43 protein-coding genes are annotated in these 53,373 nt (G+C 74.2%); 34 read left to right on the plus strand and 9 right to left on the minus strand.

Annotated elements, in window-relative coordinates:
* Positions 1–343: 343 nt before the first annotated feature.
* The 9 genes from AB0P35_RS30985 to AB0P35_RS31025 all read left to right on the plus strand — a co-directional run bounded on the left by AB0P35_RS30985 (position 344) and on the right by AB0P35_RS31025 (position 11,850).
* A complete protein-coding gene (locus AB0P35_RS30985; protein WP_363517408.1) occupies positions 344–1,678 on the plus strand; it encodes a sensor histidine kinase in 1,335 nt (444 codons plus the stop codon).
* Positions 1,630–2,313 carry a response regulator transcription factor gene (locus AB0P35_RS30990; RefSeq protein WP_095874788.1) on the plus strand — a complete coding sequence of 228 codons (684 nt, stop codon included), beginning with the start codon at positions 1,630–1,632 and terminating at the stop codon, positions 2,311–2,313. Before AB0P35_RS30985 ends, AB0P35_RS30990 begins: the two co-directional genes overlap by 49 nt.
* Positions 2,314–2,444: 131 nt before the next feature.
* Positions 2,445–3,998 (plus strand): DUF2637 domain-containing protein, encoded by a 1,554-nt coding sequence (locus AB0P35_RS30995; protein ID WP_363517412.1) that lies wholly within the window; start codon positions 2,445–2,447, stop codon positions 3,996–3,998.
* 244 nt (positions 3,999–4,242) lie between these two features.
* Complete coding sequence (locus AB0P35_RS31000) at positions 4,243–5,505, plus strand: aldolase/citrate lyase family protein (protein ID WP_363517476.1); 1,263 nt, start codon at positions 4,243–4,245, stop codon at positions 5,503–5,505.
* A gap of 205 nt (positions 5,506–5,710) precedes the next feature.
* A complete protein-coding gene (locus AB0P35_RS31005; protein ID WP_363517415.1) occupies positions 5,711–6,361 on the plus strand; it encodes a YigZ family protein in 651 nt (216 codons plus the stop codon).
* A 162-nt stretch (positions 6,362–6,523) separates the two neighbouring features.
* Positions 6,524–8,347, plus strand: coding sequence for a hypothetical protein (locus AB0P35_RS31010; RefSeq protein ID WP_363517418.1), 1,824 nt, complete (start codon positions 6,524–6,526; stop codon positions 8,345–8,347).
* A gap of 374 nt (positions 8,348–8,721) precedes the next feature.
* The gene (locus AB0P35_RS31015) at positions 8,722–10,362 is read left to right on the plus strand and encodes a restriction endonuclease (protein ID WP_363517421.1); all 1,641 of its coding nucleotides are present in this window, start codon (positions 8,722–8,724) and stop codon (positions 10,360–10,362) included.
* 113 nt (positions 10,363–10,475) lie between these two features.
* Positions 10,476–10,907, plus strand: coding sequence for a DUF6278 family protein (locus AB0P35_RS31020; RefSeq protein WP_363517424.1), 432 nt, complete (start codon positions 10,476–10,478; stop codon positions 10,905–10,907).
* Positions 10,908–11,124: 217 nt separating this feature from the next.
* Positions 11,125–11,850: a ZIP family metal transporter gene (locus AB0P35_RS31025; RefSeq protein WP_095875651.1), complete on the plus strand. Its 726-nt coding sequence runs from the start codon at positions 11,125–11,127 to the stop codon at positions 11,848–11,850.
* Positions 11,851–11,917: 67 nt separating this feature from the next.
* Here the strand turns inward: AB0P35_RS31025 and AB0P35_RS31030 are convergent, their stop codons facing one another.
* Complete coding sequence (locus AB0P35_RS31030) at positions 11,918–12,868, minus strand: LysR family transcriptional regulator (RefSeq protein WP_363517427.1); 951 nt, start codon at positions 12,866–12,868, stop codon at positions 11,918–11,920.
* 208 nt (positions 12,869–13,076) lie between these two features.
* Here AB0P35_RS31030 and AB0P35_RS31035 point away from each other — a divergent pair, with 208 nt between their 5' ends.
* Positions 13,077–14,006 carry an EamA family transporter gene (locus AB0P35_RS31035; RefSeq protein WP_363517481.1) on the plus strand — a complete coding sequence of 310 codons (930 nt, stop codon included), beginning with the start codon at positions 13,077–13,079 and terminating at the stop codon, positions 14,004–14,006.
* Here AB0P35_RS31035 and AB0P35_RS31040 read toward each other — a convergent pair.
* Entirely contained in the window at positions 13,909–14,406 is a 498-nt protein-coding gene (locus AB0P35_RS31040) for a MarR family transcriptional regulator (protein WP_363517430.1), read from the minus strand. The two genes, AB0P35_RS31035 and AB0P35_RS31040, sit on opposite strands and share 98 nt — an antisense overlap.
* Positions 14,407–14,597: 191 nt before the next feature.
* On the opposite strand from AB0P35_RS31040, the gene AB0P35_RS31045 reads away from it, so the two are divergent.
* Positions 14,598–14,939, plus strand: coding sequence for a DUF2218 domain-containing protein (locus tag AB0P35_RS31045; RefSeq protein WP_363517433.1), 342 nt, complete (start codon positions 14,598–14,600; stop codon positions 14,937–14,939).
* Positions 14,940–14,957: 18 nt separating this feature from the next.
* On the opposite strand, the gene AB0P35_RS31050 is transcribed toward AB0P35_RS31045, so the two are convergent.
* Together AB0P35_RS31050 and gabT are read right to left on the minus strand one after the other, a co-directional pair.
* Complete coding sequence (locus AB0P35_RS31050) at positions 14,958–15,641, minus strand: phosphatase PAP2 family protein (RefSeq protein WP_363517484.1); 684 nt, start codon at positions 15,639–15,641, stop codon at positions 14,958–14,960.
* A 394-nt stretch (positions 15,642–16,035) separates the two neighbouring features.
* The gene (gene gabT / locus AB0P35_RS31055) at positions 16,036–17,376 is read right to left on the minus strand and encodes a 4-aminobutyrate--2-oxoglutarate transaminase (RefSeq protein WP_363517436.1); all 1,341 of its coding nucleotides are present in this window, start codon (positions 17,374–17,376) and stop codon (positions 16,036–16,038) included.
* 228 nt (positions 17,377–17,604) lie between these two features.
* Between gabT and AB0P35_RS31060 the strand changes: the two genes are divergently transcribed.
* The 9 genes from AB0P35_RS31060 (at position 17,605) to AB0P35_RS31100 (ending at position 29,276) form a co-directional block, all read left to right on the plus strand.
* Positions 17,605–19,698: an ATP-binding protein gene (locus AB0P35_RS31060; protein ID WP_363517438.1), complete on the plus strand. Its 2,094-nt coding sequence runs from the start codon at positions 17,605–17,607 to the stop codon at positions 19,696–19,698.
* 142 nt (positions 19,699–19,840) lie between these two features.
* Positions 19,841–21,406 (plus strand): PucR family transcriptional regulator, encoded by a 1,566-nt coding sequence (locus AB0P35_RS31065; RefSeq protein ID WP_095874797.1) that lies wholly within the window; start codon positions 19,841–19,843, stop codon positions 21,404–21,406.
* 213 nt (positions 21,407–21,619) lie between these two features.
* Entirely contained in the window at positions 21,620–23,062 is a 1,443-nt protein-coding gene (locus AB0P35_RS31070) for an aldehyde dehydrogenase family protein (RefSeq protein ID WP_363517440.1), read from the plus strand.
* Between the two features lie 111 nt (positions 23,063–23,173).
* Entirely contained in the window at positions 23,174–23,581 is a 408-nt protein-coding gene (locus AB0P35_RS31075; protein WP_095874799.1) for a hypothetical protein, read from the plus strand.
* 101 nt (positions 23,582–23,682) lie between these two features.
* Positions 23,683–24,912 carry a 1-deoxy-D-xylulose-5-phosphate reductoisomerase gene (gene dxr / locus AB0P35_RS31080; RefSeq protein ID WP_363517442.1) on the plus strand — a complete coding sequence of 410 codons (1,230 nt, stop codon included), beginning with the start codon at positions 23,683–23,685 and terminating at the stop codon, positions 24,910–24,912.
* A 55-nt stretch (positions 24,913–24,967) separates the two neighbouring features.
* Positions 24,968–26,272 (plus strand): site-2 protease family protein, encoded by a 1,305-nt coding sequence (locus AB0P35_RS31085; RefSeq protein WP_095874801.1) that lies wholly within the window; start codon positions 24,968–24,970, stop codon positions 26,270–26,272.
* A 162-nt stretch (positions 26,273–26,434) separates the two neighbouring features.
* Complete coding sequence (gene ispG, locus AB0P35_RS31090) at positions 26,435–27,595, plus strand: flavodoxin-dependent (E)-4-hydroxy-3-methylbut-2-enyl-diphosphate synthase (RefSeq protein ID WP_363517446.1); 1,161 nt, start codon at positions 26,435–26,437, stop codon at positions 27,593–27,595.
* A gap of 177 nt (positions 27,596–27,772) precedes the next feature.
* Entirely contained in the window at positions 27,773–28,648 is an 876-nt protein-coding gene (locus tag AB0P35_RS31095; protein ID WP_363517486.1) for a GNAT family N-acetyltransferase, read from the plus strand.
* A 61-nt stretch (positions 28,649–28,709) separates the two neighbouring features.
* The gene (locus tag AB0P35_RS31100) at positions 28,710–29,276 is read left to right on the plus strand and encodes a GNAT family N-acetyltransferase (RefSeq protein ID WP_095874804.1); all 567 of its coding nucleotides are present in this window, start codon (positions 28,710–28,712) and stop codon (positions 29,274–29,276) included.
* On the opposite strand, the gene AB0P35_RS31105 is transcribed toward AB0P35_RS31100, so the two are convergent.
* Positions 29,249–30,178, minus strand: coding sequence for an aminoglycoside phosphotransferase family protein (locus AB0P35_RS31105; RefSeq protein WP_363517448.1), 930 nt, complete (start codon positions 30,176–30,178; stop codon positions 29,249–29,251). The two genes, AB0P35_RS31100 and AB0P35_RS31105, sit on opposite strands and share 28 nt — an antisense overlap.
* 73 nt (positions 30,179–30,251) lie before the next feature.
* Positions 30,252–30,737, minus strand: coding sequence for a DUF4439 domain-containing protein (locus tag AB0P35_RS31110; RefSeq protein ID WP_363517489.1), 486 nt, complete (start codon positions 30,735–30,737; stop codon positions 30,252–30,254).
* Positions 30,738–31,653: 916 nt separating this feature from the next.
* Here AB0P35_RS31110 and rimP point away from each other — a divergent pair.
* From rimP to AB0P35_RS31160, 10 genes are all read left to right on the plus strand, one after another.
* Complete coding sequence (rimP, locus tag AB0P35_RS31115; RefSeq protein WP_363517451.1) at positions 31,654–32,211, plus strand: ribosome maturation factor RimP; 558 nt, start codon at positions 31,654–31,656, stop codon at positions 32,209–32,211.
* A 51-nt stretch (positions 32,212–32,262) separates the two neighbouring features.
* Positions 32,263–33,264, plus strand: a complete 1,002-nt coding sequence (nusA, locus tag AB0P35_RS31120; RefSeq protein ID WP_363517453.1) for a transcription termination factor NusA — start codon at positions 32,263–32,265, stop codon at positions 33,262–33,264.
* Between the two features lie 69 nt (positions 33,265–33,333).
* Positions 33,334–33,627, plus strand: a complete 294-nt coding sequence (locus AB0P35_RS31125) for a YlxR family protein (RefSeq protein WP_095875655.1) — start codon at positions 33,334–33,336, stop codon at positions 33,625–33,627.
* A 196-nt stretch (positions 33,628–33,823) separates the two neighbouring features.
* Positions 33,824–36,910 (plus strand): translation initiation factor IF-2, encoded by a 3,087-nt coding sequence (gene infB / locus AB0P35_RS31130; RefSeq protein WP_363517455.1) that lies wholly within the window; start codon positions 33,824–33,826, stop codon positions 36,908–36,910.
* A 132-nt stretch (positions 36,911–37,042) separates the two neighbouring features.
* A complete protein-coding gene (locus tag AB0P35_RS31135; protein WP_095874809.1) occupies positions 37,043–37,339 on the plus strand; it encodes a DUF503 domain-containing protein in 297 nt (98 codons plus the stop codon).
* Between the two features lie 165 nt (positions 37,340–37,504).
* Positions 37,505–37,948: a 30S ribosome-binding factor RbfA gene (gene rbfA / locus AB0P35_RS31140; RefSeq protein ID WP_095874810.1), complete on the plus strand. Its 444-nt coding sequence runs from the start codon at positions 37,505–37,507 to the stop codon at positions 37,946–37,948.
* A gap of 2 nt (positions 37,949–37,950) precedes the next feature.
* A complete protein-coding gene (locus AB0P35_RS31145) occupies positions 37,951–39,033 on the plus strand; it encodes a bifunctional oligoribonuclease/PAP phosphatase NrnA (RefSeq protein WP_095874811.1) in 1,083 nt (360 codons plus the stop codon).
* A 31-nt stretch (positions 39,034–39,064) separates the two neighbouring features.
* Positions 39,065–39,970: a tRNA pseudouridine(55) synthase TruB gene (gene truB / locus AB0P35_RS31150; protein WP_363517458.1), complete on the plus strand. Its 906-nt coding sequence runs from the start codon at positions 39,065–39,067 to the stop codon at positions 39,968–39,970.
* A 193-nt stretch (positions 39,971–40,163) separates the two neighbouring features.
* Positions 40,164–43,568, plus strand: coding sequence for a serine protease (locus tag AB0P35_RS31155; protein WP_363517460.1), 3,405 nt, complete (start codon positions 40,164–40,166; stop codon positions 43,566–43,568).
* A 61-nt stretch (positions 43,569–43,629) separates the two neighbouring features.
* Positions 43,630–44,577: a bifunctional riboflavin kinase/FAD synthetase gene (locus AB0P35_RS31160; RefSeq protein ID WP_095874813.1), complete on the plus strand. Its 948-nt coding sequence runs from the start codon at positions 43,630–43,632 to the stop codon at positions 44,575–44,577.
* Positions 44,578–44,637: 60 nt separating this feature from the next.
* Here the strand turns inward: AB0P35_RS31160 and AB0P35_RS31165 are convergent, their stop codons facing one another.
* From AB0P35_RS31165 to eccE, 3 genes are all read right to left on the minus strand, one after another.
* Positions 44,638–46,797, minus strand: a complete 2,160-nt coding sequence (locus AB0P35_RS31165; RefSeq protein ID WP_363517463.1) for a MinD/ParA family protein — start codon at positions 46,795–46,797, stop codon at positions 44,638–44,640.
* Positions 46,798–47,067: 270 nt separating this feature from the next.
* Positions 47,068–47,832, minus strand: coding sequence for a hypothetical protein (locus tag AB0P35_RS31170; protein WP_363517465.1), 765 nt, complete (start codon positions 47,830–47,832; stop codon positions 47,068–47,070).
* The gene (gene eccE / locus AB0P35_RS31175; protein ID WP_363517468.1) at positions 47,832–49,217 is read right to left on the minus strand and encodes a type VII secretion protein EccE; all 1,386 of its coding nucleotides are present in this window, start codon (positions 49,215–49,217) and stop codon (positions 47,832–47,834) included. Before eccE ends, AB0P35_RS31170 begins: the two co-directional genes overlap by 1 nt.
* Positions 49,218–49,415: 198 nt before the next feature.
* Here eccE and eccB point away from each other — a divergent pair, with 198 nt between their 5' ends.
* The 4 genes from eccB (at position 49,416) to mycP (ending at position 53,271) form a co-directional block, all read left to right on the plus strand.
* A complete protein-coding gene (eccB, locus tag AB0P35_RS31180; protein WP_095874817.1) occupies positions 49,416–51,002 on the plus strand; it encodes a type VII secretion protein EccB in 1,587 nt (528 codons plus the stop codon).
* Positions 51,003–51,182: 180 nt separating this feature from the next.
* Positions 51,183–51,485: a WXG100 family type VII secretion target gene (locus tag AB0P35_RS31185; protein WP_095874818.1), complete on the plus strand. Its 303-nt coding sequence runs from the start codon at positions 51,183–51,185 to the stop codon at positions 51,483–51,485.
* A 79-nt stretch (positions 51,486–51,564) separates the two neighbouring features.
* Positions 51,565–51,855: a WXG100 family type VII secretion target gene (locus AB0P35_RS31190; protein WP_095874819.1), complete on the plus strand. Its 291-nt coding sequence runs from the start codon at positions 51,565–51,567 to the stop codon at positions 51,853–51,855.
* A 108-nt stretch (positions 51,856–51,963) separates the two neighbouring features.
* The gene (gene mycP / locus AB0P35_RS31195; protein WP_363517473.1) at positions 51,964–53,271 is read left to right on the plus strand and encodes a type VII secretion-associated serine protease mycosin; all 1,308 of its coding nucleotides are present in this window, start codon (positions 51,964–51,966) and stop codon (positions 53,269–53,271) included.
* Positions 53,272–53,373 lie beyond the last annotated feature (102 nt).

The raw sequence follows: 53,373 nt of genomic DNA on the forward strand, positions 1-53,373 counted from the left end.
GTAGCGCCGATGGTACTGCAGGGGGGACCCTGTGGGAGAGTAGGACGCCGCCGAACAATTCTTCTGAAGAAGCCCCGCCCGGGTTCCGGGCGGGGTTTCTTTGCGTTCACGGGCTCAGTCGCCGGGTCCCCGAGATTGTGTCGGGCCGGGGGTGGTGCTAGGTCCACCTCAAAGACGGGTGGAACAGCCAATGTGCTGCGAAGGCTCCAGCCGTGAAACTGATGCCATCGCCCGCAGTACGCCGACGTCAGGAGCAAGCCCAGTGGCAGCCGTAGCGCCCCTCGAAGACATGAAGGCGGCCGGCCGTGGTGTGCCGGCCCGCCTCAGGGAAGCCGTTCTGGCAGTGGGCCGGTCTCTCGTCGCCATGGCCGGCGCCGGCGTCAGCGTCGCCGTGCCGATCATGGTCGTCCTCCTCACCGGCGCCACCGTGGTGCAGTTCCTCTACGCCCCGGAGTCGGGGCCTGTCGGCGTTCTGATCGCCGCTCTGGTGACGGGGCTGGTGGCGGCGTACTGGTGCTCGCGGCACAGCGCAGGCTGGACACGGGCTCAGATCCGGCGCTGGTGCGGGGTGGTGGTGCGGGCCGACTACTCGCCCATGCCGCCCCTGGAGCGGGACGAGCGCGGTCACTGGTGGACGGGCTTCTCGTACCACCGGCGGCACGGCGTGGCGCGCGTGGCGCGCTTCCTGCACTGGAGCATGCGGGACCGCGTGACCCGCCGGGACGCGATCTGGTGGCTGCTCAATCCCTGGTCCGCGCTGTTCTTCCTGGTGCCCCCGGTGCTGCTGCTCGGAGGTGGCGTGATCTTCGGCCTGGTGTCCCTCTTCGAGGGCCCCGCCTACGGGGATCTGAGCAGCCGGCACCCGCTCAGCCACCTGATATCGGTCCTGCTGGGCGGCGTGGTGGCCGCGGTGGGCCTCCTGCTCTCGCCGTACGCGCTGCGGGCGCACCTCGATGTGGCCGCGCGGGTGCTGGAGCCGGGCCGGTGGGCCAGCAACACCCAGCTGAAGCGCAGGGTCGAGGAGCTGACGCTGACACGAGCGGACGCCCTGGGCAACCAGGCGGCCGAGCTGCGACGGATCGAGCGGGACCTGCACGACGGCGCCCAGGCGCGGCTGGTGGCGATCGGCATGACGCTCGGCACGATCGAGCACCTCATGGAGACCGACCAGGCCGCAGCCCGTGAGCTTCTCTCCGAGGCCCGGCAGTCCTCTGCCAAGGCACTCCAGGAGCTGCGCGACCTGGTGCGGGGCATTCACCCGCCGGTCCTGGCCGAGCGCGGGCTGGGCGACGCGGTGCGGTCCCTGGCGCTGGACAGCCGGCTGTCCACCGAGGTGACGGTCTCCCTGCCGGATCGGCCGGAGCTCCCGGTGGAGGCCGCCGTCTACTTCTGCATCAGCGAGCTGCTCGCCAATGCCGCCAAGCACTCCGGCGCGCAGCAGATCTGGGTGGACATCCTGCACCGCGCGGGCCTGCTCCGGGTCACCGTCACCGACGACGGCTGCGGGGGCGCCCAGCCCGGTCGGGGGAGTGGGCTGTGGGGCATCGAGCGTCGGTTGGGTACCTTCGATGGCACGCTCTCGCTGAGCAGCCCGCCGGGCGGGCCGACGACCATCACCATGGAGCTGCCGTGCGCGTTGTCCTCGCAGAGGATCTCTACCTCCTTCGACAAGGGCTGATCCGGCTCCTGGAGGTGCACGGCTTCACCATCGCGGCGGCAGTCGAGACCGGCCCGGAGTTGTTGGAGGCACTGCTCACGGAGAAGCCGGACGTCGCGGTGGTGGACGTCAGGCTTCCGCCCACGCTCACCGACGAAGGTCTCCAGGCGGCGCTCGCCGCCCGGCGCGAGATCCCCGGCCTGCCGGTCCTGGTGCTGTCGCAGCACGTCCAACAGCTGTACGCGCGCGAGCTGTTGGCTGACGGCTCGGGCGGCGTGGGGTACCTGTTGAAGGACCGGGTGTTCAACGCCGAGCAGTTCGTCGACGCCATCCGCCGGGTGGCGGCCGGGGGTACCGCCATGGACCCGGACGTGATCGCCAAACTGATGGCCAGCCGGGCCGGTTCGGGCCCGCTCCAGCGCCTGTCGCCCCGGGAGCGGGAGGTGCTGGGGCTGATGGCCGAGGGCTGCTCGAACTCGGCCATCGCCGCCCGACTCACCGTCAGTGACGGCGCGGTGGCCAAACATATTGCCAATATCTTCACGAAGCTGGAGCTCGCTCCGGCCGAAGACGCCAACCGCCGTGTCCTGGCGGTGTTGGCGCACCTCAACGGCACCCCGGAGCGGACACCGGCGTCCGGGTGGGAGGCGTCGTGAAACGCGTGTACGAGTAGTATCCGGTGGGCCGAGACGGTCCACAGCACGGAGACCCCGTGTCCGGCCGAGGGTGGATTCGGCAGTAACGGTCGCTTACGGCAGCAGCCGGTCCCCAGGGGTTGATCTAGTACATGGCACGCCCATCCCTCACTCGCGCTCACCGGGCCCTCCTCGGCGTGGTCGCCGCGGGTGCCTGCCTGATCTCCGGCATCGGCTTCGCCGGTTCGTACAACGCGGTGCGCGAACTCGCGGTCCAGAAGGGGTTCGGCGCCTTCTCCTACGCCTTCCCGATCGGTGTCGACGCGGGCATCGTCGTCCTGCTCTCGCTGGACCTCGTGCTCACCTGGCTGCGGATACCCTTCCCGCTGCTGCGGCAGACGGCGTGGCTGCTGACCGCCGCGACCATCGCGTTCAACGCGGCCGCCTCCTGGGGTGACGCGCTCGGCATGGCGATGCACGCGGTCATCCCGGTCCTGTTCGTGGTGGTCGTGGAGGCCTCCCGGCACGCCGTCGGTCGGATCGCGGCGATCACCGCCGACCGCCACATGGAGTCGGTGCGCCTGATGCGCTGGCTCCTCTCGCCGGTGCCGACCTTCCGGCTCTGGCGCCGCATGAAGCTGTGGGAGCTCCGCTCGTACGACGAGACGGTGCGGCTGGAGCAGAACCGCCTCGTCTACCGGGCGCAGCTGAGGTTCCGGTACGGCCGTGGCTGGCGCCGCTCCGCGCCCTTCCAGGCGCTGCTGCCGCTCAAGCTGGCCAAGTACGGCGTACCGCTCGACCCCAGCATCCTCGACCGGATCGACGGCCCGCTCGAGGTGACGCGGGGCGAGGCCGCGCCCGCCGGTCCGGCCGCGGTGGCGGCTTCGGTCGCGGTGCCGACGCTGGCCAAGCTGGCCGCTGTCCGACTGCGGGACGCGCAGGACCCGGACCACGACAGCACCCCGGTCTCCGAGCCGGAGGCCGCCGCGCTCAACGTGTGGATGACCCGCGCGGTCCGCAGCTACTCGCAGCAGGCCGACGACGCCGAGGCGCAGGGCGGGCGGACGTCCCCGTGGTTCAAGCCGCCGCGGGCGGCCGCTGAACGTCCGGCCGGGCCGCAGGTCCAGGGCGCACCGGCGGGACAGGGCGAGCGCCCGGCGCGTCCGATGCCGTCCGCCGGTGGCCGCCCCCAGGGCGTTCCGCAGCAGGGCATGGGTCGGCCGGCCCCCGGGCAGGTGTCGCCCGGTCGGCTCGGGCGTCCGATCCGCCTGGAGCAGACCGTCCACGCGGACGCCGAGCAGCTCCAGCAGGACGTGCGCCGCTTCGCACAGCCGCAGCACGGTCCGCAGGCCGGCCCTCGCGGCGCGATGCGCGGCGGGGAGGAGGCCGTGGCGGAGCCGCTGCCCTTCGACCAGGCCGAGGCGGACCTCGCGGAACTGGCGGAGCTGGACTTCGACGCCGCCGGTGCGCAGTCGGCCGGGCGCCGTTCCGGGGCGGACCCGCTCGACCCGGACGTCTGCTTCGACGCGCTGATCTCGTACATCGACTCCTACGAGCAGCAGCCCGACCCGCAGAGCCTCGCCGCCTACCTGACCACCGAGTACGGGGTCACCGGCTCCCGTCCGGACGGTTCGGTCAACCCGGCGGACGTGAACCGCATCTGGGCCCAGCTGCAGAATCGATACGTCAGCTCCGGCCGCGAGTAGCCGCCCGCACGCGTCGGCCACTGACACACATCGGCCCGCTGACACATGCCGGGCCTTCGGCACAACCGTGCGTCACCACAAACGTGAGGGAGCCCGCCGCACCCGTCCGCCGGACGGGTGCGGCATTGACGTCCCGGCGCGGCGAACATTACCTTCGCATCAACAATTTGTTGAAGCGCCGGTGCGGTGCCGGCCGGCGCGTCATGGAGGAGTTCTGATGGCGCAGGTCGAGCTGGACGGCAACATGCCCGCAGGTGGGGCCGCGTTCTCCGCCGCGGCGCGGGCGGCGGTGGCCTCGCTGCTGGCCCCGATCGACGCCGAGCTGGCCCGCCGCTACCCGGGGGAGCCCGGCAGCCGTCAGCCCGTGCACACGGTGTACGTCCCGGCCGACGCCTTCGGCGCCGACACGGTCGGCGACTGGGGCCGCCAAGCCCTGGAGGCGTTCGACGCGCACGCCGCGACGCCGGAGCAACTGGCCCAGGCCCTCGGCGTCCCCGCCGACGCGCTGCTCGCCGACGTGCACGCCCGGGTCCGGGCGAAGCTGGAGCGCGAGCCGATCGAGGACCTCCGGATCGACTTCGAGGACGGCTACGGTCCCCGGCCGGACGCCGAGGAGGACGCGGCCGCCGTCCGCGCCGCCCACCTGGTCGCCGCCGCGGTCGCCGCGGGCACGGCGCCGCCGTACATCGGCATCCGGATCAAGTGCATGGAGGCGGCCGTCCGCGACCGTGGCATCCGCACCCTGGAGCTGTTCCTCGCGACCCTGCTCGCCGAGGGCGGGCTGCCCGAGGGCCTGGTGCTGACCCTGCCGAAGGTGACCTACGCGGAGCAGGTCACGGCCCTGGTCCGGCTGCTGGAGGACTTCGAGCGGCAGGCGGGTCTCCCCGCCGGGCGGCTCGGCTGCGAGATCCAGATCGAGACGACGCAGGCGATCCTCGGCCCGGACGGCCGCGCCACCGTGGCCCGCATGATCGACGCAGCCGAGGGCCGCGCCACCGGTCTGCACTACGGCACCTTCGACTACAGCGCCGCCTGCGGGGTCAGCGCGGCCTACCAGAGCATGGACCACCCGGTGGCCGACCACGCCAAGGCGGTGATGCAGGTCGCCGCGGCGGGCACCGGCGTGCGGCTGTCCGACGGTTCCACCAACGTGATCCCGACCGGCACCACCGAGCAGGTCCACGCGGCCTGGCGGCTGCACCACGGCCTCGTCCGCCGTTCGCTGGCCCGCGCCTACTACCAGGGCTGGGACATGCACCCGGCGCACCTGCCCACCCGGTACGCCGCGGTGTACGCCTTTTACCGCGAGGGGCTGGAGGCCGCGGCGGCCCGGCTCGCCGCCTACGTCGCCAAGGCCGGCGGCGACGTGATGGACGAGCCGGCCACCGCCCGCGCCCTCAGCGGCTACCTGCTGCGCGGCCTTGACTGCGGCGCCGTGGACCCGGCGGAGGTCACCCGGCTCACCGGCCTCGACCGGGCCGCGCTGGACGCCCTCGCCGGTCGCTGACCTGCGGCGCGGCGCCCCCGGCGCCCCGGTGCGGGCAGCGCGGCCGCGGGACGGGCGCGGCACGGGAACGGCGCCGGTCCGGAGCCCCTCCCGGAGCGTTAGGCTGGCGGAACGCCCCGTGCGGGACGTCCGGTCGCGCCACGACGGCGCCGCTCTTCCCGCACCGTCCGCCGCCGCCCCGCCCGTCCCGGAGACCTGTCGCGCCATGTCGGAGCCCCGTCCGAAGCCCTACCTGACCGTCCGGGGCTCCGGCAGCCACGAGATCGAGATCAAGAAGTCCCGCTTCATCTGCCATCTCGGCCGGGTCGCCGACGAGGACGAGGCGCAGGCCTTCATCGCCGCGATCCGCAAGCAGTACTGGGACGCCCGGCACAACTGCACCGCCTTCGTGGTCGGCGACGACCAGCGGCGCGAGCGCTCCAACGACGACGGCGAGCCGAGCGGAACCGCCGGCGTGCCGATGCTGGAGGTGCTCCGGCGGCGCGGCCTGACCGACACCGTGGCGGTGGTGACCCGCTACTTCGGCGGGATCAAGCTCGGCGCGGGCGGGCTGATGCGGGCGTACGGCGGCTCGGTCTCCGAGGCCGTGGACGCGATCGGCCTGCTGGAGCGCCGCCCGGTCGCGCTGTTCACCGTGCCGGCCGACCACACCAGGGCCGGACGGCTGGAGAACGACCTGCGCGCCGCGGGGTACGAGGTGCGCGACCTGGCCTACGAGGCCGCCGGGGTCCGGATCGAAGTGGGTGTGCCGGAGGACGGCGTGACGGACTTTCACGCCTGGCTGGCCGAGGTCAGCGGAGGGGCGTCCGCGGCCGAGCCGGCAGGGTGGAGTTACCGCGAACTGCCGATCGAGTGACACTCGAACGAATTAACCATGCCCGGAGCCGGAACTTCCGCTCCGGGCATCTCCGTTTCCAGCACAAGGACGTCGCACCGGCACCCGCCGGACGGCGCCGGACATCCACCCCGTCGATGGAGGACCGCAGACCCCACCACTGCACCACGGGAGGTACCGAGCATGACACCAGACCACGCCCCGACCTCCGGCCGCCCAGCCGAACCACACGGCCTGCCCAGGCAGGCCGACCAGTCCGGACGCGCCACCGCCTACCGGACGACCGTCACCACGCCGCTGCCCTTCGACGACGTCCTCGCCCTGGTGGACGAGGCGCTCGGTGCCTGGCTCAAGCAGGAGGGCCACGACGAGCCCCCGCCGACCGGCCGGTCCCCGCGGGCCGAGCGGTTCAGACTCGGTGAACGTGTGCTGCTGGACCGCGACACCGGCCCACTGCCCGCATCCACCGCGGCACCGGCCGTACACACCGCCGCCACTGCATCCGATCCTGATACCGCCTCCGCCTCCGCTTCCGACTCCGCCGCCGGGCCGGTGAGCCCCGCCGGCCGGTACGCCCGTCGCAGGCTGCGCACCCCGGACGGCGCGCACCGCACCCACCTGCTGACCATCACCCTCGCCACCCCGGCCGACCCTGTCGGCCCGGCCGGCACCGCCACCTCCGTGGACGGCCGCACACCTGTGGTGTTCCGGTTGGAGGCCGAGTACCTCACCTCCGGCCCGCCGGTCCTCAGCCCCGTCCGGGTGCCGGTTCCCGAGGTCGCCCGCACCCTGCTGCCGCTGCTCGACGCCTACGACGGCCCGGCCGTCCTGACGGCCCAGCCACGTGTGGTCGGCCCCGCCGAGGTCGACGACCTCATCGACCAGCTCTGCGACCCGGAGCGCCGGCTGGCCGCCGTCGTCGTCAGCGTGCCTCCGTCCACCCCGCTGGAGGAGTGGCTGGCCGAGCAGGTGCAGCCGGTCCTGCACCAGGTCACCGGTCTGGCCTCGCTGCACGTCCTCGACCATGCCGCGCTGCCGCTGTTCAACGTCGCCTTCGAATTCCACAAGGTCTACGGCGGCGCGGTGCGCACCTACCTCCCGGAGGTCGACCCGGCCTCCCGCGCGGACGCGGGCCGCCACCAGGTGCTCGCCAAGCGCCGGATGGCGGAGGACACCCGTAGGGCGGCCGGCCTGCTGGCCCGCGAGCCCCGGCAGATCGCGGCGGCCCTTCCGACACCCCCGGCGCTGGCCGCGGTACCCCCGCTGGTCGTGCCGCAGGAATACCGATTGCCCGTCCGTTCCCGGACGGCGTCCGAGGCACCGCGCTCCCGGGTCGACGAGCGGCGCCGCCGCACCGTGCAACGGCCCCCCCGCTCCGGCAGCCGGCTCTGCACCACGGTGCCCGCACCACTCGTCGCGGTCATGCAGACGGCAGACCTGCGTCCGGCGGCCGCGCTGCTCGCACCCGCCGAGGCCGAGTTCGCCCGCCTGGTCAGGGACGTCGCCGCGGACAAGGAACTCGGGCCGGACAGCTTCGGGGAGCTGGTCAGCCGGTTCGCCGAGTTCCCGCTGCTGGAGTTCACCGGTGACGAGAAGGAGACCATCGCGCTGGACGGGAAGCCCGACGGCACAGGCTGGGCCCGGCTCGCCTGGGACGGGCTGACCGCCCTTCAGGAGTACGCGGCCGCGGCCGTGCGCGGTCAGGCGGGCGGCGACTTCAAGGCCTGGTGCGAGCACACCCCGCCCGGCTGCCACCACTTCCCGCCGCGCAAGGCGGTCCGCTGGGAGTCCCGCACGGTCGAGAGCCACGCCAAGTGGAAGCGGGAGCGCATGCTGCCGGTGCCGTCCTGTGTGGACGCCTCGCGGCGCGCCTTCATGGGCGCCCACCTCCGGATCGGCGGCGGTTCGACCGCGCCCCGCCTGCACTACCTCGACGACTGCTCGGGCAGTGGCCGCATCTACGTCGGCTACATCGGCCAGCACCTGACCAACACCCGCACCAACTGACCCCACCGGCACCGATCTCCACCGGCACCGATCCCCACAGACAGACGGGACCAACTGACAGGCAGACACCATCACCCCCATCACACCAGGGACCGACCGACCCACGGCACGCCTTCACCCCGGCCGCGGTGGCAACACCGCGGCCGGGAGGCACCCCCACGAGTGGCTTGGTCACGGTGCAGCGTGGCCAACTCCCGGTTGTTGGCTGACCGGTGCATCCGAACGGTGGAGAATGCTCGGCAGGGGCCGTGACCGAGCGGCCCCTGCGAGCGCGTGCGGGCTGGTCCGGGCCGCTGCGATCTCGCCGAACGTTCAGTGACGTAGTGGCCCAGTGCCGTTAGTGGCTCAGTGACGTAGTGGGGGATCGACCGCTGATGCAGCATTCACCCGACAGCCGCACGGACGGAACACCGTCGGCCGTCTCCGCACTCCGGGCCGCCGGAGCCCAACCCGCCCACGAGGCCCCCGAACCGCTGCAGGCCGGCTTCCTCGCCACGCTCTTCCGCGACCTCGGGGCGGAAGCGCCCGCCGGGGTGCCGGAGGAGGACGCGGTCGTCGCACACGCCCGCGCGGCAGCCCTGACGCACCATCGGACCCTCACCGTGCAGGCCGAGCACGAGCACCTCGCCGACCTGCTCCGCCGCGCCGCGCTCCCGGTCTCCGCGATGGACTTCGAGAGCCAGCTGCGCAGCTACGAGCCGCGGCCCTTCCCGGCCGACGCCGATCTCCCGCCGGCCGAGGCGGAGCCGCGCTGGGCGGACTACGCGCCGCCGGAGCCCCCGGCCGCCGGTCCCGACGAGCCGGCCTCCCGGCGGCTCCTCGACTCCGGCTACCAGCGCCAACTCGCCCAGGCCCGGCTCCGCCACCAGAAGGACCTGCGCGAGTGGCGGGCCCGTCAGGCCGAGGGCACGGCGGCCGAGGCCCGGGCGGCGCGGGCCGCCCACGAGCAGGCCGAGCAGGCCAGGGCCAGGGTGGTGCGCGAGTACAACCAGAGCCTGGAGGAGTGCCGCCGCGCCTACCGGCTGTCCGAGCCGGCCGCGGTGGAGTCGCTGCTGGAGCGTGCCCTCGCGGCCGCCGAGGGTGCCACCCGCGACATCCCGTCCACCTGCCGGGCACTGTTCCGTCCGCTGACCCGGACGGCCGTCCTCGACCTCGACCTGCCGCCGCTCGACGTGGTGCCCTCGCTCACCGGCTACCGGCTGGCCGCGGACGGCGCGGCCGAACCTGTCCCGCGTCCCCCGTCCGAGCGGTCCTCCGACTACCTGCGCCTGGCCGCCCGCCTCGCCCTGCGCGCCCTGCAGGCGGCGGACGCCGTGGACACCGACGGGATCCTCGCCGGCGTCGTGCTGAACGGCTGGCTGCGCCGTCCCGGCACCGCCCCGGTCTGCCTGCTCAGTGTGGACGCCGACCGTGACGCGCTCGCCCGCACCCGTCTGATCACCGAGCCGTCCGGGGGCCCGGCGGTGCCGGCGGAGGACGACGAACCCGTGCTCGGCGTGTACGCCGACGCCGAGCAGGACGAGGCGCTGCTGCGGCTGCGCGAACTGTCCGCGGTGGTCACGCCCGACCCGTTCGGGCCGGTGCCGGTGGTGCCCAACGGCACCGCCGGTGCCACGGTGCCCTCCACCGCCGAGCTCTCGCCCAACGAGTTCGCCCAGCTGGTGCGCGAGCTGCTCACCCGGGGCGGCCTGGGCACCTGGAGCGTGCGGCTGCGCGGGCCGTTCGGGCTGGTCGCCACCGCCGAGGGGGCCAAGGACAGCGCCCTGCCCGGCCGGTGGGTCGTCTGGGCCTCCCGGAACACCGACCCGGTGGCCGAGGACGAGCTGCGCACCCTCGCCGAGGCCGTCCGCGAGGAGGGGGCCGAGCGCGGGCTGCGCCTCACCACCGGCAGCTTCGGTGAGGCGGCGCTCGACCTCGCCGCGGAGGAGGGCTACCGGCGCATCCACCTCATCGACGGCGAAGGCGTGCGCGAGCTGTCCCGGACGCACCTCGGTCTGCCCCTGGCGGCGGGCTGAGCGCGCCCGGGCCCGGGCGGCGGCACCGCGCGGACGCACCTGCGCCGGACGGACGGCCCGCCCGGCGGCGTCCGACCGCTGCACCGGCGCCGCCGCCCTGTCAGGCTGGAGGGATGGGAATCGGGTTCCTGGACAGGTGGCGCGCCCGGTATGCCCACAGCCGGGACGGCACCCCGCTGCAACCGGACGAGGCGACCATGGCCGGCCTCCTCGCCGAGTGCGGGCTGCTGCGCGACCTGGCCGAGGACTCGGGCGTGCGGCTCGACGACGGCGTGACCTCGCTGACCCAGCTCGACCAACTGCTGCCGCGCTGGCGCGACGATCCGGAGGTCTCGGAGTGGCTGGGCAACGACGCCGGCCTGTACCTCGGCACGGTGCTGCACCGGACCGTGCCCGGTACGGTCTGGCGGCTCGACGAACACGACCGTCCGCTGGTGGTGCTGCCCGGCGGGCGAGAGCTCGACGTCACGGCGATCGGCCACAGCTGGGCGGTCGTGGGTTCGCCCCAGCTCGCCGCCGCCTACCTCGCCGCCACCGACGCCTGAGCCCGCCCGCCGTGCCCGCCCCGACCCCCACGCTCCCGCCCGGCCCCGTCCCGCTGCCCGGCCCCGCGCGGCTGCTCCGGCCCGAAGCCCAGCGCGCGCCCCGCACCGTAAGACCCGACGACCATCAGCCCGACGACCACCAGCCCGACCTCCGAGGGCCCGAGGACCGAGGGGCTGACCGGTGACGGCGATCCTCGTCGCCGCCGCGGCCTTCCTGATGACGCTGATCGGCGGCTGGGTGGCGCAGCGGACCGGCGACCGGCGGCACCTGGTGCTCGGGTTCGCCGCCGGGCTGATGCTCGGCGTGGTCGCCTTCGACCTGCTGCCGGAGGCGGTCCGGGCCGCACCGGACGAGATCCACGGCGTCCCGCAGGCCCTGCTGATGTTCGCGGCCGGCTTCCTGACGATCCACATCATCGAGCGGGCCGTGGCCATCCACCGCAGCCACGAGGGCGAGTACGCCGCCCACACCCACGGGCACCGGCACGGGCACGACGACCACGCCCGGCAGGGCATCGGGCTGACCGCGGCCGGCGCGCTGGTCGGCCACAGCCTGATGGACGGCTTCGCGATCGGCGCCGCGTTCCAGGCGGGCACCACCGTCGGCACCGTGGTGGCCATAGCGGTGGTGGCGCACGACTTCGCGGACGGCTTCAACACGTACACCATCACCCGGATGTACGGGAACGACCGCCGCAGGGCGCTCACGCTGCTCGCCGCGGACGCGCTGGCCCCGGTGACCGGGGCGGCGATCACGCTGCTGTTCACCATCCCGGTCCACCTGCTCGGCCTCTACCTGGGATTCTTCGCCGGGTTCCTGCTGTACCTGGCGACCTCGGACATCCTGCCGGAGGCCCACAGCCCGCACCCCTCGCGCACCACCCTGCTCTGCACGCTGCTCGGCGTCGCCTTCATGTGGCTGGTCATCGGCTTCGCCGACTGAGCCCAGGCCGGGGACCGAGCCGGGGCCGGGGGTCGGGGCCGGGGTCGGGGTCGGGGCCGGGGTCGGGCTACGCCGAGCCGCCGGACATCCGCCCCACGAGGGCACCGGCGGAGGCGGCCTCCACGCGTGCCCACTGCTCCCGGATCGCCCGCAGGGCCGCCGTGATCGCCGGACGCCGGGAGGCCTGGGTGCGCCACAGTGCGTAGACGCGGCGGGTGGGCTCGGGGGAGACCGGTCGGGCGACCACCCCGGCGGGCAGCGGCGCGCGGCCGAGCCGGGGCACCAGACCGAGTCCGAGGCCGGCCTCGATCAGCGCGATCTGGGTCTCGAACTCGCCGACCTGGTACAGCACGTCGGGCTCCTCGCCGGCCTCGCGGAGGGTGCGCACCAGCCAGTCGTGGCAGATGTTGCCCGGCGGCACGCTGATCCACCGCTGCCCGAGCAGCCGGGCCACCGGCACGGTGTCCAGCGCGGCCAGCGGGTGCTCGGCCCGCAGCAGCAGGTCCACCGGGTCCAGGCCGAGGTCCATCCGGGAGAGCCCGTCCTGGACGGGGAGGGGCACGGTCGGCCAGTCCTGTACCAGGGCGAGGTCGACCTCGCCGCGGGTGACGAGCTCGACGGCCAGGTACGGGTCGGTCTCCAGCAGCCGGACGTCGAGGTCGGGGCAGTGCTCCCGCAGGTCGGCGAGGGCCCCGGGCAGCACCCCGCGGGCACCGGTCGCGAAGGAGGCCACCAGCAGCCGGCCGACCGCCTGGCCGCGCCGCTCCTCCAGCGTCACCTCGGCCTGCTCGACGAGGGCGAGCAGCTGCCGTGCGGTGTCGGCGAGGCGCACTGCTGCATCGGTGAGCACCACACCGCGGCCCTGGCGTTCCAGCAGCACGGTGCGGGTCTCACGCTCCAGCTTGGAGATCTGCTGCGAGACGGCCGAGGGCGTGAATCCGAGGGCGGCCGCCGCGCCGCCGACCGAGCCGTGCACCGCCACCGCGTGCAGCGCCCGCAGTCTGCCGAGGTCCAACATGGCGGCCATGCTAAAGCACTGCTGAATGGTTCGGTTCAGAATTCATCGCTGGTGCTGAACAATGCCGGACCGTCAGGCTCGTCCCATGCCACCGACCGCCGGCCCCGCCGCCTCCACGTCAGCCGTCTCCCCGTCCCCGTCCCCGTCCCCGTCCCCGTCTCCGTCCCCGTCCTCGGCCGCACCGGCGGCCGCCGCCTCCGGTGCCGTCATGGCGCCGCGCGACATCGGTCTGGCGGTGCTGATCGCCGCCGTCTGGGGCTTCAACTTCGTGCTGATCCACGTCGGCCTGGAGAACTTCCCGCCGCTGCTCTTCTGCGCGCTGCGGTTCGCCGTCGTGGCCGTGCCCGCGGTCTTCCTCGTCGGTCCGCCGAGGGTGGCGTGGAAGTGGGTGGTGGCGGTCGGCTGCACGCTCGGCGTGGCCAAGTTCGGGCTGCTCTTCCTCGGTATGCACGCCGGCATGCCGGCCGGGCTGTCCTCGCTGGTGCTGCAGAGCCAGGCGGTGTTCACCGCACTGTTCGCGGCGGTGCTGCTGCGCGAGCGGCCGACCGGTCAGCGGGCGGCCGGCCTCGCCATCGCCTTCGGCGGCATCGCCGTCGCCGCCGTCGACCACGGCCTAGGCGGCCCGGTTGCGGCGTTCGCCCTGGTCATCGCCGCGGCCGCGTTCTGGGGACTGTCCAATGTGCTGACCCGCCGGGCCGCCCCGGCGGACGCGCTGCGCTGGATGGTCTGGGTCAGCGCGGTGCCGCCGCTGCCGCTGCTCGCCCTGTCCCTGCTGGTGGAGGGCCCGGAGGCCGACCTGGACGCGCTCGCCGGCATCACCGCCGCGGGCATCGGCGCGATCGCCTACGTCGGGCTGGTCTCCACCCTGTTCGGCTTCGTCGCCTGGAGCCGCCTGCTGGGCCGGTACGACGCCTCGGCGGTGGCCCCGTACTCGCTGCTGGTGCCGGTGTTCGGGATGTCCTCGGCCTGGCTGCTGCTCGGTGAGCGGTTCAGCTCCCTCGCAGGGGTCGCGGCCGCCCTGGTGATCGCCGGGATCGGGCTCACCGCGCTGCCGGCCGGCCGGGTGGCGGCGCTGACTCGTACGCTGCTTCGGCAGCCCGCAGCGCCCGCAGCAGAACCTCCTGCTCCGCGCGGCTGACCGGCTCGAAGTACTCCTGGGCGACCTCGTGGCGGACCTGCCCGATCCGTTCCAACGCGGCCCGGCCGGAGTCGGTCAGCACCACTCGGACGGCCCGGCGGTCGGCCGGGTCGGGGGTGCGCGCGACCAGCGCGGCCTCCTCCAGGGCGTCCACCACCGCGGTGGCGGAGCGCGGCACGATGCGCAGCCGTTCGGCCAGCTCGCTGAGGCGCATCGGGGCGCCGCCGGAGTCCTCCCCGCAGCCGGGGGCGTGGGCCAGGGTGCGCAGTGCGCGGGCCTGGGCGGGGGTGATGCCGTAGGGCTCCAGCCGGTGCATGGTCTGTCGGCGGATCCGCTTCATCGCCCGGGTGAGCGCGTCGGCGAGCTCCGCGGCGGTGTCGGCGGTCGGCGGCGTGGTCATGGCGGGCTCCCGGCTCGGAGTGCCCCGGCCCGGCCCGAGGCTGCGGGGCCAGGTTATCGGTGCGCCGGTGTCCCGATCCGAAATATTGTTGAGGCAAGCTCACTATTCGGTTTAGCGTAGAGGTGGTCGGCCCCGCCGTGGGCGGACCCCGACCTGAAGCATCCGAAGCACCCGAGAACACTGGAGCACCCGTGTCCCGATCCGAAGCCCGCGTCGCCACCGACCGCCCCGGCCGCTACGGCAAGCAGCTCGCCGCCCACCTCGGGCGCCGGGTGACCGCCGACTGGTCCGAGGAGACCGGCCGCGGCACCGTCACCTTCTCGTACGGCACCGCCGCCCTCACCGCGGAGGAGGGCGGCCTGCTCCTCGTCGTCGAGGGCGAGGCCGACCGGCTCGCCGACCTCGAGGACGTGGTCGGCCGCCACCTCGTCCGCTTCGGCGCCCGCGACGAGCTGGTCGTCGAGTGGAAGCGCGACAGCGGCGAGCCCGGCCTCGTCCACCGCAACCAGGAGGAGCCGCCGGCCGCCGGCTGAGTCCGCGCCGGACCGCGGTCAGCCGCGGCCCGCCTCCCACCGCGGTGGCGGGCCGCCCCCGTCCGCCGGCACGCGGGGCAGTACACGGTCCATCAGCGGGACCGCCGCCCACAGCGTCAGGCCGGCCAGGCACCAGCTGGCGAGCACGTCCAGCAGCCAGTGGTAGTCGCTCCACACCAGACCGGCCCCCACTCCCAGGCAGAGCATCGCGGTGCAGGCGTACAGCGCGACACGGGCGTCGCGCCCGAGCGTGCCGCCCAGCAGCAGCGCCGCCGTGCCGTAGGCGATCGCCGAGGTCGCGGTGTGCCCGGACGGGTACCAGCCCCACTGGTCCGGCGCGAGCGGCAGCCCGTACGGACCGGGGCGGGCGAACCACGCCTTGGCCGGCACCACCAGCAGCGGGACCAGCGCGGCGGCCGCCACGGCGAGCGGGACCGGTAGCCACCAGCGCGCCGGTGCGTCGCTCCGCCGCCGTCGCTCCGCCGCCAGCGCCGCGGCGGCCAGCAGCACCGGAACGGCCGGCACCGCGCCGCCCAGATCGGACAGGCCGGCGCCGAGATGGTTGAGCAGCGTGCTGCGGAACGCGTGCCGCAGCTCGTGGACGGCGTGTCGCGTTCCGGTGTCCAGCCCGAGCAGTGGCCCGTCCGCCGCGACCTGCCAGGAGATCAGCACCAGCAGCACCACGAGCACCATGGGCATCATGGGCACGACAACAGACGAAAGCCGCCCCGGAGCAGGGGGGAGAGCTCCGGGGCGGCCGAGGTGATCGCCGCTCCGCACGACCCGGGGGGTGTGGGCCGGGCGGTCGGTCGATCGGTCTGGATGTTCAGCCGCCATTGCCGGGGCGGCCGAGGATGTCGCTAAGGGTTGCGGCTCGCTGTCCATCTGTCATGACAGTACGTCAAAGGCAGTGCCGCGCAGGAGGTGCGCAAGCGGTTTCGCACAGCATCTTCACCACCGGGAGTACAACCTCCACGCGCCGGTGCCCGTCCCGCGTCCGCCCCCCCGCGGGCCGGGGTGCGGAGAACACGGAGCGGCCCGGTCCTGGTCGGACCGGGCCGCTCGCAACGGGGCGCTGTCCACCGCCCCGGGACCGTCAGACGCCCGCGAAGGCGCCCTCGATGATGTCCAGGCCCTCGGTGAGCAGGTGCTCGGGCATCACCAGCGGCGGCAGGAAGCGCAGCACGTTGCCGTAGGTGCCGGCGGTCAGCACCACCAGGCCCTGCGCGTGGCAGGCCTTCGCCACCGCGGCGGTGACCTCCGGGTTGGGCTCCTTGCCGCCCGACTTCACCAGCTCGATCGCGACCATCGCGCCGCGGCCGCGGACCTCGCCGATCACGTCGAACTTCTCCTGCATCGCCCGCAGGCGGCCCAGCATGATCTCGCCGATGCGCTGCGCCTTGGCGTTGAGGTCCAGCTCCTTCATGGTCTGGATCGAGCCGAGCGCGGCGGCGCAGGCCACCGGGTTGCCGCCGTAGGTGCCGCCCAAGCCGCCGGCGTGCGCGGCGTCCATGATCTCGGCGCGGCCGGTGACGGCCGCCAGCGGCAGACCGCCGGCGATGCCCTTGGCGGTGGTGATCAGGTCCGGGACGACGCCCTCGTCCTCGCAGGCGAACCACTGGCCGGTGCGGCAGAAGCCGGTCTGGATCTCGTCCGCGACGAAGACGATGCCGTTCGCCTTCGCGTACTCCACGATGGCCGGCAGGAAGCCCTTCGCCGGCTCGATGAAGCCGCCCTCGCCCTGGATCGGCTCGATGATGATCGCCGCGACGTTCTCCGCGCCGATCTGCTTGTTGATCATGTCGATCGCCTGAGCGGCGGCCTCGGCGGCGCAGTTCTCCGCACCGGTCAGCCAGCGGTACGGGTACGCGACCGGCACCCGGTAGATCTCCGGCGCGAACGGACCGAAGCCCTGCTTGTACGGCATGTTCTTCGCCGTCAGACCCATGGTCAGGTTCGTGCGGCCGTGGTAGCCGTGGTCGAACACCACGACGGCGGTGCGCTTGGTGTACGCGCGGGCGATCTTCACCGCGTTCTCGACGGCCTCGGCGCCGGAGTTGAACAGCGCGGTGCGCTTCTCGTGGTCGCCCGGGGTCAGCTCGTTCAGCTGCTCGGCCACGGCCACGTAGCCCTCGTACGGGGTCACCATGAAACAGGTGTGCGTGAAGGCGGCCAGCTGCTCGGACGCCTTGGCGACGACCGCCTCGGCGCTGTTGCCGACGTTCGTCACGGCGATGCCGGAGCCGAAGTCGATCAGGCTGTTGCCGTCCACGTCCTCCAGTACGCCGCCGTTGGCACGGGCCACGTACACGGGGAGGGTGGTGCCGACACCCGCCGCCACCGCACCGAGCTTGCGAGCCTGCAGCTCCTGCGACTTCGGGCCGGGGATCGAGGTGACCAGGCGGCGCTCCTGCAGGAGCGGGGTTGCAGCGCTCATGGCGGGTTTCTCCATATCTCAGTGCTCGGTCCTCGAAGGCTACGACCGCGCCCGCAACCCGAGCATGCGCCACTCGGGAGCAGTGAGCCGTCCGAATTGTCCGGCGCGGCCAGCGCGCCCGGTTCACCGGACGCGCGCCCCTGCTCCACTACATTGAGCGCGGGCGTGTCGCCGGACCGGTGGCATGGGTATGGCAATGCCGGTGGTGGGACAGGGAGTGGGGCCGGGATGGAACTGGACGGCACTCGGGGGCGGCAGACGCCACAGGCGCAGCGGACATCGACCGTCCCCCCGCAGCGGACCCTCCCCTTCGACCTCGCCGCATGGGCCACCGAACCCCGCCCCGACACCCCGCCGGGCATCTTCCGCCTCGGCCACCACCCCCACGACGAGACCCGCGCCGAACAGGCCGCCGTCTCCGCCCGCCCCCTCCTCCTCCGCGCCGCCCTCAACCTCGCGGTGGCATGGTTGGCGTTCGTCTACGGGCGCGCTCTCTGCCTGAACCTGTTGGCGTACGTGGTGAACCGGTTGGAGATCGGCACCCGGCTGTCGGACGGCCACGGCGGCGTGCAGTACGTCGTGCCGGCCGGCCAGCGCGACCTGATCGCACTGATCGTCAACGTGCTGTTGCTGGCCGTCGTCATCCGGCTGTTCGGCCGCATGGGCCGCTGGAAGGAGATCTACCGCCGCTACGCCAAGCCGCTGCTCGCCCGCACGGTGACCCAGGAGGAGGCCCCGGCCGACACCGGGTCCCCCGGCCAGGAACCGGACACCGACCCCTGGCACGGCCTGCGGGGTGTGGCGCCGCAGGCGGCGCGGCGGTTGGAGGCCGAGCCGGTCGGCGACGTCGACTACGCCCGGATCCGGCACGCCTGGGAGACGGTGCTGGCCGACCCGGAGCTGCTGCCGGCCTTCGCCGAGCAGGTGGAGGTGCGCGGCGCCGCCGCCTGCGCCCACCCCTCCGAGGCCCGCGACCTGCCGGGCCGCGCCGGCCGCCACGACCTGCTGACCCGTCAGGTCCGCCTCGGCGCCGCGCAGAACGTGGTGAAGAACCCGCCCGCCCACCGCAGCGCCGGCTTCGCACTGGACCCGCAGCTGCTCGGCACCTCCCTGCTGGCGGTCGGCCCGGCCGGTACCGGCAAGACCGCCCGGCTGGCCCGCCCGGTCGCCGAGGCGCTCTGCCTGCAGGCGCTGGCCGGCACCGCCTGCGCGGTGGTGATCGGCGCCGCCGAGGCCGACCTCGGCCCGGACGCCTGGTACGACGTGGTGATCGCGCCGGGCGACCCGGAGTCCCCGTACGGCCTGGACCTGTACGGCGCCGCCGCCGACCCGGACGAGGCCGCGGCCCGGCTGGCCGACGCGCTGCTCCCGGACGAGCTGGCGGCCCGCGCCGAGGCCGCCCGCACCGCGCTGCAGCAGGTGGTCGGCCCGTTCCACGCCGCACACGGCCGCTATCCGGCGGTGCGGGAGCTGCGGGCGCTGCTCGGCGGCGACCCGGACGCCTGGGCGGTGCTGCGCAAGGCGCTGCAGGCCGGCGGGCTGCTGGCCGTGCACGAGGGCGACCTGCAGCACCGCGAGAGCCGGCACGGCCGGGTCGACGACCCGGGCACGCTGCTCGCGGACCGGCTGGCGCTGCTGGACCGTCCGGCCTTCGCGCGCAGTTTCGCGGGCGGGCCGGACGCGCTGCCGCCGTTCGCGATGCGGGCGCTGGAGCATCCGCTGCGGGTCCGCGTGAAGCTGCCGGAGCGCAGCCACCCCGAGGTCGCCCGGATGCTGTCGCGGCTGGTGGTCGCCCAGTTCGTGCAGGCCGCGTCGGCGCGGGCGGAGCGTTCCCTGTTCGCCGGCCTGGTGGTGGACGACGCCTCGGCGGCGGTGGACGCGCAGATCGTCCGCGGCCTGCAGCGGATGCGGGGGGCGAACGCGGGCGCGGTGCTGCTGCTGCGCACCCTGGTGGACCTGCCGGAGCCGTTGCGGGCGCCGCTGTTCGGTGCGGTGGGCTGCCGGATGGCCTTCCCGGGGATCGCCCCCTGGGACGGCCGGCTGTTCTCCGAGGCCTGGGGCACCCACCTGGTGACCGAGACCGCGGTGACGCACACCCCGGACACCTCCGGGGGCCTGGTGCGCAAGGCCGCCCGGGCGGGCCGCAAGGCGCTCTCGGGGACGACCGCGCAGACCGAGTCGGTGACCACCCGGGACGTGGAGCGGCACCGCTGGTCGCCGTCCGACCTGGCGCACGCGCTGCCGAGCGGGCACGCCGTGGTGTCGCTGACGACCGTCGACGGGGAGCAGGTCCCGCCGCTGCTGGTGGATCTGCGGGACTGACCGCCGGGGAGCGGGGGCCGGACTCCGCGGCGGAGGATTCCGTGCTGCCGCTTGTCCGGGCCGTACATAATGGAGGAAGCCCCCCGAACCCCTCACCTGCGCGGTCGCAACGGCGCGACCGTGTCGTACCAGCGAAGGTGCCATGCCCCCCACACTCGCCTCCGTCGTCCGCAACAGTGCGCTCCATCTGACCGTGCTGGCCGGTTCGGACCACTTGGAGCGCCAGGTCCGCTGGGTGCACACCAGCGAGCTCGACGACCCGACGCCCTTCCTGGAGGGCGGCGAGCTGCTGCTCACCACCGGCATCAAGCTGGGCAAGACCGCGTCCCGGCTGCAGGCGTACGTGCACCGGCTGGCCGACGCCGGGGTGGTCGGGCTGGGCCTCGGTGTCGGCCTGTCGCACACCGAGGTACCGCAGGCGCTGGTCGAGGCCGCCGCGCAGCGCGGGCTGCCGCTGCTGCGGGTCCCGGAGGCGACGCCGTTCATCGCGATCAGCAAGGCGGTGTCCGCCGCACTCGCGGCCGAGCAGTACGAGGCGGTGACCACCAGCTTCGAGGCGCAGGAGGAGCTGACCCGGGCGGCGCTCGGCAAGGACGGCACGACGGCGGTGGTGCGCCGGCTGGCGGCCCGCCTCGGCGGCTGGGCGGCGCTGTACGACGGCTCGGGCGCGCTGTCCGCGGTCGCGCCGGACTGGGCGGCCCGCCGGGCCGGCCGGCTGGCGGCCGAGGTGGACCGGCTGCGCAGACGTCCCGCGCCGTCGAGCGCGGCGCTGCAGGGCCGTTCGCCCGGCATCGACACCGCCGACGAGGACTTCGTGGTGGTGCAGTCGCTGGGCGCCGACCGCCGCCCGCGGGGCTTCCTCGCGGTGGGCACCGAGGACCGGATCACGCCGACCGAGCGGTACGTGCTGAACGCGGCGGTGGCGCTGCTGACGCTCACCCTGGAGCGCTCGCGGGAGCTGCGGGAGGCCGAGGAGCGGATGGGCGCCGCGCTGCTGCACATGGTGCTGGCCGGCGAGGTGGCGACCGCCCGGCAGGTGTCGGCAGGCCTGTTCGGCGGTCTGCCGGACGGCGAGGCCCGGGTGCTGGTGGCCGGCGCGGGCAGTGGCCCGGAGGCCGCGGAGACGCTGAGCGAGCTCGGCGACCGGGCGGAGCAGGCCGGCGGCCGGGTCGGCGAGCGGCTGCTGGTCTCCCGGGAGGACGGCCCGCACGGGCCGCGCCTGCTGGTGCTCGCCCAGGACAACGGCGCCGCCCACCGGGCCTGCCTGGGCGCGGTCGAGGAGCACGAGGGCCTGGCGATCGGCGTCTCCGCGCCGACCGCGCTGGAGGACGCCGGCACGGCGTACGCCCAGGCCGAGCGGGCGCTCGCGGTGGCACTGCGCGGCGGCCGCCGCTCGGTCGACCACGAGGAGGTCGGCGCCGGGTCGCTGCTGCCGCTGCTCGGCGAGGAGGCGGTGACGGCCTTCGCCGAGGGGCTGCTGCGGCCGCTGCGCGAGCACGACCGGACGGCCCGCGGCGACCTGGTGGCCAGTCTGCGGGCCTGGCTGTCCCGGCACGGCCAGTGGGACGCGGCCGCCGCCGACCTCGGCGTGCACCGGCACACCCTGCGCTACCGGATGCGCCGGGTCGAGGAGCTGCTGGGCCGCTCGCTGGACGACACCGACGTCCGGATGGAGCTGTGGCTGGCCCTGCGCGCCGGCGAGGAGTGACCGGCCGCTGGGTGTGATCGGCCGCTGTGCGTGACCGTCCGCGGCGGGTGAACCGGCCGCGCCCGGGCACACTGTGCCGCCGCACCGGAGCACAACGCGCCAATGTGTACGACGGCCCGCGGCGGCCACTCCGCGGTGTCCAATCCGGTTGGTGTTCCGGCCGCCCTACCGTGGGCTGGTGTCCACCAATCGAGGAGAAGGGCCGGTACGACCGTGACCACCACCCATGAGTTCTGGCTGGCCGGCCGCCGGGCGAGCGGCGAGTCGGACTTCGAGGTCCGCCACTCGTTCGACGGCAGCCTGGTCGGCAAGGTCAGCGTCCCGACCGACGCGCAGGTCGAGGAGGCGGTCGCCGCCGCCGCCGCGGCCGCGCCGGCCTTCGCCGCGACCCCCGCGCACGTCCGCGCGGCCGCCCTGGACCACGTGTCCAAGCGGCTGGCCGAGCGCACCGAGGAGATCGCCCGCCTGATCACCGCCGAGAACGGCAAGCCGATCAAGTGGGCCCGCGGTGAGGTCGGCCGGGCCGTCTCGGTGTTCCGCTGGGCCGCCGAGGAGGCGCGCCGCACCAACGGCGAGACCATGCGTCTGGACACCGACCCGGGCGGCGCCGGCCGTTTCGCGGTGGTGCGCCGCTTCCCCAAGGGCGTCGTGCTGGGCATCGCCCCGTTCAACTTCCCGCTGAACCTGGTGGCGCACAAGGTCGCCCCGGCGATCGCGGTCGGCGCCCCGATCATCCTCAAGCCGGCCCCGGCCACTCCGCTCTCGGCGCTCGTCCTCGGCGAGATCCTGGCCGAGACCGACCTGCCGGTCGGCTCGTGGAGCGTCCTGCCGGTGCCCAACGAGAAGATGCCGGCCCTCGTCCAGGACGACCGGCTGCCGGTCATCTCGTTCACCGGCTCCGACAAGGTCGGCTACCAGATCATGGACTCGGTGCCGCGCAAGCACGTCACCCTGGAGCTCGGCGGCAACGCCGCAGCCGTGGTCCTCGCCGACTGGAACTCCGAGGCCGACCTCGACTGGGCGGCCACCCGGATCGCGATGTTCTCCAACTACCAGGGCGGCCAGTCCTGCATCTCGGTGCAGCGCGTGATCGCCGACGCCTCGGTCTACGACGCGCTGGTCGAGAGGATCGTCGCCAAGGTGCAGGACCAGGTCACCGGCGACCCGGCGGACGACGCCGTGGACGTCGGCCCGCTGGTCGACGAGAACGCCGCCAAGCGCGTCGAGTCCTGGGTGGACGACGCGGTCGCCAAGGGCGCCAAGGTGCTCACCGGCGGCATCCGCGAGGGCGCGACCTACGCCCCGACCGTGGTCGCCGACCTCTCCGACGACGCGATCCTCGCCACCGCCGAGGTCTTCGGCCCGGTGCTCTCGCTGCACCGGGTGAACTCCACCGACGAGGCCTTCGCCGCCGTCAACGACTCCGCCTTCGGCCTCCAGGCCGGCGTGTTCACCCGCGACGTGCAGGCCGCCTTCCGCGCCCACCGCGAGCTCCAGGTCGGCGGTGTGATCATCGGTGACGCGCCGTCCTACCGCGCCGACCAGATGCCGTACGGCGGCGTGAAGGACTCCGGCGTCGGCCGTGAGGGCGTCAAGTACGCGATGGAGGACTTCACCTACGAGCGCGTCCTGGTGCTCACCGGCCTGGACCTCTGACGTCCTGCCGACCCGACGCCCCGTCACCGCTTCCCGGTGGCGGGGCGTTTCCCTGCCTTGACAGCCCCCCGGAGGGGGCGTAGTCCGGAAAGGGAGGAAGGGAGGTCGACCATGCTCGGCGACCTCATCGGAGAGGAACAGGCACAGGTCACCGGTCAGCGGGTGGTCCGCAGCGACCACGGGCTGCCGCCCGTCGTGGAGACCTCGTTCACCGGCACCGGCCAACTGCTCGGCGTCACGATCAACGACATGGGCAGCTACACCGGACGGCTGCGCCCGGACGGCACCCTGTACGGCGAGGGGCAGGGCGTCATCATGAGCCCGACCGGCGCGCACGCCTCCTGGCAGGGCGGCGGGGTCGGCCGCTTCACCGAGGGCGGCGGCACCAGTTGGCGCGGCACCATCGTCTACAGCAGCGACTCGCCCGAGTTCGCGGACCTCAGGGGCGTCGCGGGCGCCTTCGAGTGGGAGGTCGCCGCGGACGGCAAGGCGGTGGGGAAGATCTGGGCCTGGAAGTAGCCGCACGCAGCACCCCGCACGCCGCGACCCGGTGACGGGCCCGCCGCGCAACAGCCGCCCGCCGCACAACACAGGCCCCACCGCACGACACAATGGGGGGCATGAACTCGCTCGCCCACCCCCAGCTCCGTTTCACCCCGGCGGTCAAGGACCCGGACGGCCCGAGGGAGCTCGTGATCCTCGGCTCCACCGGCTCGATCGGCACCCAGGCCATCGACGTGGTGCTGCGCAACCCCGGCCGCTTCCGCGTGGTGGCGCTGTCCGCCAACGGCGGCCGGGTCGGGCTGCTCGCCGAGCAGGCCCTGAGCCTCGGTGTGCGCGCGGTCGGGGTGGCCGACGAGAGCGCCGTCCCGGCGCTGCGCGAGGCACTCGAGGCCGGCGCCGCAGGCCGTCCGCTGCCGGAGATCCTGGCCGGTCCGGACGCCGCGACCGAGCTGGCCGCCATGGAGTGCCACTCCGTGCTCAACGGCATCACCGGTTCGATCGGCCTGCGGCCGACGCTGGCCGCGCTGGAGGCGGGCCGGGTGCTGGTGCTCGCCAACAAGGAGTCGCTGATCGTCGGCGGCCCGCTGGTGAAGGCCGTCGCCGCGCCCGGCCAGATCGTGCCGGTCGACTCCGAGCACGCCGCGCTCTTCCAGGCGCTCGCGGGCGGCACCCGGGCCGAGGTCCGCAAGCTGGTGGTGACCGCCAGCGGCGGCCCGTTCCGCGGGCGCAGCCGGGCCGAACTGGCCGGGGTGACGCCGGCCGACGCGCTGGCCCACCCGACCTGGGCGATGGGCCCGGTGGTGACGATCAACTCGGCCACCCTGGTCAACAAGGGCCTGGAGGTCATCGAGGCCCACCTGCTCTACGACGTGCCCTTCGACCGGATCGAGGTCGTGGTGCACCCCCAGTCGGTCGTCCACTCGATGGTCGAATTCACCGACGGCTCCACCCTCGCCCAGGCCAGCCCGCCGGACATGCGGATGCCGATCGCGCTCGGCCTCGGCTGGCCCGACCGCGTCCCGGACGCCGCCCCCGGCTGCGACTGGACGAAGGCCGCGACCTGGGAGTTCTTCCCGCTCGACGACGAGGCCTTCCCGGCCGTCGCGCTCGCCCGCGAGGTCGGTGGCCTCGGCGGCACCGCCCCCGCCGTCTTCAACGCGGCGAACGAGGAGTGCGTGGACGCCTTCCTCGGCGGCCGCCTGCCCTTCACCGGGATCGTGGACACTGTGGCGAAGGTCGTCGCCGAGCACGGCACCCCCGCGCGGGGAACTTCGCTCACGGTCGCGGACGTCCTCCAGGCGGAGGACTGGGCCCGCGCCCGGGCCCGCGAGCTGGCGGCGGGCTGACGGACGGCACCACGGACGGCGAGCGGATCGGCGACGGCATGGCGGAGGGCGAGCGGTGAACAATCTGATGTGGGTGCTGGGCATCCTGATCTTCGTGGTCGGGCTGCTGTTCTCGATCGCCTGGCACGAGCTGGGGCACCTCTCCACCGCCAAGCTGTTCAAGATCCGCGTCCCGCAGTACATGGTCGGATTCGGCCCGACCGTCTGGTCCCGCAAGAAGGGCGAGACGGAGTACGGCATCAAGGCGATCCCGCTCGGCGGCTACATCCGGATGATCGGGATGTTCCCGCCGGGCGCGGACGGCCGGATCACCAAGCGCAGCAGCTCGCCCTGGCGCACCATGATCGAGGACGCCCGGGAGGCCTCCTACGAGGAGCTGAAGCCCGGCGACGAGCACCGGCTCTTCTACACCCGCAAGCCCTGGCAGCGGGTGATCGTGATGTTCGCCGGCCCGTTCATGAACCTGATCCTCTCGGTGGTCCTGTTCCTGTTCCTGTTCATGGGCATGGGCGTGCAGATGGCGGTGCCCACCGTCTCCACCGTCAGCCAGTGCGTGGTCAAGGCCGGCCAGCCCACCGACACCTGCCCCGCCGACGCCCCGAAGTCCCCGGCGAACGTGGCCGGGCTGAAGGCCGGCGACCGCTTCGTCTCCTTCGACGGCGACGAGATCCACAGCTACAAGCAGTTGCAGGCCGACATCCGCAAGTCGCCCGGCAAGCAGGTGCCGATCGTCGTCGAGCGGGACGGCACGCGGTTCACCCTGACCGCCGCCATCACCAGCAACACCGTCAACCCCGTGGACGGCGACGGCCGCACCGTCAAGGGCGCCCCGGTCACCGCCGGCTTCCTGGGCTTCACCCCGACCACCGGCGTCGTCCGGATGAGCCTCGGCGAGTCCACCCACGAGATGTACTCGATGGCCGAGCACGGCGTCTCCTCGCTGGTCGCCCTGCCCGGCAAGATCCCCGGCCTGTGGCACGCCGTCGTCGACGGCACCCCGCGCTCCACCGACGACCCGATCGGCATGGTCGGCGCCGCCCGCCTCGGCGGCGACGTCTTCGCGATGGACATCCCGGCCACCCAGCAGATCGCCTTTTTCGTCCAGCTGCTGGCCGGCATCAACCTCTCGCTGTTCCTGTTCAACATGCTGCCGCTGCTCCCGCTGGACGGCGGCCACATCGCCGGCGCCGTCTGGGAGTCGGTGCGCCGCCGCCTCGCCGGGCTGCTCAAGCGGCCCGATCCCGGCCCCTTCGACGTCGCCAAGCTGATGCCCTTCGCCTACGTCGTGGCGACGGTCTTCATCTGCTTCACCGTCCTCGTCATGGCCGCCGACGTGGTCAACCCGGTCAAGCTCAACTGACCGCCGCCCGGCCGCCCGCGGCCCGGCCCGGCACTGCCGGATGTGCTGGGGCCCGCGGGCGTGCCGTACCGTTGTGTGCCGGGTGCGACCTCATCGACGCGCCCGGCCCGGCCCGAGCAACCCGGCCGGCTCACCGACCTCACCCAGGGGAACCCTGCGCACATGTCCGCGATCTCGCTCGGTATTCCGTCCCTGCCGCTCAAGCCGCTCGCCAAGCGCCGCTACTCGCGTCAGATCATGGTCGGCAACGTCCCGGTCGGCGGCGACGCCCCGATCTCGGTCCAGTCGATGACCACCACGCTGACCTCCGACGTCAACGCCACCCTCCAGCAGATCGCGCAGCTCACCGCCTCCGGCTGCCAGATCGTGCGGGTCGCCGTCCCCTCCCAGGACGACGCCGACGCGCTGCCGATCATCGCCAGGAAGTCGCAGATCCCGGTGATCGCCGACATCCACTTCCAGCCGAAGTACGTCTTCGCCGCCATCGAGGCCGGCTGCGCGGCCGTCCGGGTGAACCCGGGCAACATCAAGGCCTTCGACGACAAGGTCGGTGAGATCGCCAAGGCCGCCAAGGACGCCGGCGTCCCGATCCGGATCGGCGTCAACGCCGGCTCCCTCGACAAGCGCCTGCTGGAGAAGTACGGCCGGGCCACCCCCGAGGCGCTGGTCGAGTCCGCGCTCTGGGAGTGCTCGCTGTTCGAGGAGCACGACTTCCGCGACATCAAGATCTCGGTCAAGCACAACGACCCGGTCGTGATGATCGACGCCTACCGGCAGCTCGCCGCCGCCTGCGACTACCCGCTGCACCTCGGCGTCACCGAGGCCGGCCCGGCGTTCCAGGGCACCATCAAGTCCGCCGTCGCCTTCGGCGCGCTGCTCGCCGAGGGCATCGGCGACACCATCCGGGTCTCGCTCTCCGCCCCTCCGGCCGAGGAGATCAAGGTCGGCATCCAGATCCTGGAGTCGCTGAACCTGCGCCAGCGCGGCCTGGAGATCGTCTCCTGCCCGTCCTGCGGCCGCGCCCAGGTCGACGTCTACAAGCTCGCCGAGGAGGTCACCGCCGGCCTCGAGGGCATGGACGTCCCGCTGCGCGTCGCGGTCATGGGCTGCGTCGTCAACGGGCCCGGCGAGGCCCGCGAGGCCGACCTCGGCGTCGCCTCCGGCAACGGCAAGGGCCAGATCTTCGTCAAGGGCGAGGTCATCAAGACCGTCCCGGAGTCGAAGATCGTCGAGACCCTCATCGAGGAGGCCCTCAAGCTGGCCGAGCAGATGCAGGAGGAGGGCGCCCCCTCCGGCGCCCCCGTCGTCGTCGCCGCCGAGTGACCGGCGGCCGCCGCTGACCGCACGGGCCGTCCGCCGCGCCCCCGCGCCCCTCGTCCAGGGGCGGCGGGGGTGTACGGACGGCCCTCGTGTTCCCTGCCGCGGCGTTCGGGGGAGTAGGGTGCGGCAGAAGTCCCGTGGGGCGTGTCTAGTGAGGTGCCTGTGCTCGATCGAGGTGTGATGCTCCCCGGCCCCTTCCAGGTCGCCCGGGCCCTGGCGGCCACCCGTGTGCTCGACGCCCCGGATCTCGACGAGGCCCTGGAGGTCCTCCACCGGAACCCGGTGGCCAACGCCTTCGTCGCCACCCGGGTCGAGGCGGTCGGCCTCGATCCCTGGCGGCTCGGTGGCGAGCTGTGGGGCTGGTACGGCGAGGACGGCCGGCTGGAGTCGCTCTGCTACGCCGGCGCCAACCTCGTCCTGGTCGAGGCCGGGTCGGAGGCCGTCCGGGCCTTCGCCGAGCGCGCCCGGCGGCAGGGCCGCCGCTGCTCCTCCATCGTCGGCCCCGCCGGCCCCACCTCGGAGCTGTGGGCCCTCCTGGAGCGCAGCTGGGGCCCCGCCCGGGACGTCCGGGGCCACCAGCCGCTGATGGCCGCCACCGCCCCCTCCGCGGAGGTCGAGCCGGACCCGCTGGTCCGCCGGGTGCAGCGCAACGAGATCGAGACGCTGATGCCGGCCTGCGTCGCCATGTTCACCGAGGAGGTCGGCATCTCGCCGCTCGCCGGCGACGGCGGCCTGCTCTACCAGGCCAGGGTCGCCGAGCTCGTCTCGACCGGCCGCTCCTTCGCCCGCTTCTCCGAGGACGGCGAGGTGCTCTTCAAGGCGGAGATCGGCGCGGTCACCGAGGGCGCCTGCCAGATCCAGGGCGTCTGGGTCGCCCCGGAGCACCGCGGTACCGGCCTCTCCAAGGCCGGCATGGCGGCCGTCCTCGACATCGCGCTGCGCGAGGTCGCCCCGGTCGTCTCGCTGTACGTGAACGACTTCAACCTGCGCGCCAGGGCCGCCTACCGCCGGGTCGGTTTCACCGAGGTCGGCGCGTTCATGAGCGTCCTGTTCTGACCGGCACCGGATCCCGGTCTTCGCAGGTCACACCGGCCCCCCGAGTAGTAACGTCCCGGTCATGGAGCAGCTCACCGAGGTGACGATCGAAGCCATCGACCTGGCGGCCTGGGCACCGTACGCGCTGGAGGTCCAGGCGCTGGCCTTCGGGCTGACGCCCGAGGAGGTGGCGGTGCGGCTGCACATCGTCGGTCGGCACGCCCAGCAGCCCGGTGTGCTCGCCCTCGGCGCGATGAGCGGCGGCCGGCTGGTCGGCTTCGGCTACGGGATGCCCAACTCCCGTGAGCACTGGTGGTCCACCGTCATCCAGCCCTACCTGGAGGCCGGCGGGTACGGCGACTGGCTGGACGGCGTCTTCGCCGTCACCGAGCTCCACGTGTTGCCCGCCTACCAGGGTCGGGGCCTGGGCAGCGCACTGATCCGCGGCCTGTGCGACCGCTCCGGGCGGGACCGCAGCATCCTCTCCGCGATCGACGCGGAGACCCCGGCCCGCCGGCTCTACCGCTCCCTCGGCTACCACGACCTCGCCCGGGCGGTGCGCTTCCCCAACACCGTCCGCCCGTACGCGGTGATGGGCGCGCGGCTGCCGCTCGCCGCGGTTCACAGCCAGGCGGCGAACTCCAGGTAGAGCTCCGCCGCGTCCCGGTCGCCCACCGACAGGCTCCACAGGCCGGCCTCCACCGTGCGGAACAGCGTCCAGCCGCGCAGCCGGTCCCGGTCGACCTCCAGCGCGTCGGAGAGCTGCCGCAGGCGGCGCCGGACGGCCGCCCGTTGCCCGGGCGAGCCGGCCAGGGTGTCCATCCGGTCCTGGGCCAGCCTGGCGAGGTCCCAGGCGCGCTCGCCGACCACCGGCTTGGGGGCGATCGCCAGCCACGGGGAGCGGTCGGCGGCCAGGACGTTGCCGTGGTGGAAGTCCCCGTGCAGCAGGAACCGCTCGGGCTCCGAGCCGGCCAGCGCGGCCGCCGTCTCCAGCGCCTCGTCGATCAGCGGCCCGGCCGGCCCGGCGCCCGGCAGCGCACGGCGTTCCGTGATCCGGTCCGACAGTTCGGCGGCCACGTCCACCACCAGCCGGAACGGGTGCCCCTCCGCGGGCGGCACCCACAGCCGCTGCAGCAGACCGGTCGCCTCCAGCATCGCCTTGGCCTCGGCGAGCGAGCGCAGCGGGATGTCGCCGTGCAGCCGCTCCAGCAGCAGCACCCCCGCCGCCGGATCGGCGTCGATCAGCAGCACGGCGCCGCGGCCTGCCCAGTGCCGCAGCGCGGCGTGCTCCCCGTCGGTCTCCGGCGTCACCAGCCCGGCCTTGAGGACGGCCGGCGCCAGGTCGTCGTTCCGGTGCACGAAGGCGACCAGGCTGATCGGGCCGCCCGGGTCGGCGACCCGCTCCAGGGTCAGACCCCAGCGGTCCAGCCGATCGGCGACCAGGCCCGGCAGGTCGGCCAGCCAGGCCGTCCCGGCCTCGCCCGCCCAGGCCCGCACGGTGTCCGCGAGCCGCTCGGGAACGGGGATCTGCTGGCCTGGCAGTGCCGACATGGTGGCCTCTCGCTCGGTGCGCCCCGACGCGGCGCCGCCCGTCCATTGTCGGCCATCGACGGGAAGCCGCTGGTCAGGCGCTCGGCGACGCGCTCGCGCCCGGGGCGGCGCTCGCCCCGTCGGCCGCGTCCTGGCCCGCCGAACCGGGCAGCCCCGGCAGCGCCGACAGGTCGGCCCCCCAGTGCGCGGCGCGCAGCGCGGTCTCCCGCAGCGCGGTGGCGGCGGTCTGCCGCTGCGCCCCGCCGGTGGCGGCGACGGCGTCCGCCCAGACCGCGGTCAGCTGCGTCTCGATGTGTGCGGCGAGCCGGCCGGCGGCGGCCGCGTCGGTGACCGCGAACGGCAGGCGGTAGCCGGCCGCGGCGGCGGTGGGCGTGGCGCCCGCCTCGTCGAGCTCCCGCTGCAGGGCGTCCCGGCCGGCCTGGTGCGCGGCGTACGCGGCACGGGCGTCGTCCCGCTGCGGGCCGGGCGCCGACCGGGCGCCGACCACGCCGTAGCCGTAGACCGCCGCGTGCTCGGCCGCCAGCGCCGCCTGCAGGGCGGCCACGGCACCGGTCGGCAGCGGTGCCGGACGGGTACCCGCCGACCCCGACGCCGACCCCGACGCCGACCCCGACACCGATGCGGACGCAGCCGCAGCCGCAGAAGCAGCCGCCGAGGGCGTGGCGGACGGGGATGGCGAGGCGCCGGCGGTGGGAGCGGGCGGCGCGATCGGCCCGGAGTCGCCGAGCGCGCGGGCGTGCAGCGCACCGGAGGCGGCGACCGCGGCCAGCAGCCGGGCCAGCTCGGGGGAGGCCGCTTCCAGGTCGGCCAGCCGGGCGACGGCGGTGCGGCGCTCGGCGGCGGCCAGCTCGGCGACGCTCGCCGCCGGTCGGGACGCGGTCGGCGAGGGTGAGCCGCCGGCGGATGCCGAGGCGGGGCGGGACGGCGAGGCGGGGCCGGACGGTGAGGCGGAGGGCAGCCCGGCGGCGAACGCGGCCCGGTGCTCCTCGACGTCCGCGCGCAGCTCCCGCAGCTCCGCCGCCCGGGCGGCGCCCGGCCCGGCGATCACCGTGTCGTAGGAGGCGAGCAGGGCGTCCGTGGCGGCCACCGCGCGCACCCGCAGCGGGAGGTCCGGATCGGGTCGGCCGGTGCGGTCGGCGTCCCGGTGGTCCTCGGTGCAGCCGGCCGCCAGCAGCGCGCCGGCCAGCGCGCCGAGGGCCAGGACGGTCCGCCGGGTGGGGGACGGCATCGAACGCTCCTCTCGTCTCGCGGGGCCTGACGCCCCTGGGTCACCGTGAGGTCACCGTGCATCATGGCAGGGCCGCGGCCGGGCGGGACGGGCAGGCGGCCCGATCGGCGGAGTGTGAGCTTGCTCGCAGGCGCCGCCGTCACCCGGCGGGCGGCACGGTCGGAATCGGCGGTTGCCCTGCGGACCGGATAGGCTGCGCGATGAGTTAGCACCTGACAACAGCAGACGCGGCCGAGGAGTCACCCGGATGAGCACCCCCCAGACCAACCGGCTGCGTGCGCTGCTGGAGCCCCTGGCCACCGAGGCGGGCCTCGATCTGGAGGATGTCCGGGTCACCCAGGCGGGCAGTCGCCGCCAGGTCCAGATCGACGTGGACGCCGACGGCGGCGTGGACCTCGACGCGATCGCGGAATTCAGCCGCGAGGTCGGCCAGGCGCTGGACGACTCCGACCTGATGGGCAGCGCGCCCTACCTGCTGGAGGTCGGCTCGCCGGGTGCGGAGCGTTCGCTCGTGCTGCCCCGCCACTGGGCCCGTGCCGAGGGCCGGCTGGCGAAGATCCAGCTGGCCGAGGGCGGCGAGATCGTCGCCCGGGTGCTGGAGAGCGACGAGGAGGGCGCGCTCGTCGAGGTGCAGCCGGTCAAGGGGCGGGGCCGCCCCAAGGAGCGCCGGCTGGCCTTCACCGAGATCGCCAAGGCGCGCGTCCAGGTCGAGTTCAACCGCAAGGACGAGGCGCTGCTCGACGAGGCGGCCGACATCGCCGACGACACGGACGATGCCGAAGACGACGGCTCGCACGACGCGTAGTCGGGGTTCGACCCCGACCATGAACCTGAAGAGAGAAGAGGAGGCGTAGCCGTGGACATCGACATGAGCGCCCTGCGTGGGCTGGTTACCGAGAAGGGCGTTCCGTTCGACCTGCTGGTCGAGTCGATCGAGTCGGCGCTCCTCATCGCGTACCACCGCACCGAGGGCTCGCGCCGCCGCGCCCGGGTCGAGCTGAACCGCAAGACCGGCCACGTCACGGTCTGGGCGCTGGAGGACGCGGCCGAGCTGGAGGAGGGCGTCGAGCCGAAGGAGTTCGACGACACCCCGAGCGGCTTCGGCCGGATCGCCGCGTCGACCGCCAAGCAGGTCATCCTGCAGCGCCTGCGGGACGCCGCCGACGACCAGACCTTCGGCGAGTACGCGGGCAAGGAGGGCGACATCGTCACCGGTGTCGTCCAGCAGGGCAACGACCCCAAGAACATCCTGGTCGACATCGGCAAGCTGGAGGCGATCCTGCCTCCGCAGGAGCAGGTGCCCGGCGAGGAGTACAAGCACGGCACCCGGCTGCGCTGCTACGTGGTCGGCGTGCGCCGCGGTGTCCGCGGCCCGTCGGTGACGCTGTCGCGCACCCACCCGAACCTGGTGAAGCGCCTGTTCGCCCTGGAGGTGCCGGAGATCGCGGACGGTTCGGTGGAGATCGCCGCGATCGCCCGCGAGGCCGGCTACCGCACCAAGATCGCTGTCTGGTCCCGCAAGCAGGGCCTGAACGCCAAGGGCGCCTGCATCGGCCCGATGGGCGGCCGGGTGCGCAACGTGATGGCCGAACTGCACGGCGAGAAGATCGACATCGTCGACTTCTCGGAGGATCCGGCCGAGATGGTCGCCGCCGCACTGTCGCCCGCACGGGTGACCAAGGTGGAGATCGTCGACTACGCGCAGCGCTCCGCGCGGGTGATCGTGCCCGACTACCAGCTGTCGCTGGCGATCGGCAAGGAGGGCCAGAACGCCCGCCTGGCCGCCCGTCTGACGGGCTGGCGGATCGACATCCGCCCCGACACCGAGGTGCCCGCCGGGGAATCCGAGGCGCGGTAGTCGGTGTTGTACGGAGCCCGCCGTGATCGGCGGGCGGCGCCATGTCCCATCGGAGGGGTAGACTTGAGGTTGTCTGGCCGGACGCCTGTCCGCGCATGCCCGGAACGCACCTGCGTGGGCTGCCGCAAGCGCGCGGCCAAGCATGAGCTGCTGCGTGTCGTGGCGGTCGAGGGCGTCTGCGTCCCCGACAGCCGCGGCGCACTGCCGGGGCGGGGTGCACATCTGCACCCCGATCCCGCCTGCCTCGACCTCGCGGTCCGCCGTCGGGCGTTCCCCAGGGCCTTCCGGCTCCAGGGTCCGCTCGACACCGATGCACTGCGGTCACACATCGAGCAGCGGGCGGGCGACGCCCCGGCGTCCTGAGTCCTCAGGCGCGGCGGAGCACCGCAGAAAGCGCACCTCGCACATTCATCATGTGCGTGGTGCGAAACGTCAGGTACCTCGCGAGATGGAAGTAGGTCGAGATTGCGATGAGCACTCGATGAGTACGCGATGAGTACGCCCATGAAGTAGCGACAGTCCGGCGGACAACTACCCCGGACGGATAGACAGGAGCGAAGTGGCTAAGGTCCGGGTATACGAGCTTGCCAAGGAACTTGGCTTGGAGAGCAAGGCCGTCATGGCCAAGCTCACCGAGCTCGGTGAGTTCGTGCGTTCGGCGTCCTCGACGATCGAGGCGCCGGTCGTTCGCAAGTTGACTGACGCTTTGGGAGCGACGCCGCCTGCCGGTGGTTCCTCCGCGAAGCCTGGCCCGCGGAAGCCCGCGGCGCCCCAGCCCGCCGGCGGTGCCGGCGCGGCTGCACCCAAGCCGGGTGCACCCACCCCCGGCCCGCGTCCCACCGTGACGCCGGGCCCCCGTCCCACCCCCGCCGCCGCGGCACCCTCCGCGCCGGCCGCCCCCGCGGCTTCCCGCCCGGGCGGCGCGCCGACGCCGGGCCCGCGTCCGGCGGCCCGCCCGGCCGCACCCGCCGCACCCGTGGCTCCGGCGGCCGAGTTCTCCTCCCCGGCTCCGGCCGGTGAGGCCCGTGAAGCCCGTCCGGCCGCTGCGCGTCCGGCCAACCCCGCGGCCCGTCCGGGCCCGCGTCCGGCCGGCCCGCGTCCGGGCAACAACCCCTTCACGTCCAGCAACACCGGCATGGCCCGTCCCGGCGAGCGTCGTCAGGGCGGCGCCGGTGCGGGTGCTCCGCGTCCCGGTGGGGACCGTCCGCGTCCGGCCGGTGGCCCCGGCGCGGGTGCTCCGCGTCCGGGCGGCGACCGTCCGCGTCCGGCCGGTGGCCCCGGTGCGGGTGCTCCGCGTCCCGGTGGCGACCGTCCGCGTCCGGCCGGTGGCCCCGGTGCGGGTGCTCCGCGTCCCGGTGGCGACCGTCCGCGTCCGGACGGGCTGCCCCGTCCTGCCGCGCCGCGCCCCGGTGGCCCGAGCCCCGCGGGCATGCCCCGTCCGAACCCCGGCATGATGCCGCAGCGTCCGGCCGGTCCGGGCCCGCGTCCGGGCCCGCGCCCGGGTGGCGGCCCCGGTGCCCGTCCGGGTGGCGGCGCCGGTGGCGGCCGTCCCGGCTTCGCCGGTCGTCCGGCCGGTCCGGGCTCACGTCCGGCTGGCGGCGGCTTCGGCGGCCCGCGTCCGGGCGGTGGCGCCGGTGGCGGTGGCGGCTTCGGTGGCGGCGGTGCCCGTCCCGGTGGCTTCGGCGGCCGTCCCGGTGGTCCGGGTGCCCGTGGTGGCACGCAGGGCGCCTTCGGCCGTGGCCCCGGTGGCCGCCCGGCCCGTGGTCGCAAGTCGAAGCGGGCGAAGCGCCAGGAGTACGAGGCCATGCAGGCCCCGTCCGTCGGCGGTGTGATGCTGCCTCGCGGCAACGGACAGACCGTCCGCCTGTCGCGCGGTGCCTCCCTGACGGACTTCGCGGAGAAGATCAACGCCAACCCGGCCGCGCTCGTCTCGGTGATGTTCAACCTCGGTGAGATGGTCACCGCGACCCAGTCGGTCTCCGACGCGACGCTCGAGATGCTGGCCCAGGAGATGGGCTTCGTCCTGGAGATCGTCAGCCGGGACGACGAGGACCGCGAGCTGCTCGAGTCCTTCGACATCGACTTCGGTGTCGACGAGGGCGACGAGGACATGCTGGAGGCGCGCCCGCCGGTCGTGACCGTCATGGGTCACGTCGACCACGGCAAGACCCGCCTGCTCGACGCCATCCGCAAGACCAACGTGGTGGCGGGCGAGGCCGGTGGCATCACCCAGCACATCGGTGCCTACCAGGTGCAGACCGAGGTGAACGGCGAGGAGCGCCGCATCACCTTCCTGGACACCCCGGGTCACGAGGCGTTCTCCGCCATGCGTGCCCGTGGTGCCAAGTCCACCGACATCGCGATCCTGGTGGTCGCGGCCAACGACGGTGTCATGCCGCAGACGATCGAGGCGCTCAACCACGCCAAGGCCGCCGGCGTTCCGATCGTGGTCGCGGTCAACAAGATCGACGTCGAGGGTGCCGACCCGACCAAGGTCCGCGGTCAGCTGACCGAGTTCGGTCTGGTGGCCGAGGAGTACGGCGGCGACACCATGTTCGTCGACATCTCCGCCCGCCAGGGGCTGCACATCGACCAGCTGCTGGAGGCCGTGGTCCTCACCGCGGACGCCTCGCTCGACCTCCGGGCCAACCCGGAGCAGGACGCGCAGGGCATCGCGATCGAGGCCCACCTGGACAAGGGCCGCGGCGCCATGGCGACGCTGCTCGTCCAGCGCGGCACGCTCCGCGTCGGCGACTCGATCGTCGTGGGCGACGCCTACGGCCGCGTCCGCGCGATGCTGGACGAGAACGGCAACAGCCTCACCGAGGCCGGCCCGTCCCGTCCGGTCCTGCTCCTCGGTCTGACCTCGGTGCCCCGCGCCGGCGACAGCTTCATCGTCGTCGACGAGGACCGCACCGCCCGCCAGATCGCCGAGAAGCGCGCCGCCCGCGACCGCAACGCGTCCATGGCCCAGCGCCGTGTCCGCGTCTCGCTCGAGGGTCTGGAGGCCGCCCTGGCCGCCGGCTCCATCGAGAAGCTCAACCTCATCATCAAGGGTGACGTCTCCGGTTCCGTCGAAGCCCTCGAGGACGCTCTCGTCAAGCTGGACGTGGGCGACGAGGTCGAGCTGCGGATCCTGCACCGCGGTGTGGGTGCCATCACCGAGTCCGACGTGGACCTGGCGATGGGCTCGGACGCCATCATCATCGGCTTCAACGTGCGCGCCGAGGGGCGTGCCCGTACCGCGGCCGAGCGCGAGGGCGTCGACATCCGGTACTACTCGGTCATCTACCAGGCGATCGAGGAGATCGAGGCCGCGCTCAAGGGCCTGCTCAAGCCCGAGTACGAGGAGGTGCGCCTCGGCTCCGCGGAGATCCGCGAGGTGTTCCGCTCCTCCAAGTTCGGCAACATCGCCGGTGTCCTGGTGCGCGAGGGCGTCATCCGACGCAACACCAAGGCCCGCCTGCTGCGCGACGGCAAGGTCGTGGCGGAGAACCTCAACATCGAGGGCCTGCGCCGCTTCAAGGACGACGCGACCGAGGTCCGCGAGGGCTTCGAGGCCGGTGTGACTCTGGGCTCGTACAACGACATCAAGATCGACGATGTCATCGAGACCTACGAGATGCGCGAGAAGCCGCGCTCGTAACGGCTCGTGTTCCGGGGCCGGTCGGCGGGTGCATAACCCGTCGACCGGCCCCGGTCTCGCTGTGTAGGGTCCTCGTACATCCCCGAGCGGGGAGCTCTCCGAGGCCTCCAGGTCGGCTCTGACCTGCCACACATGTTCGTAGGAACACTCACCTTCGACCTCCTCCTGGGTGACGTCCACTCGCTCAAGGAGAAGCGCTCGATCGTGCGGCCCATCGTGGCCGAACTGCAGCGCAAGTACAGCGTGTGCGCTGCCGAAGTCGGGAACCAGGATCTGCACCGCCGGGCCGGGATCGGCCTCGCCGTGGTCTCCGGGGACGCCTCGTACGTCACCGAGATCCTGGACAGCTGTGAGCGGTTCGTCGCCGGCCGCCCCGAAGTGATGCTGCTCTCCGCACGGAGGCGGTACCACAACGACGACGATGAGTGACCACCGGTTGGCCGGAGCGCCCCCGCGGCAGCGGGAGTCGCCACCGTCACACCGATCAGGACCGAGAGCGCCCACAAGGCTGGGCGCGGGCAGGTACTTTGGGGCATGGGCCCCGCCGGGTGCACGACCGACCCGGGTACCGGGCCCATCGCACGAGGAGGCAACGTGACCGACACCGCAAGGGCGCGCAAGCTCGCCGACCGCATCCAGGTGGTCGTCGCCGAGACCCTGCAGCGCCGGATCAAGGACCCGCGTCTGGGCTACGTGACCATCACCGACGCCCGGGTCACCGGGGACCTGCGCGAGGCCACCGTCTTCTACACCGTCTACGGTGACGAGACCGAGCGTCAGGCCAGCGCGGCCGCCCTGGAGAGCGCCAAGGGCGTCCTCCGCTCCGAGGTCGGCCGGCAGACCGGGGTGCGCTTCACCCCGACCCTGACCTTCGTCGCGGACGCGCTGCCGGACAACGCCAAGAACATCGACGACCTGCTCGACCGGGCCCGGCAGTCCGACGCGGCGGTGCGCACCGCCGCCGCCGGCGCCAGCTACGCCGGCGACGCGGACCCGTACCGCACCGGCCGAGACGACGACGCGGACGAGGACGAGTAGGCATGACCGGCGAGCCGACGGCGGCCGGTACCGCGGGGGCGGGCTCCACCAGCACGGTGGAGCCTGCCCTCGCGGTGCTTCCGGGGCCACGCACTGAGGCCTCCGGCCTCGACCACGAGTGGCAGCGCGTCGTGGCGGAGATCGGGCGGGCCACCGACATCGATCTGATCTGCCACATCAACCCGGACGGCGACGCCCTGGGCTCCGCGCTCGCCGCGGGCCTGGCCCTGCGTTCGCTCGGGTACCGCGTCCGGGTCTCCTTCGGCGACGACCCGCAGATCGTCCCCGAGTCGCTGTCCTTCCTGCCCGGGCAGGAGCTGATCGTGCCCGCCTCGGCCGTCCCCGACGTGCCCGAGCTGGTGCTCTGCTTCGACGTCGCCTCCGAGGGCCGGCTCGGCCTGCTCCACGACAAGGCCTTCGCCGCCCCGGTCATGGTGGTCTTCGACCACCACGCCTCCAACCCGGGCTTCGGCACCCACCGGCTGATCGACCCGGCCGCCCCGGCCACCGCCGTGCTCGTCGACGAACTGCTGCGCCGCCTCGGCGTGCCCCTCGACCAGGCGCTCGCCACCTGCCTGTACACCGGCGTCGCCACCGACACCGGCTCCTTCAAGTACGCCGCCACCACGCCGGCCACCCACGAGCTCGCCGGCCGGCTGCTCGCCACCGGCATCCGGCAGGACCTGATCTCCCGCCAGCTCTGGGACACCTCCTCCTTCGGCTACCTCAAGGTGCTCGCCGGCGCCCTCGGCCGCGCGGTCCTCGAGCCCGAGGCCGTGGGCGGCCGCGGCCTGGTGTGGACCTGGGTGCCGTACCAGGAACTCGCCCTCTTCGGCGTGACGGTGGAGGAGATCGAGGGTCTGATCGACGTGCTCCGGCGCCCCGCCGAGGCCGAGGTCGCGCTCGTGCTCAAGCAGGACCCGGACGGCACCCTGCGCGGCTCCTGCCGCTCCAAGGGCGCGGTGGACGTCGCCGCGGCCTGCACCGAACTCGGCGGCGGCGGGCACGTCTACGCGGCCGGGTTCGCCGCCCGCGAGGACGTCGAGACGGTGGTGGCCCGCTTCCGGGCCGCGCTGGCCGGCTGACCCGCCCACACACTCCTCGAAGAAAGAACCGATGAAGCGCAAGGGAACAGGTCCCGACGGCCTGGTCATCGTCGACAAGCCGGAGGGCATCACCTCGCACGGGGTGGTCGCCAAGCTGCGGTGGCTGGCCGGCACCCGCAAGGTCGGCCACGCCGGCACCCTCGACCCGATGGCCACCGGCGTGCTGGTGCTCGGCGTCGAGCGGGCCACCCGGCTGCTCGGGCACCTGATGCTCACCAGCAAGACCTACGAGGCGACGATCCGGCTCGGCCAGACCACGATCACCGACGACCGGGAGGGCGAGGTCACCGCCTCCGTGCCGGCCGACGCCGTCACCCGGGAGGCCGTCGACGCCGGGATCGCCGACCTGACCGGCGAGATCATGCAGGTCCCGTCCAAGGTCTCCGCCATCAAGATCGACGGCAAGCGCTCCTACGCCCGGGTCCGCGAGGGCGAGGACTTCGAACTGGCGGCCCGCCCCACCACGGTGCACTCCTTCACCGTCCACGAGCAGCGGGCCGCGACCGCCGAGGACGGCACCCCGGTGATCGACCTCGACGTCACCGTCGAGTGCTCCTCCGGCACCTACATCCGCGCGCTCGCCCGCGACCTCGGCACCGCCCTCGGCGTCGGCGGCCACCTCACCGCGCTGCGCCGCACCAAGGTGGGCCCGTACGGGCTGGAGCACGCCCGCACCCTGGAGCAGCTGGAGGAGAAGCTGGAGGTGCTGCCCATCGCCGAGGCGGCCGCCGCGGCCTTCCCCCGCTGGGACATCGATGCCGAGCAGGCCGAGCAACTCTCGCACGGCATGCGGCTGAAGGCCCCCGGGCTCGACACGGGCGGCCCGATCGCCGTGTTCGACCCGGAGGGCCGCTTCCTCGCCCTGGTCGAGGAGAAGGGCGGCAGTGCCCGCCCGGTGGCCGTCTTCGTCGGCTGAGCCACCCGCCCGGTCCTCCCGGGCCCCGGCCCGCCGCCCGCTCGGCGTCACCCTTTCGGGCGAGCGCGCGAGGTGAACCGGTGTCGTGAACGGCGCGCGCACGGTGGTGCGCCGCCCGCCGGGGGCACACTCCCCGCGGTGAGTGCGGCGGCCGGTCCGGCCGCCGGCTGACCCGGCGGGAGGGGCGGCGCGGATGGCGGGCAGACACCAGCCGGGGGCGACGGCAGGGCCGCCGCCGCCCCGTCCCGCGGACGCCCTCGTCGGCATCCGCGACGAGACCGGCCGCCACCGCGGCCTCGGCTTCACCGCCGACCTACAGGGCACCGTGGTCACCGCCCACGAGACCGCCGCCGGCCCCGCCGCCCTGGTGCTGCTGCTGCCCGACGGCACCCTCGTACCGCTCGGCCCGGACGCCGTCGAGCTGCTGCCCGAGCACGGCCTGGCCCTGCTCCACCCCGCCGCCGCCGGCCCGCCGAGGCCCGCGCTGCCGATCTCCGGGCACACCGGCCGGGCCGCCGCCGGACGGCCGCTGGCGCTGCTCCGGCCACCCGCCGCGGGCACCGCCCCGGGCCCGGTCACCCCGGTCGCCGCGGTCGGCCGCTGCACCGCCGCGCTGCTGCTGCCGGAGGGCTTCCACGCCGTCCCCGACACCCTGCTCCTCGACCTCCCGCCGGAGGCCGCCCTGCCCGGCACACCCGTGCTGGACGCCGACTCCGGGGCCGTCCTCGCCGTGCTCGCGCCGGCGCTGCGGGCCGAGGGCGCCGGCACCGTCCCCGCAGCCCCGCTCGGCGTCGCCGGCCTGCACCGGCTGGTGCGGCGCAACGCCGAGAGCGTCCCCGGGCACGGCGCGGCGCTCAACCTCGGCGGCGTCCTGCGGCTCGCCGCCGTCCAGCTCGACACCGCCGCCGGCCCCTCCCGGGCCGCCGAGCTCGCCGCAGCACCCGCCACAGGCCTCGCCGCCGGCCGCACCGACCGGGCCGACGGCCTCACCGGCGAGGAACCGCTCGACCCGCACACCGTCCTCGTCGGCGCGCCCGGCAGCGGACGCAGCACCGAACTCGCCGCGCTGGTCCGGCGCCGGGCCACCGGCGAACGCCCACTGCCCACGCTCTGGCTGCGCGGCGCCGACCTCGCGCCCGGCGACACCTCGCTGGCCGAGCCGGTCGCGCGCGCCCTGGCCGGCGCCGCCACCCGGCTGGCGGTCCCGGCACCCGCGCCCGAAGAGGCCGCCCGGCTCTGCGCCGACGCCGACCGCACCCTGCTCGTCCTGCTGGACGCCCCCGAGGAGGCCGTCGCGGCCCCCTCCGGCGCCTGGTGGGCCGCCACCGGCGACTGGCTCGTCCGGCACCGCGTCCGGCTGCTCACCGCCTGCCGACCCGAGACCTGGGACGGCCCCGCCCGGCCCGCCGGCGCCCGTCCGGTCGGCCTGGGCCCGCTGCCCGCCGACGCCGCCGAGCGGGCCGCCCGCCGGCACGGCGCCGACCCCGCCGCCCTCGCCCCCGCCGACGCCGCCCACCCCGAGGCCCTGCGCACCGCCGGCGACCTCCGCGCCGCCGGCCTGCACGGCACCCCGGGCGGCCGCGGCGAGCTCTACGCCGCCCACCTCGACCTGCTCTGCCTGCGGATCGCCCGCCGGATCCGGGCCGCCGAGGACCGCCGCCCCGGCGCCCACCGCCGCGGCGCCGCGCCCTCCGGCGGCGAGGACATCGGCCGGCTGCGCCGCACCGCCGCCGCCGTCGCCGGACGCGTCCACGAGGCCGCCCGGCTGCTGCTGGGGGCCGGGCACGCCGGGCTGACCGCCGGCGAGTTCGACCGGCTCTTCCCGGCTGCCGGCGGCTGGAGCCAGGCCGTCCTCGCCGAGGGCCTGTTCGTCCGCGCCGGCGACGGCTTCCGGCTCGCCCGCGAGGACCACGCCGACTGGCTGCAGGGACGCCACCTCGACCTCGACCGCGCCCTCCACCTGCTGCTCGACCCGGCCCCCGCACCCGGCCCCGACACCCGCACAGACCGGGACACCGACCCGGGCGCCGGCCACGGGGTGCCCCGTCACCGGCTCGGCGCGGTCGCCGCCGCGCTGCGCCGGCTCGCCGAGACCGGGGACGGACCCGCCCTGGCCGAACGGCTGTGGCAGCTGCGGAACACCCTGGACACCGCCGAACCCGGCTCCGAGGCCGCCTGGTGGGCCGCCCGCCTGCTCGCCGCGGTGCTGCCCGCCCTGCCCCGGCCCGGCGCCCACCGCGCCCTGCTGGCCGGCCTGGCCGGCCACCCCGCCTTCACCCCGGACTGGTGGGCCGCCCTGCCGCTCGCCCCGGCCGACCGGCTGGACCTGCTGCGCGGCCTCGTCCGCACCGACCCGCCCGGCGGGCCGTACCGGGCCGCTGCCGCCGCCCTGCTGACCGCAGACCCGGTCACCGTCCAGCCGCTGCTCTGCGCCTGGTTCGCCGACGCCGGCCCGCTCGCCGACGGCACCGGCGCCACCGTCGCGGACCTCGCCCACGACCTGCTGCACACCCACCGTAGGCTGGCCGTCGACGAGTTGGCGGACACCCTGGCCGCCGCCGCGCACCCGAGAGCCGACGCGCTGCTCGCCCGGCTCGCCGAGGACGAGCCCTCCGCGCTCTGCCGCGCCGTCGACCGCTGGAGCCACGACCCGCGCCCCGAACGGCACGTCGCCGCCGCCGTGCACGCCCTGCGCGCCGCCCCGCACGCCAACCCCGCCGGCCGGCGGCTGCTGCGGTTCACCGCGCTCACCCTGCTCGCCCGCGAGGACGAGCCGGCCCTGCACGGCGCCGCCCTCGCCCTGCTGCTGCGGGACCCCGAGGACCGGGCCGCCCACCTGCCGCGCGCACTCGAGGCGTACGCCGCCGACGACCCCTTCCTCGGCGCGGCCGAACTCGCCCCCGCGCTCGCCGACCACCCCGAGGCCGTGCTGGACGCCGTCCGGCGCAGACTCGCCCGCCCCGCCGCCCCGGTCGCCGACGGCCTGCGGCTGCTCGCCCGGGCCGAGGACCCCGGGACCGTCCGCGAGGGCATCCTGCTCGCCGCCCGGCAGCTGCGCGAACACCCGGAGCGCGCCGGGCAGTTGGCCGCCCACGTGGACGTCCTGCTGGCCGCCGGGCACGACGCGCGGCCGCTGGTCGCCGAGGTGGTGACCGCCCCCGCCACGGTGCGCAAGGTCTTCGCCCCGGTACTGGCGGCGCCCGACGGCCAGGCCCGGGCCGCCCTGCTGGACGCCCTGCTCGCCGCCGAACGCGACCCCGGCGTGCTCGCCGCCGTCCTCGACCGGGTCGCCGACGGTTGCGCCCGCACCGCACCGCAACGGGCCCGCGAGCTGGTCCGCAGGATCGCCGGCCGGTGGCCCGGAGCCGACGCCGCCCTCGTCGGCGCGGCCGGGCGGACGGCCTCCTTCGCACGGCTCCTCGCCGACTGGCCGGACACCGGCCCACCGCCGCCCGACGGGCCGCTCACCGCCCGCCTGCGCGAACTCGCCGCCGCCGGCCGGGACCCGCAGTACGCCGCTGCCGAGGCGGAACGGGCCGCCCACCGCGCCGAGGCCATTCCGGTGCCGAAGCAGGGACGGGCTCATGGCACGCTATAGGGGTTCGGGTTGAGTGTTCGAGCGCCTCCCGAGGCGCGGCAGAGGAACAAGGAGCGGTCAGGTGCAGCGCTGGCGTGGCCTGGAGGAGATCCCCGGGGACTGGGGGCGCAGCGTCGTCACCATCGGATCGTTCGACGGTGTGCACCGCGGCCACCAGCTGATCATCGAACGGGTGGTGGAGCACGCCCGCGAGCTCGGCGCCAAGTCCGTCGTCGTCACCTTCGACCCGCACCCCAGCGAGGTCGTCCGGCCGGGCAGCCACCCGGCCCTGCTGGCCCCGCAGCCCCGCCGGGCCGAACTGATCGAGGAGCTCGGCGTCGACGCCGTGCTCGTCCTGCCGTTCACCTTCGAATTCTCCCAGGAGTCACCGGAGTTCTTCGTGCGGTCGGTGCTGGTGGAGGCACTGCGCGCCAAAGCCGTGGTCGAGGGCCCGAACTTCCGCTTCGGGCACCGTGCGGCCGGCAACGTCGCCCTGCTCGCCGAACTCGGCCGCGCCGACGACTTCGAGGTCGAGGTGCTCGACCTCCGGGTGAGCGGCAGCGCCGGCGACGGCGAGGCCTTCTCCTCCACCCTCTGCCGCCGCCTGGTGGCCGGCGGCGACATGGCCGGCGTCGCCGAGGTGCTCGGCCGACCGCACCGCGTCGAGGGCGTGGTCGTCCGCGGCGCCCAGCGCGGCCGCGAACTCGGCTACCCCACCGCCAACGTGGAGACCGTGCCGCACAGCGCGATCCCCGCCGACGGCGTCTACGCGGGCTGGCTCACCGCCGACGGCGAGCGCATGCCGGCCGCCATCTCGGTGGGCACCAACCCCACCTTCGACGGCACCGCCCGCACCGTCGAGGCCTACGCCATCGACCGGGTCGGCCTCGACCTGTACGGCCTGCACGTGGCCGTCGACTTCCTCGCCTACCTGCGCGGCATGGAGAAGTTCGACTCGATCGAGGCCCTGCTGGAGCGGATGGCCGACGACGTCAAGCAGGCCCGCGAGCTGACCGACACCGCCGGCTGACGCCCCCGCGCACGCCGAAGGCCCCCGACATCCGGTGTCGGGGGCCTTCGGCGTGCTGCCTCAGTGCTGCTGCGGCGGGTACCCGTACCCGGGCGGCGGGGGCTGCTGGCCGTCCTGCGGCGGCGGGTAGCCGTACCCGGGCTGCTGCGGCTGCTGCCACTCCTGCGGCAGCGGCTGCGCCCCGGGCTGGGCCGGCGGCTGCTGGCCCCAGCCGGGCGGCGGGGCCTGGCCGGGCTGCGGGGCCCACGGCGCACCCGGCGCGGGCTGGCCGGGGTAGCCGTAGCCCTGCTGCTGCTGCGGGTAGCCCTGCTGCTGCGGGTACGGCTGCTGCTGGGGCGGCATCTGCTGCCCGTAGCCCTGCTGCTGCGCCCAGGCGGACTGCTGGGCCTGCTGGGTGCGGGCGATGTCCTCGCCGACCAGGGTGGCCAGGTCGAAGTACGCGTCGCGGACCTTGGGCTTCATCATGGCCAGGTTGACCTCGGCGCCAGCCGCCAGGCTCTCGTCGAACGGCACCACCACGACACCGCGGCAGCGGGTCTGGAAGTGCGCCACGATGTCCTCGACCTTGATCATCTTGCTGGTCTCGCGGACCCCGGAGACCACCGTGATGCTGCGCTGCACCAGGTCCGCGTAGCCGTGCGCGGACAGCCAGTCCAGCGTGGTCGAGGCGCTGGAGGCACCGTCCACGCTCGGCGTGGAGACGATGATCAGCTGGTCCGCGAGGTCCAGCACACCGCGCATCGCGCTGTAGAGCAGACCGGTGCCGGAGTCCGTCAGGATGATCGGGTAGTGCTGCCCGAGCACCTCGATGACTTGGCGGTAGTCCGAGTCGTCGAAGGTGGTCGAGACCGCCGGGTCGACGTCGTTCGCCAGGATCTCCAGGCCCGAGTGCAGGTCCTGCGAGGTGAACTGGCGGATGTCCATGTAGCTGCGCAGGTGCGGGATCGCCGTCACCAGGTCGCGGATGGTCGCACCGGTCTGGCGCTTCACCCGGCGGCCGAGCGTGCCGGCGTCCGGGTTGGCGTCGATCGCGATGACCTTGTCCTGGCGCTCGCTCGCCAGCGTGGCGCCGAGCGAGGTCGTCGTCGTGGTCTTGCCGACACCGCCCTTGAGGCTGATCACCGCGATCCGGTAGCAGCTCATCACCGGGGTCCGGATGATCTCCAGCTTGCGCGCCCGGTCGGCCTGCGCCGCCTTGCCGCCGAACTGGAACCGCGGCTGCTGGCGCTGCGCCTTCGGCTGACCGCGCAGCAGCCGGTCCGAGGACAGCTCCACCGCCGCCGTGTAGCCCAGCGCCGCGCCGTGCGCCTGCGCCTGCTGCGGGCCCGCCTGCTGGAAGGCCGCCGGAGCCTGCGGCACGCCGCCCTGCTGCTGCGGGTACGCCTGCGGGTAGGCGGGCGGCTGCGGCCAGCCGCCCGTCCGCGGGTCGACCGGCGGACCGGGCACCGGGGCCGGGCCGGGCGCCGGCGCGGGTCCGGGAACGGTCGGCGGGACACCCTGCTGCTGCTGCGGCCACGGCCCGGGCTGCGGCGCACCGCCCTGCTGCTGCGGGTACGGCTGCGGGGGGCCCGGCGGCACCGGCTGCTGCGGTGCGTACGGCGCGCCCTGCTGCGCCTGGGGCTGGGGCTGCGGAGGCCACGGCTGCGCGGCCTGCTGCTCGTGAGCGGGAGCGGGAGCAGGAACAGGAGCGGGGGCCGGAGCGGGAGCGGGCACCGGGGCGGGCTCGACCGGCGGCACCGCGGCGGACTGCACCTCCACCGCCGGCGCGGGAACCGGGGCAGGGGCCGGCACCGGAGCCGGCTCCGCCACGGGCTGCTCGACCACCGGCGCGGGAGCGGGCACCGCCGGCGACTGCTCGGCCACCGGCGGCTGCGGAACGAGCGGCTGCGGAACGGGCTGCGGCTGGACGGGCTGCGGCTGGACGACCGGAGGCTGCTCGGCCTGCGGCGCGACCGGGGCCGGGGCGGGAACGGGAGCAGGGACGGACTCCGCGGCCGGTGCGGGAGCGGGCACCGGCGCGGGCGGCTGCACGGCGACCGGTGGCTGTACCACCGGCTGCGGAGCCGGCGGTGGCGACGGCGCGGGGGCCGGTGCGGGCTGCGCCGGAGCCGCGCTCTGCGTGTACCAGGACGGGGGAGCGTAGTCGGGCTCGTCCGACCAGTCGTCGTCCTCCTCCGCCGCGTTGTCGCCGACGTAGACGCCGTCCCGATCGCTGCTCACTGGGGCTCCCTCGTTTTCGTCGCCGCTGTTCGCGGTGGGTCGGGCAACAAGACTAGGACGTGATCCGCGGTCATCTGAAGGCGGTACCGGATGCCGAACCGCCACCGGGCACGGCCGACCGCGCGCGGAGAACCGTCCAAAGGGTGAACGCCGAAAGCACGTCCGCCTGTTTTCCCCCGTCCCCGGCCGCGGCCCCCCGAAACGGGGCCGCGGACAGAGGGTCCGGACCGGCAGATGCCGGCCCGGACCCGTGGTGCCGATGAGGCGCTGTCAGTCCATCCGGCGCGGGCCGCCCAGCAGCTGCGCCTCGGCCTCGACCGGATTGGTCATCACGTACTGCTTGCGCATCCGGGTCGCCCACAGCGTGATGTTGTCGCCCAGCGACGGCAGCGAGACGACCTCCTGGTCGGAGAGCGACAGCACCCGCGCGACGACCTCCGCCTCCTGCGGCGAGATGCGCTGCACACCGACCAGGTCGGCCGAGTTGAGCACCCGGCTCGCGTTCGGCCCCAGGTACGGCAGCAGGGTCAGCGTGGTCTGCCACGGCGCGGCCGACAGCCGGCTGCGCGACGGCCGGGCGCCGAGGTCACGGACCACCAGCACCGGCGATGCGACCGACGCGCCCTGCGGACCGAGCCGGCCGACCTGGTGGACCGTCACGCACGGCTGGCCGCCGCCGGCGGCCTGCGCCATCGGCGCCCACGCCTGCGGACGGCCGGTCTCCACGGCCACCCGGGCGCCGGTCGCCGCCGCGCGCAGCGCGATGACCTGCGCCGTCCACATGCCGCCCACCAGCACCACGTCGTAGGCGTGCGGACGGAACAGGCCGATCACCGCGGGCTGCTGCTGCGGGTCGACACCGATGACCACACCGTCGTCGCCGACCGGGAAGGACAGCGCGGCGAGGTCCTCGGTGGTGAGCACGTGCTTCTCGCGGCGCGGACCGCGCAGCCCGAAGCCGGGACGGACCCGGGTCGGACGGGGCTGCTCGGCGGCCGGCTGCGGGGCCTGGGTGGGGTAGGACTGATAGGCCATCAGGACGTCCCTCCCAGGGGAAGCGTGGCGAGCAGGCCGGGCGCCTGCTCCAGGTCGAGGCGGGTCAGGCCGACGCCGGCGCTCTGCGCCCGCGACTCCATCAGGCGGCCGACCTGGGCCACCTCGCTCTCGCTGCGGCCGGTGACCCGGACGTGGCCGCTGAGCGCGACCGAACCGCCGGTGCCCCGGCTCGCGGTCAGGCTGAAGGTGCTGGCCAGCGCGGGCGTGCCGGTGACCAGGTTGACGAGGTCCGGGGCCGAGATCCGGCCCGGCGCCCCGCCCGGCCGGCTGAGCTGCGGCCACTTGGAGATCCAGAAGGTGCTGTGCCAGCGGTCGTCGATCCGCCAGAACTTGCTGCTCTCCTGGGTCCGGCGGGCGGCCGCACCGCCGCCGCCGCTGCCCTGGCGGCCGGCCACGGCCACCGGGTTGGCGCAGATCGAGATCGCCAGGGCGGCGATCAGCTCGCGCTCGTCCAGCACGGTCGCGGTGAAGCCCGCCGCGTTCAGCCGACCGGCCAGTTGGTCGGTGACCCGCTGCAGGGTCTTGCGGGCGCCCTCCTCGCCGCCGCCGCGGGCGAGCACCGCGGTGGACGAGGTCTCCGGGTTCAGCTTGAGCGCGACCCAGGTGAGCCGCAGCGCCGGCGTGGCCGGGCCGTCCTGGAGCTGCTGGTACGCGCGGGCGGCCAGCGACTGGTCCGGCAGGTGCGGAGCCGGCGCGGGCTGGGTGTGCTGCACCAACTGCACGGACTCCATGGCGATGTCGTCCACCTGGAGCGCCGAGCACACGATGTCGAGCGGCAGTGGCAGCGCGGTGCGCACCGGCCGCAGCGGCTGGTCCTTGGCCTGCACCAGCAGCACCGAGGTGTAGAACGTGCCGTCGCCGACCATGCCGGTCTCCCGGCGGATCGGGCGGCCGTCGCCGAGGTCGGTCTCGGTGACGTGGGTGCAGGTGCGCAGCGCCGGTTCGACCTCCAGCGCCGGGGCCAGCGCCGGGTCGGTACCCGGCGGCGGCACGTTGTACTGCGCCTCCTTGCGGCGGGCCTTCATGGCCTGCCGGATGCGCAGCGCCTCCGGCAGGCTGCGCCCGCCGAGCGGCAGCAGTGCCACCACGAGGAGCAGGACGGCCGGGACGGCGAAGGCGCCGGCCATCGCCGGGGCGATCGTCCAGCCCACCGCCACCAGGGCGGCGGCGACCTCCAGCAGCACCAGCTGCTGGAGCCGCAGCCGGCTGCCGAGCAGCCCGGGGCGGGGGTGGACGCGCAGCGGCACCGGGGCGGTCGCGGGCGCGGCGGACCGGGCCCGACGGCCGCCGGGGTCGGCACCCCGGCCGCCCTGCCGGCGGCCGTTCGCGGCGCTGCGTCGAGCTTGAGCGGTCTGGCTTGGCATCCCCCGATGGACCCTCTCTGATCAGATGTCACGGCCCGGCCGGCCGGGCAGTGAACCGTACCCGTTACGGTACTCACCGTCTGCTGCGGCATCGTAGAGGGTTCAGTGCTCGCGCTGCCCGGCGGGTGGCAGACTCACGCAGGGCGAGGGCGCGTTGACGGCAGGACAGGCGCCGGACACACAGGGGAGACGGGGAGCATGGCATCACGCAGGGACGAGCTGAACGCGTACAACTTCGCGCGGCGGCGCACGGTGGGGGCGTTCCTGCAGCCCGGCGGCGGCGGCAACGACGAGGACGCGCCGCGCCCGGTGCGCGCGGTGCTGCCGAGCTTCGTGGTCGCGGCGGTGGCCGTGGCGGGCTTCGGCATGTGGGGCGTCATCAAGCCAAGTGCCCCGCTGAACTGGGACGACGGCAAGAACATCATCCAGGGCAAGGACTCCACCACTCGGTACGTGGTGCTGGAGGACCCGCAGACCCACGAGAAGGTGCTGCACCAGGTCCTGAACATGTCCTCGGCCCGGCTGCTGCTGCCGGCCGGCGCCAAGGTGGTGCCGGTCGCCGACAAGGTGCTGGACAACTACAAGAACCACGGCGCCACCGTCGGCATCCCGTACGCGCCGGACAAGCTGCCGTCCGCGCAGGACGCCGGTGAGGCGAAGCTGTGGTCGGTCTGCGACCGGCCCGGTGTCGACACCAGTCAGGCGAGCATCAACCAGGCCGTGTTCATCGCCGCGGGCGACGAGGCGAAGACGCTGTCCGACCCGGCGAAGGTGCTGCAGGAGGGCCAGGGGCTCTACGTCCAGGCGCCGCCGGTGAAGAAGGGCGACACGCCCAGCAGGTTCCTGGTCGACCAGTTCGGCGTGAAGCACGCGGTGGGCAAGCTGGACATGCCCGCCGACAGGCGCAGGGCGTTGCAGTCCGGCCTGTTCGGCGACAGCGTCGAGCCGGAGCAGGTGACCAAGGCCTGGCTGGACACGCTGGCGACGGGCGAGGTGATCGACTTCCCGAAGATCTCCGACCTGACCACGACGAAGACCAAGTCCAAGGTCAATCTCACCAAGACCGAGGACGCGTTCGTCGGGAGGCTGCTGGTCTTCCAGAACACCTACTACGTCGTCGGCAAGGAGAAGCTCTTCCAGGTGACGCCGTTCCAGGCCGAGCTGATCCGCAACGACCCGGACCTGACCGCCGCGTACGGCGGCGACAGCCCGAAGGCCGCAGAGCTGTCCCCGGGCGACAACGCCAAGCTGGCGTCGCAGGTCGAGCAGTCCATGCTGGACAAGACCGACCTGCCGGACGCCAAGCCGCAACTGCCGCTGAACGTCGGCCCCAAGGGCAACCGTTCGACCGTCTGCAGCACCTTCGCGGGCTACGACGACAAGGGCCAGCCCAAGCGCACCGTGTGGGCGCACACCGAGTACCCGGCGAAGGTCGCGCTCGGGTCCGCGAGCGCCCATGTGACGCCGGGCCACGGCCTGTTGTACCGCGCGGTGGACGGCGAGGCGGGGCCGGCGAGCCAGGACACCTCCGGCACCACCTTCCTGATCACCGAGACCGGTCTGCGCTACTCGCTGCAGGCCAACAGCGACGGCGGCAACGGCCCTTCGCCCGCTCCGAGCGCCGGGCAGCAGCAGGAGCAGGCCAAGGACGAGGAGAACGGCTCCCAGGCCCGGCTCGGCTACAAGTCCGTTGCGCCGAGCCGGGTTCCGCAGCCGTGGTCGATCCTCGTGCCGGCCGGCGGTTCGCTGAGCACCAAGGCGGCGGAGACCGCGCAGACCGCGTGACGCTTCGTCAGTGCAGGTGTGTGGCAGGCCGTGTCATGGTCTGGTAACTACCGGCACTCCGGTGTTGGGCCACTTGCAAACGGCGGCTAAAGTGCTGGGGACACCTCATCGTGGTGTCACCGGGTGGGCCGTATCAGGACTATCCGAAGTAATTGTCTGTCTCATGGGGGACGGTGGATCATGGCTGGTCAGTTCAGGACGACCGCTGAGGAAATGAATGCCTTCGCCAACCGCATCGGTGAGGTGAACGCGCAGGTCCAGGGCGAGATTCAGCGGCTCAACGCGCTGGTCGACTCGATCAAGTCGGGCTGGCAGGGCCAGGCTGCCCAGGCCTACCAGCAGATGCAGACCCGCTTCAACGAGGACGCCAACGCGCTCAACAAGGTGCTCGACGAGATCAAGCAGGCGATCGAGGCGACCACCAAGCTCTACGCGCAGACGGAGCAGGAGCAGCAGTCCTCGATGTCCGGGCTCGGTCACTGAGCTCTAGGGTCCGCAGGACCTCGGCTGTAGTGCGGCCCGCGCATCCGGCCGCGCCGATTCCATCGACTAGGAGACTTCAATGAGTGAGCACATTCTCGTCAATTTCTCGACGATCTCGAACGCGTCGTCGGAGGTCCGCCAGACCGCCCAGCGCATTCAGTCGCAGCTGGACGAGCTGAAGGCCGGCGTGCAGCGCATCGCCAGCAGCTGGGAGGGCTCGGCGCAGGAGGGCTACCAGGCCCGCCAGCACGAGTGGGACGCCAAGGCCGCCGACCTGCAGCAGGTGCTGGGCCAGATCGCCACCTCGCTGGACAGCGCCGCGCAGAGCTACCAGGCCACCGAGCAGAAGAACGCCGGCGTCTGGAGCTGAGGTTCCGCCGCCGTTCGACACGGTGGGACTGTGGGCGGGCGTCCGACCGGGCGCCCGCCCCTCGCGCGTACTGACGCGCACGGCATCGGGATCATGAGGGGAACACAGGTGTCGTTGGGTACGTTCCGCAGGGCGGCCGCCGCGTCCGTGGTGCTGGGGGTGGTCGGTTCGTTCGCCGCGGCGCCGGTGTACGCGGCCACGCCCACGCCGTCCGCGTCGGCGTCCGACCCGGCGCGCTGGTCGCCGATCGGTATAGCCGCGGCGGGTGAGTGCAAGTTCCCGTCCGAGAACGTGCAGGGCACGCCGTGGGCGCTGCAGCGGGTGCTGCTGAGCGAACTCTGGAAGGACGGCCGGACGGGCAAGTTCGTCAAGGACGCGGGGGGCCACGCCAAGGGCACCCCGGTCAAGGTCGCGGTGATCGACACCGGCGTGGACGACCGCAACCCGCAGCTCCAGGGCAAGGTCGAGAACGGCGGCTCCCTGCTGACGGACAAGCAGACCAACCAGAAGGGCGAGGGCACGACCGACACGGTCGGCCACGGCACCAAGGTCGCCGGCATCATCGCCGCGAAGCCGGTCGCCGGGACGGGCTTCGTCGGTCTCGCGCCGGACGCCACGATCCTCTCCATCAAGCAGAACGACGACCAGGGCAGCGGCTCGGTCCAGAGCCTGATCGACGCGATCAACCAGGCCGTGGCCTCGCACGCCGACGTCATCAACATCTCGCAGGACGTCCGGGCGGAGGGCGACACCAGTACCTTCCCGCTGAAGGACCAGCTGCAGAAGGCCGTCGAGGACGCCGACGCCAAGGGCGTGGTGATCGTCGCCTCGTCCGGCAACGACGGCCGTGAGGCCGAGACCTACCCGGCCGGCTTCGACACCGTGCTGGCCGTTGGTGCCTCGGACCGCAACAACGAGCGGGCACCGTTCTCCGAGTACGGCCTCTTCGTCGACATCGCCGCACCGGGTGTGGACATGCTCTCCACCGTGCCGGCCGGCGGTCAGTGCGTGGACAACGGCACCAGCTTCTCCGCCCCGTACGTGGCCGGTGTGGCCGCCCTGCTGAAGGGCGCCCACCCGGACTGGAGTGCGGCGCAGATCCGGGCCCGGATCGAGCAGACCGCCCAGCGCACCCAGCGCGGCGCGAACAAGTTCGTCGGCTGGGGCATCGTCGACCCGGTGAAGGCCGTGCAGAGCGACAGCGGCGACCAGCAGGACAGCGTGCCGCACGAGGACCCCAAGGTCGCCATCGACCGGGTCCCGGTCGTGGCCCAGCCGCTGGGCCTCGCCGAGACGCAGGCCGACCGCGACCGCCGCACCGGCACCTTCGTGCTCGGCGGCGGTGTGCTCGCGGTCGCCGCGCTGGCGGGCGGCTCGGTCGTGCTGCGCGACCACCGGCGCCGCCGCGAGGGCTGAGCCCGCTCGGACGCGCATCGGCCCGGCCCCCCCCCGGGGGGGGCCGGGCGGGGGGCGGGCCGGGGGGGGGGGGTACCCGGGGGGAGGGAAAAAAAGAGGAGA

Source organism: Kitasatospora sp. NPDC085879 (assembly GCF_040686255.1).
Classification (GTDB): Bacteria; Actinomycetota; Actinomycetes; order Streptomycetales; family Streptomycetaceae; genus Kitasatospora.

Bases quoted from the DNA above. Each gene is read 5' to 3' on its own strand.
- AB0P35_RS30995 (WP_363517412.1), top strand. From the start codon at position 2,445: ATGGCACGCCCATCCCTCACTCGCGCTCACCGGGCCCTCCTCGGCGTG.
- AB0P35_RS31000 (WP_363517476.1), top strand. From the start codon at position 4,243: ATGCCCGCAGGTGGGGCCGCGTTCTCCGCCGCGGCGCGGGCGGCGGTG.
- AB0P35_RS31005 (WP_363517415.1), top strand. From the start codon at position 5,711: ATGTCGGAGCCCCGTCCGAAGCCCTACCTGACCGTCCGGGGCTCCGGC.
- AB0P35_RS31010 (WP_363517418.1), top strand. From the start codon at position 6,524: ATGACACCAGACCACGCCCCGACCTCCGGCCGCCCAGCCGAACCACAC.
- AB0P35_RS31015 (WP_363517421.1), top strand. From the start codon at position 8,722: ATGCAGCATTCACCCGACAGCCGCACGGACGGAACACCGTCGGCCGTC.
- AB0P35_RS31020 (WP_363517424.1), top strand. From the start codon at position 10,476: ATGGGAATCGGGTTCCTGGACAGGTGGCGCGCCCGGTATGCCCACAGC.
- AB0P35_RS31025 (WP_095875651.1), top strand. From the start codon at position 11,125: ATGACGCTGATCGGCGGCTGGGTGGCGCAGCGGACCGGCGACCGGCGG.
- AB0P35_RS31030 (WP_363517427.1), bottom strand. From the start codon at position 12,868: ATGTTGGACCTCGGCAGACTGCGGGCGCTGCACGCGGTGGCGGTGCAC.
- AB0P35_RS31035 (WP_363517481.1), top strand. From the start codon at position 13,077: ATGGCGCCGCGCGACATCGGTCTGGCGGTGCTGATCGCCGCCGTCTGG.
- AB0P35_RS31040 (WP_363517430.1), bottom strand. From the start codon at position 14,406: ATGACCACGCCGCCGACCGCCGACACCGCCGCGGAGCTCGCCGACGCG.
- AB0P35_RS31050 (WP_363517484.1), bottom strand. From the start codon at position 15,641: ATGATGCCCATGGTGCTCGTGGTGCTGCTGGTGCTGATCTCCTGGCAG.
- gabT (WP_363517436.1), bottom strand. From the start codon at position 17,376: ATGAGCGCTGCAACCCCGCTCCTGCAGGAGCGCCGCCTGGTCACCTCG.
- AB0P35_RS31060 (WP_363517438.1), top strand. From the start codon at position 17,605: ATGGAACTGGACGGCACTCGGGGGCGGCAGACGCCACAGGCGCAGCGG.
- AB0P35_RS31065 (WP_095874797.1), top strand. From the start codon at position 19,841: ATGCCCCCCACACTCGCCTCCGTCGTCCGCAACAGTGCGCTCCATCTG.
- AB0P35_RS31075 (WP_095874799.1), top strand. From the start codon at position 23,174: ATGCTCGGCGACCTCATCGGAGAGGAACAGGCACAGGTCACCGGTCAG.
- dxr (WP_363517442.1), top strand. From the start codon at position 23,683: ATGAACTCGCTCGCCCACCCCCAGCTCCGTTTCACCCCGGCGGTCAAG.
- ispG (WP_363517446.1), top strand. From the start codon at position 26,435: ATGTCCGCGATCTCGCTCGGTATTCCGTCCCTGCCGCTCAAGCCGCTC.
- AB0P35_RS31095 (WP_363517486.1), top strand. From the start codon at position 27,773: ATGCTCCCCGGCCCCTTCCAGGTCGCCCGGGCCCTGGCGGCCACCCGT.
- AB0P35_RS31100 (WP_095874804.1), top strand. From the start codon at position 28,710: ATGGAGCAGCTCACCGAGGTGACGATCGAAGCCATCGACCTGGCGGCC.
- AB0P35_RS31105 (WP_363517448.1), bottom strand. From the start codon at position 30,178: ATGTCGGCACTGCCAGGCCAGCAGATCCCCGTTCCCGAGCGGCTCGCG.
- rimP (WP_363517451.1), top strand. From the start codon at position 31,654: ATGAGCACCCCCCAGACCAACCGGCTGCGTGCGCTGCTGGAGCCCCTG.
- AB0P35_RS31135 (WP_095874809.1), top strand. From the start codon at position 37,043: ATGTTCGTAGGAACACTCACCTTCGACCTCCTCCTGGGTGACGTCCAC.
- AB0P35_RS31145 (WP_095874811.1), top strand. From the start codon at position 37,951: ATGACCGGCGAGCCGACGGCGGCCGGTACCGCGGGGGCGGGCTCCACC.
- truB (WP_363517458.1), top strand. From the start codon at position 39,065: ATGAAGCGCAAGGGAACAGGTCCCGACGGCCTGGTCATCGTCGACAAG.
- AB0P35_RS31155 (WP_363517460.1), top strand. From the start codon at position 40,164: ATGGCGGGCAGACACCAGCCGGGGGCGACGGCAGGGCCGCCGCCGCCC.
- AB0P35_RS31170 (WP_363517465.1), bottom strand. From the start codon at position 47,832: ATGGCCTATCAGTCCTACCCCACCCAGGCCCCGCAGCCGGCCGCCGAG.
- eccE (WP_363517468.1), bottom strand. From the start codon at position 49,217: ATGCCAAGCCAGACCGCTCAAGCTCGACGCAGCGCCGCGAACGGCCGC.
- eccB (WP_095874817.1), top strand. From the start codon at position 49,416: ATGGCATCACGCAGGGACGAGCTGAACGCGTACAACTTCGCGCGGCGG.
- AB0P35_RS31185 (WP_095874818.1), top strand. From the start codon at position 51,183: ATGGCTGGTCAGTTCAGGACGACCGCTGAGGAAATGAATGCCTTCGCC.
- AB0P35_RS31190 (WP_095874819.1), top strand. From the start codon at position 51,565: ATGAGTGAGCACATTCTCGTCAATTTCTCGACGATCTCGAACGCGTCG.